Origin of the sequence: Aliiglaciecola sp. 3_MG-2023 (assembly GCF_030548205.1) — a bacterium.
Classification (GTDB): Bacteria; Pseudomonadota; Gammaproteobacteria; order Enterobacterales; family Alteromonadaceae; genus Aliiglaciecola.
In genome coordinates this window covers 57,672-115,342 of record NZ_JAUORV010000017.1, presented here as the reverse complement: position 1 = coordinate 115,342, position 57,671 = coordinate 57,672, and the positions used below count along the sequence as shown (strand labels likewise).

Genomic DNA, 57,671 nt, shown 5'->3' with positions numbered 1-57,671 from the left:
CAGGGATCCACGCTAAAAAGTGGACTAGGGAAGAAGCAATAGAATACATGTTAAACAATACTGGGATCGCAGAGAGTGATGTGGTTTCTGAAATTGAGCGTTATATAGTGATGCCGGGGCAGGCTACTTCTTATAAGGTTGGAATGATGAAAATTCTAGAACTAAGAGAAAAAGCTAAAGTTGCCTTGGGAGATAAATTTAATTTGGCTGATTATCACGACGTAGTATTAAAGAATGGCGCAGTTCCATTGGAAATATTAGAACGTCTTGTAGATCAATATATTGAAAATACATCTATTTGAATTCATGCTGATTGAATAGTCCAAGACACAGGTTGTGCATCAATCTTTAGATGCACGACCTATTTTGTAAAAAACAACATGAGTGAGATTGAATCTAACTCTTCATCTATCATTAGATAAAAACCATTTTGAGATTATTCGCTTTTTGCGTGTCATAAAGTTATTAAACAACTAACGGCTAGGTCCGTTGAGTTAGATTAATCAAAAGGTTGTTTTGTTGTGCTTTTATTTTATCGATATTTGTATTTGCAATTTTAGGTAGTGCGATCTTCTCTTAATAGACCGTACATATCCATATCATGGAAGTCCTCATTCCAATAGCATTTACCGCGTAGGGTTCCTTCAAATTTGAAGCCAAGCTTTTTCAACAATGCGCCAGAGGGGATGTTAGAAGGTAAGGCTAGGGCTTCGATTCTATGAATATAAAAATGAAAGTCAGGGGAAAATAGATAGTCGGTAATTTTTCGGACCGCTTCTGAGGCAAAGCCATTTCCCCAATATTTTTGGCTTAATTCGTAGCCAAGCACTGCACTATGATCATATTTATTCCAATGGGTAAAACCGCAAGAACCAATATAGTCTCCATTTTCTTTATTGCGGATGGCCCAGCGAATACCATTATCACTAGTGAATCGAGAGTCAAAATACTCTACTAACCTATCTGCTTCATGAATGTTTTTAAATAGTTCAACATCATAATGTTCCACCACTTTAGGATCTGAGAAAACCTCAAATATAGATTGCCTATCTAGTTTAGTTAACTGATCTAATCGAAGTCGGTGGGTTTCAAAAACTGGGAAGGGTCTTGTTTGCATTCATTCAATCTATGGGGTTAGAAATGGATATCTTATTATTAACTATATGCAGGAATATGCAACGTAGTCGGATTTTTCGTTTTATACAGATATAAAAAAACCGGCATTTTCAGCCGGTTTTTTATAAAGTCTCTAATACTGACTATGATTCTTTACTGCGGCTAGCGCGTTTTCTTTCATTTTCAGTCAGTAACTTCTTACGAATACGAATGCTTTCAGGGGTTACTTCTACTAATTCATCATTATCGATAAATTCTAGAGCTTGCTCCAGAGACATTCTTACCGGCGGAACTAGTGTCTGAGCTTCATCAGTACCAGATGCACGAACGTTCGTTAATTGCTTACCTTTAAGGGCGTTTACAGTCAGGTCGTTGTCACGGCTGTGAATACCAATAACCATACCTTCATATACTTCTACACCGTGACCAATGAACAAGCGACCACGTTCTTGTAGATTAAACAATGCGTTGGTTAGTGCTTTACCTGTTGCGTTGGCGATTAGTACACCGTTCTTGCGTTGACCGATTGAACCGCCTTTATGTGGGCCGTAATGATCAAACGTATGGTAAATCAAGCCTGAACCTGAAGTCATTGTCATAAAGTCTGTTTGGAAACCAATTAAACCACGGCTTGGGATCATGAAGTCCATACGAATACGGCCCTTTCCATCAGGAGACATATTGGTCAATTCACCTTTACGAAGCCCAATTTGTTCCATTATAGAACCTTGATGCTCTTCTTCGGCATCAATGGTTAATGTTTCAAAAGGTTCGTGAATTTCACCATCAATTTCTTTCAATATTACTTCTGGGCGAGAAACGGCTAATTCATATCCTTCACGACGCATGTTTTCAATTAATATACCCAAATGTAGTTCACCACGTCCTGATACGCGGAATTTATCCGGATCTTCTGTTTCTTCTACTTTTAAGGCTACGTTATGAATTAATTCGTTTTGTAAGCGCTCAAGAATATTACGAGATGTAACGTATTTACCTTCTTTTCCTGCAAATGGAGAAGTATTCACCTGGAATGTCATGGTTACAGTAGGTTCATCTACAGATAATTGAGGTAAGGCTTCTACTGCATTAGGATCGCAGATGGTGTCAGAGATTTTTAATTCACCTAAACCGGTGATTGCAATGATATCACCAGCTTGTGCTGAATCGACTTCGTGTCTTTGCAAACCAAGGTAACCTTGTACCTGACCTACTTTACCGTTGCGCTTAGTGCCATCAGCCATTACAACAGTGACTTGTTGATTTGGTTTAACAACACCGCGAGTAACACGACCAACACCGATAACACCCACGTAAGAGTTATAGTCAAGTTGTGAAATTTGCATTTGGAAAGGACCTTCAGGATCCGCATCAGGCGCATCTACAACATCAACGATTGTTTGGAACAAATCCGTCATGTCTTCAGCTTGATTATCGGCTTCTCTGGTTGCCCACCCGTTAAGTGCAGAAGCATAAACAACTTGGAAATCCAATTGATCATCTGTTGCACCTAGGTTATCGAATAAATCAAAAACTTGATCCATTACCCAATCAGGACGTGCTCCTGGCTTGTCAATTTTGTTGATAACCACGATTGGCTTCAAGCCTTGGGCAAACGCTTTTTGTGTCACAAAACGCGTTTGTGGCATTGGACCTTCTTGGGCATCAACCAAAAGAAGTACAGAGTCAGCCATAGACATAACGCGTTCTACTTCGCCACCAAAATCGGCGTGTCCAGGAGTATCAACGATATTAATACGGTAATCATTCCAGTTAATGGCTGTGTTTTTAGCAAGTATGGTAATTCCACGTTCTTTTTCAATATCGTTAGAATCCATAACCCGTTCTTCAGCTTCGCCTCGGCTTTCCAAGGTGCCTGATTGTTGCAACAACTTGTCAACCAAGGTTGTTTTTCCGTGGTCAACGTGCGCAATAATTGCAATGTTTCTTAATTTACTAATATCTTTCATTTTGTTCGGTAAGCCTGTACTTATAAATATGCTCTCGGATTGCCATTAATGCACAGTTATAAAGACTGGCATTGCCGAGGGTTACGTTTGGGCGCGGATTATACAGGTAAATAATGAGCAGCGCCCTATTTATTTGTGATCCAGGGGAAACAATATTGAATTATCAATGTGTTGTTTCCATTATTTTTATCTTCATCGAGTGTTGAAATGGCAGTTTGGATTTTTCCACACTGATTAAAAGTGCACATTCGAGTGCAGGCTTGCACCAAAGTGGATAGCAGCTCTTAGTTTTGAGAAAGTCGATATTGTTCAAGTTGTTGATATTTAATGGAATATATTAATTTTTTGTTGTGGCCTCATTTTTGCTTTTGAAAGACAAAAAATAAGTATAAAGATCTACAAACAATTAAACATATATGGCGAGATTTGCGACAGTGCATTTTCTTCGTCAGGCAATGAAGCCCGCACAATTTTCCTCTTATGGGGATTTTGAGTGGGTTTTTTTTTGCTCAATGAAAAGCGGAAGCGAACTAGGCGATATAAAATGAGTGCTGAAAAATTTAATCTAGTGTCTTTTACAGGCAAAATGAAAACACTGCATCTTTCGTGGATGGCCTTTTTTATCACCTTTGTTGTGTGGTTCAACATGGCTCCATTAAAAGAAGCGATTGTCGACGGCGTGGGGCTGACGATTAGTGAATGGAAAACCCTATTAATCATTAATGTGGCTTTAACGATTCCTGCTAGGGTGTTAATAGGCTCATTAACCGACAAATTTGGTCCTAGGCTGGTGTATTCCTCACTATTAGCCATCTGTTCCATTCCCTGCTTTGCTTTTGCTCTGGCTAATAGTTTCGAACAGTTGTTAATAGCGCGTTTTGCTATGGGTTGCATCGGCGCTGGTTTTGTTGTCGGGATCCGTATGGTAAGTGAATGGTTTCCTCCAAAGGAGTTAGGCACAGCTGAAGGTGTTTATGGAGGATGGGGAAACTTTGGTTCAGCCGCAGCCGCTTTTTCTTTGCCTACCATTGCATTATTGTTCAGCGGTGACAATGGATGGCGTTATGCTATTGGGATTACCGGGGTGATGAGCCTAATTTTTAGTGTAATTTATTATAAAAACACCACAGATACCCCTAAAGGTTCGACTTACTTCCGTCCAAAAAATCTCGGAGGTTTGGAAGTAACTAGTGTGAAAGACTTTTATTTTTTATTGGTTATGAAAACGCCAATGTATTTGGCTTTGGCTCTACTTAACTGGAAGCTTTCACCAAACGGTGTTTCTTTATTAAGTAATGATGTGGGAACAATATTGTATTTGAGTCTTGCAGCACTATACATTTTCGATGTGTATAAAACCTACCAAGTGAATAAAGACATATTCACCACGCCAGTTCCAGAAATTCACAAGTACGAATTTAAGCAGGTTGCGGTGTTAAATATATTATATTTTGCGACTTTTGGTTCAGAGTTGGCGGTAGTCTCCATGCTGCCAGCTTTTTTTGCTGATACCTTTACGTTAAATATGGCCACGGCCGGATTATTGGCGGGAATGTATGCGTTCATGAACTTAATGTCTCGTCCAGGCGGCGGCCTGATATCTGATAAATTTGGACGTAAACCAACATTATTGATACTCACTGCCGGTTTAGCATTGGGCTACTTTGCAATGAGCTTTATAGATGCAACCTGGCCAATTTGGTTAGCGGTAGTTGTCGTAATGGCTTGTTCCTTTTTTGTGCAATCTGGAGAAGGAGCCGTTTTTGCTGTGGTACCGTTAATCAAACGTCGTTTAACAGGGCAAATAGCTGGGATGACAGGAGCGTATGGCAACGTTGGAGCCGTCGTATACTTAACTGTTTATTCCCTTGTAGATACCTCTACCTTTTTCATTGTGATTGCGAGTACCGCGGTGTTGGGCTTTGTAGCATTATTATTTATGAAAGAACCAAGTGGCACCATAACGGAAGTTAGAGAAGATGGTAGTGTCGAACTGATAAACGTCACATAATATAAATTGTCTTTATCTATTTAGGGTCTTTAGCTTGGAAAAACTACACCTCGAATTTGGTGGTTATTCAACAGCTGGTGTTAAAGAAGAAAACCAAGATGCCTTCGCAGCTTGGTTGCCAACGGGCTCTGAATTAACCAGTAAGGGGGCGGTTGCAACTATTGCCGACGGAGTAAGCTCATGTAGTAAGGCAAAGGAAGCTGCAATCACCTGCGCCACAAATTTTATTCAAGACTATAGTCAAACACCCGAAACCTGGACGGTAAAGCGAGCCGCTACCCAAGTATTGCAGGGGTTAAACCGTTGGTGTGCAGGCCAGCATGAATATTCACTGGGTGATCATAGCCAAATGGTCACAACTTTTAGCGCGCTGATCTTTAAGTCAACCACGGCATTTCTATTTCATGCTGGAGACAGCCGTATTTGCCGATTGCAGCAAGGTGATTTTGAGCAACTTTCCACAGATCATCATGCTCGTTTTGGTAATAAAAAAGTCTTAAGTCGGGCTATTGGTATCGAAAATAACTTAGAAGTGGACTTTCGGACATTTGAGCTTAGAAAAAACGACTTGTTCCTATTAACGACAGACGGTGTACACGAATTTGTTAGCACCAAAAAAATACAATCTATACTCAATCATTGGCTAGCAAAACCTAACATCAGCCTAGAAGAACTCGCCAAATTCATAGTGGACTCGGCCATTAAAGCCGGTAGCGATGACAATTTAAGTTGTTTGCTGATTAAAGTTGCTCAGCTACCTCAAGGGGATCTCAATGAATACCATCGTCAATTAACTCGTTTAGCTATGCCGCCCGCTCTGAAAGAAGGGATGAAGCTGGAGGGATACCGAGTGTTGGAGCAGATTTTCAATGGCACACGAAGTAGTTTGTACAAAGTGATAAAAGAAGACACTCAAACTTTGTATTGTTTAAAAACACCTTCACAATATTTTGTTGATGATCCTATTTATTTAAGCGGATTTTTACGAGAAGAATGGATAGGACAAAAACTGAATCACGTCAATATCATGAAAATTATTCCGCGCCCTGAAAACGCTAAATTTATGTATCATGTTTGTGAGTTCATTGATGGGCAAACTTTGCGTCAATGGATGTTAGATAATCCCGCTCCAACCATTGTTGAAGTCAGAAGTCTTATTAAGCAACTTATCGCGGCGCTGCGCATTTTTCAGCGTCAAGATATGGTTCATCGTGATATCAAACCCGAAAACGTAATGATTACTACTGCTGGAGAAGTCAAACTTATTGATTTCGGTACAGTTTATGTAGGTGCTATAGCGGAAACCCAGGTTTCCCAAGATGAGAGTGTTCCTGTGGGATCTGTAAATTATATCGCTCCAGAGTATTTACTCGATAATCAATTTGATTTTCGCTCGGACTTATTTTCAGTCGCAGTAGTCTGTTTTGAAATGTTAACAGGGCATTTACCTTTTAAAGAGGGGTCTCCTCAGTCGTCCTCTGGGTTGACCGCAGACAATTGGCGTTACCTTTCCCTAAGACAGTTTAGACCCGATTTACCCCAATGGTTGGATATTACTCTGGCCAAAGGATTAGTGACCAATCCACAACAGCGTTACCAAGCATTTTCTGAGTTTTTAATGGACTTGAATAAGCCAAACACTACTATGTTGGCTCAAACTCAGCACCGACCCTTGATTCAAAGGCATCCCCTTAAATTGTTCAAAATTATTGCGCTAATTGAGTTTATTATCATCTTGTTGTTACTTAATTATCTTCGCTAAATCAATTAGTCAGTAGAACCAACAGCAATGCCCTATTTTAGTTAAACCTTGCACCAATACACGGCACCTCAGGGTGTGTTTATTTTTTGCCGTTTATCTATCTAATTGATAAATATATGAATTTAATTTTGGCCTAATTAATGCTTTAGAGTAACCAGAGCTAGATTACAGCAGTCAACAACTGCTGTGTCTATTATACAAAATTCAATAGCTAGCCATGGCGGTTAGTTATACCCGGCAACGAAGCCCGCAAAATCTGTAAAGCAGATTTTGCGGGCTTTTTTCGTTTCTGGGGTGATTAAATCAGAGGCATATTATGACCACAAATGAACAGTTAACTCGCATTGTCGTAGTCGGTAACGGAATGGTAGGACACCATTTTGTTGAACAACTTATCCAACAAAGTGAAGAGGTATATGGGAAAAGTCACTTCCATATTACAGTGTTGTCTGCTGAACCAAGATTGGCATACGACCGTGTTCATTTGTCCGAGTATTTTTCTGGTAAAACAGCAGATGAACTTTCATTAACCAGTGCGGAACACTATCAACAACTTGGTGTAAATTTCCAGGTCAATGCACGCGTAAATGATATTGATAAGCAAGCTAAAACAGTGGCTATCGAAAGTGGTGAAACCTTAAGTTATGACAAACTTATTTTAGCCACAGGCTCATTTCCATTTGTGCCGCCAATCCCTGGCAACGACCAACCTCACTGTCTGGTGTATCGCACCATAGAAGATCTCGAAGCTATTAGCGCATCCGCAAAAGTGAGCAAAGTCGGTGTGGTGGTAGGAGGCGGCTTATTGGGGCTAGAAGCAGCTAATGCCCTTAAACAAGCCGGATTGAAAACTCACGTAGTAGAGTTTGCCCCGCAACTGATGGCTGTCCAAGTAGACGTCAGCGGTGGTCGGGTCTTAAAAGACAAAATTGAAGAGCTTGGTGTAGAAGTACACACCCAAAAAGCAACCCAGAGTATCGAAACGGGTGAACACAGTCGTTATAAAATGGTTTTCGCTGACGGTGAAATTCTTGAAACCGACATGATCTTATTTTCCGCAGGGATTCGTCCGCAAGACAAACTTGCCAGAGAGTTCGGGATTGCCATTGGCGAACGCGGTGGCATTGTGGTGGATGATCACTGTCTAACCAGCGACCCAGATATTTATGCTATTGGTGAGTGCGCGTTATGGAATAACTTTATCTTCGGTTTAGTTGCGCCGGGTTATACCATGGCTAGAGCTGCAGCTAGCAATATCGTAGGTGGTGATGTTGCATTTGAAGGTGCAGACATGAGCACCAAGTTAAAATTGATGGGCGTTGAAGTTGGCTCTATCGGTGATGCACACGCCAGAGAGCATGGTGCATTAACCTATACTTATGAAGACCAGGTATCTGGAGTCTATAAGAAAATTGTAGTCAATCCCGAGACTAATAAATTAACCGGATCTGTGCTTGTTGGCGATACCAGCGATTACGATACTTTATTGCAATATGCTTTAAATGAAATTGATTTACCTGAATTTCCTGAAAGTCTAATTTTACCCTCATTCGGTGAAGGAGCGCCTACCTTAGGAGCGGATGCCTTGCCCGATACCGCAACGATTTGTTCATGCCATAACGTGACTAAAGGGGACATTGTTGCCAGTCTTGATGGAGGGGCTTGCGATTTAGCTGCCGTTAAAAGTTGCACTAAAGCAAGTACTGGTTGCGGGGGGTGTGCTGCGTTGTTGAAGTCGGTTACCGACAGTGAGCTTGAAAAGCGTGGTGTAGAAGTTAAAAAAGATATTTGTGAACACTTTGCTTATTCGCGCCAAGAGTTGTTCCATATGGTCAAGGTGGGTCAAATAAAAACCTTCGATGAATTGTTGGAAAAACATGGTACCGGGCTAGGTTGCGAAATTTGTAAACCTGCTGCCGCTTCTATTTTGGCTTCTATATGGAACGACTTTATCCTTGAAAAGCCTCATGTCACCTTGCAAGACACCAATGATACCTATTTAGCTAACATGCAAAAGAACGGCACTTATTCAGTGGTGCCGCGCATTGCTGGCGGAGAAATCACCCCTGATAAACTCATTGTGCTGGGTCAAGTGGCGAAGAAATACAACTTGTACACCAAAGTTACCGGTGGGCAACGAATTGATTTATTTGGCGCTAGAGTGGAACAACTTCCACTTATTTGGGAAGAATTAATTGATGCAGGTTTCGAGACCGGTCATGCCTATGCGAAATCACTCCGAACCGTTAAATCATGTGTGGGGAGTACTTGGTGCCGCTATGGCGTGCAAGACTCTGTTGGTCAGGCTATTGATATTGAAAACCGTTACAAAGGTCTTCGTTCACCCCACAAATTAAAGATCGGTGTTTCAGGTTGTACTCGTGAATGTGCCGAGGCCCAGAGTAAAGATATCGGCATTATAGCCACTGAAAATGGTTGGAACTTGTATGTTTGCGGTAACGGTGGAATGAAACCTAGACACGCAGACTTATTTGCAACGGATCTCGATACCGAAACCTTGATTAAATACATCGATAGAGTGTTGATGTTTTACGTGCGCACGGCCGATCGACTGCAAAGAACTTCGGTCTGGATGGAAAATATGGAAGGTGGACTTGATTACTTAAAAGACGTGGTAATTAACGACTCGTTGGGATTAGCCGCTGAGCTAGAACAACAAATGCAGCATGTCGTTGATAGCTATCAATGTGAATGGAAAAGCGCCATATCTGCACAAGAGTCCCGTAAGCGCTTCCGTCAATTCGTGAATAGTGAAAAAACCGATAGCAACATTATTTTTGTGGAAGAACGTAACCAAATCCGTCCTGCTACAGAAAATGAAGTCAATAACATGTTAGGCACTGCGAAGCCAGTTGCTGAAACTGCCTCAACTATCAATATCGTAGAAGTGGAGTAAGGATTATGAGCATGAGTGAAAATTGGATTAATGTATGTGAACCTTCCGACTTGGTCGATAATTCTGGCGTTTGCGCCCTTATCGACGATGTTCAAGTGGCTATCTTTAAAATTTGTCATGGAGATGAGCAACATCTTTATGCCATGAGCAATTGGGATCCTATCGGTAAAGCCAACGTTATGTATCGAGGTTTAGTCGGTTCTGTAATGGATGAACCTTTTGTTGCATCTCCTTTGTACAAACAACGCTATAAACTAACATCCGGTGAATGTGTAGATGACGAGAGTATTCAAATTGCCGTGTACCCAGCGCGTATTGTTGATCAGCAAGTCCAGCTTCAAATAGTGAACTAAATGAGTGCTCATATTCCACTTAGTTCGATAGTTGCTGCAGACGGAGATCGAGCTTTTCAGTGCAAACCGTCAGCAACATTGGCAAAAACTACCTGCCCTTATTGTGGTGTGGGATGTGGTGTTGATGTTGAGATAGCCAAAGTCGCCGTGGAAGGAGAATTGCGATTAAATAAAGTAAAAGGTTCTTCCGATCACCCGGCTAACTTTGGTCGACTATGTGTTAAAGGTAGCAAGTTGTTGGAAACCAATGGCTTAGAAGACCGTTTATTAAGCCCTAAAATTCAAGGGCAAGAGGTAGATTGGCATCAAGCCACTGAGCACGTTGCCAGCAAGTTTACTCAAATTATCGCCGAGCATGGCCCCGGTGCGGTCGCGTTTTATGTTTCAGGTCAATTATTGACGGAAGATTACTACGTCGCCAATAAATTAATGAAAGGCTACATTGGCACTGCCAATATAGATACAAATTCACGTTTGTGTATGTCATCCGCAGTGTCTGCTTACAAACGTGCGTTTGGCGCAGATGCAGTACCATGTAATTACGAGGATTTAGAGCTTGCTGATCTCATAGTTTTTGTTGGTTCAAATGCAGCTTGGACACACCCTGTGTTATTTCAACGAATTGAGCGAGCTAAAAAGCTAAACCCAGCCATGCAAATCGTAACTGTTGATCCCCGTCAAACAGGCACTGGTGAGATAGCTGACCTACATTTAGGGATTAAATCTGGAACGGACACCGCCTTGTTTAACGGGCTACTTCGTTATTTACAGCAACACAGCAAACTTGACCAAAATTATATTGATACCAATACCCAAGGTTTTGCTGACGCATTAGCTTGTTCGAAGCCGTGGAGCATAGAGAAGGTTGCTAAAACCTGCGACATCCCCGAGGCCGACGTCGAAACCTTTTATCGATTGTTTAGTGATTCAGACCGTGTTATTTCCGCTTATACTATGGGGGTAAATCAGTCTAGCTCTGGCACAGATAAAGCGAACAGTATCATCAATTGTCATTTAGCCAGCGGCAAGCTAGGTAAAGAAGGTTGTGGACCATTTTCATTAACCGGACAACCAAACGCTATGGGTGGTAGGGAAGTGGGTGGTCTAGCCAATATGCTAGCGGCACATATGGACATAGATAATCCACAGCATCAACAAATTGTACAATCTTACTGGCAATCTCCTGCGATACCCAAACAGATTGGTTTGAAAGCCGTAGATATGTTTGATGAAGTGGACAATGGCAACATCAAAGCCATTTGGATCATGGCTACCAACCCTATGGTGAGCATGCCAAATAGAGGGAAAATTGTCCGTGCATTGGAAAAGTGTGAGTTTGTTGTGGTCTCGGATTGTGTTGTTAAAAATGACACTTTAGCCATGGCAGATGTGGTGCTTCCAGCTACTGGTTGGTCGGAAAAAAATGGCACTGTTACTAATTCAGAACGCCGTATTTCTCGACAACGAGGTATCCTACCAGCACCGGGGCTTGCTAAGCACGATTGGCAGATTATTTGTGACGTTGCCAAAGCAATGGGGTTTAAACAAGGGTTTAATTATGCAAATCCGTCTGAAATATTTCGTGAACACGCGGGTTTAACTGCGTACCAAAACAACGGCACTAGAGTCTTGAATTTATCTGCCTTGGAAAATATCAGCGAAAATGAATACAACAGATTAAAGCCTATTCAATGGCCAATTAGCCAGGATAGCCCGGAAGGGATTGCCCGATTATTTGCCGATGGACGCTTCTATACTCAATCTAAAAAAGCTCAGTTTATTGCAATACAGCCCAAAGCACCTGAAGTGGCCACAACCGATGCTTTCCCTTTTGTTTTAAATAGCGGGAGAGTTAGGGATCAGTGGCACACTATGACGCGCACTGGCAAAACTGCTGAATTGACTGGCCATATCGATCGGGCTTTTGTACATATGCACCCGTCTGATGCTAAAGATAATGGTATTTATGAGGGCGACTTTGTCCTTCTATCCTCTGGGACATCGTCTAAATTCACAGACACTGACAAACCTAAAAAAGTCATAATGCCGGTTAAGTTGCAGCAGCAACAGCGACGAGGGGAATTGTTTGTACCTATTCACTGGAGTGCCACTAATTCATCCTCTTCTGCAATAGCTGCCCTATACTCTGATGCAACTGATGCTATCTCTGGTCAGCCTGAACTAAAGCATACGGCGGTTAACGTGGAGCTATGCCAATTTGGCAATCACGCTCAATTATTTACTCGAACTAAACTCAATCATAATTTATTAAATCAAATCGCCGAGTATTGGAGTGAAGTAACCATTGAACAAGGGTATTTAGTTTATTTCTCCACAAATCACGCCGATGTGGTCTCTGAATTGCAGGTTAACTTACCATTGTGCTCAGAGTGGTTTTCATCTCAGCAAAAAAATGACTTGGGTGAAGTGAGAAATACGTTTGCGTTGCGTGACGGTAGGTTGGATTTAGTGTTATTTAGTGACTCCAATGCACCGCAAATGGACGTTAACTGGCTAAATAGCTTGTTACAGCTAGCCGCATTAGATGAGCAACAAAAGTCGGCTTTATTAAGAGCCATGCCGGATCCGGAGTTCGCTCAAGGTAGGTTGGTATGTAGCTGTTTTAAAGTCGGAGAAAACACCATAGTCGATGCAATTAATCGAGGTTGTAACTCCGTCGATAAATTAGGCCATGAGCTTAAATGTGGTACCAATTGTGGTTCTTGTAAAACGGAATTACAGCAATTAGTGAAGCGTCATATTTTTGAAGAGAATGTGACTATTCTCGACCCAGAACTTAACCCTTTGCAAACGGGAACATAACCTGTATTTTATGCGCCTGAATTTACACTCACTGTCATATTTAGGCTTAAAATAACAGCCGACTAAGGTATTTTATTCGAATGAACGAAAATCAGGAATTTAAACATTTCATCCGGATCATTGGCAGAGGCCAAAGAGCAGGTCGTACCTTGACTCAGCAAGAAGCATACGACGCAATGAGCATGGTCATTGAAGAGCGTGTTACTCCGGAGCAAAAAGGTGCATTCTTGATGTTGTTGCGCGTTAGAGAGGAGACTTCGGAAGAATTAGCTGGTTTTACTCAAGCATTTCGTCAACATTCCCTTGCCGGTTTGGATTCTCTGCATATTGATTTAGACATGGGCTGTTATGCGGGTAAAAGAAGACAATTACCTTGGTTTTTGTTAGCTGTATTAGTCTTAGCTCAACACGGAAAGCGCATATTTCTGCATGGCACTACTGAGCCTGATTCAAAAAGACTATACCTCAATGAAGTGTTACCACATTTAGGTTTTGATGTGGCAACATCTACCCAGATGGTTGCAGAACAACTCGCTACCCACGGGTTCAGTTATATGGGGTTAGAGCAGGTTAATCCGCAACTAGATAAAATTATTCAATTACGGGATCAATTCGGGCTGCGCTCATGTGCCAATACGCTTGCTCGCATTCTAAATCCGTCAAACGCAGACTATAGCCTGCAAGGTGTTTTTCATCGTCAAGTGGACGAGAAGCATAGACTCACTTCCGCATTATTAGATGATCCTAATATGTTATGTTTTCGCGGTGAGGGCGGCGAAATTGAGTTTAACCCTGAGCGTGATGTGGCACTACATATTTGTCGAAATGGCGAATCGAAAGTCATCAATGTTGCGGCTTTTAATGAAACTAGAGTAACTAAACCCCGTCAACTTATCGCCAATGAATTAATAGAATTTTGGGAAGGTAAAGAGAATAGCTATGCACAAGATGCTGTTATGGGAACATTGAGCGTTATGCTTGTGTTGTTAGACGATCTTGAATGGTCCGAAGCCCTCAATCAAGCCAAGGCACTATGGTCAATGCGCAATAAGAGCTGGCCTGGGCATGTTCAGCATAAAACAGTGACTAAGCCGTTATTCGATACCACAGGTAAACATTACGCACATTAATTTGCACAAAATTGGTGCGCTTGCACAAGCAAATTAGAACATGATTGCAATATTGCAAACGACTTTTGCTAAGTGTTTGATTTTATTAGGGGCATATTTATGGTGTGGAGATTGCTGTGACTACATTTACCCATGGTAATCCCTTCAATTCAAAGCTGGATATGTGTTTTGGCGAGTATTAAGAACAAACAAAATTTAGCTCAAAGCGCGAAAAACCTACGGATTCTGCTAATTGATGAAAATACTCATCGTGCTGATCTTGTTACTGCTGCTTTGGGTGATTCTCGCTATGAAATAAGCCATTTAGCCAGTCCATCGGGTACTTTGTTAAAGCAAGTAGATCAACTCCAACCAGATATTATCGTTATCGATATTGAGTCACCTAGTCGGGATATTCTGGAAAGTTTGCATACGATCAAAAATATTGACCCCAAACCTGTGGTTATGTTTTCTAGCGAAGAAGATACAGACACTATCAATCAAAGTATTGAATCTGGGGTTAGTGCTTATGTAGTGGGTGATCTTGAACCTCATCGGGTAAAACCCATATTAGATGCCGCTGTTGCTAGGTTTCGCGAATTTCAAAAATTGAAAACTGAGTTAAGCGATACCAAACAGCAACTAAATTCTCGAAAGAATATTGACCAGGCTAAACGAATACTAATGAAAAATAAGAATATCAGTGAAGACCAGGCATTCCATACTATGCGAAAAACGGCTATGGATACTGGTCAAAAGTTAGATGATGTGGCCAAAACCATAATATCGATGTTTAATTCGTTGTAAGTTGTAATACAAAACATGATGAAACCTGAAAAAACACAATTAACGTTAGGATTTAGCCCTCTTACTGATTGCGCCCCTTTTGTGGTTGCAAAAAATTTAGGATATTTTGAACACTGGGGTTTAGACGTAACTCTACAGAAACAAAATTCCTGGGCGACCTTACGAGACAAGTTACATGCTGGTGTTTTAGATGCGGCACAGATGCTTGCCCCTATGCCCATTGCCAGTACGTTAGGATTGGGCGTTGCACCTATCCATGTTTTGACACCTATGGTGTTAAGTCAAAATGGTAATGGCATTACCTTATCTGAACCCCTGATTAAAGAGCTATTGTCGGTCAATAAAATTTTTCAGTTAGACTTTCCCCTTGATGCTAAACTTCTCAAAAACGTTATCGACTATCGAACCCAGCACAATCAAACCAAACTTTCATTTGCTACGGTATTTCCTTACAGTTGTCATCACTATCAACTCAAAGATTGGTTGTTGAGTGGCGGAATCACATTTGACGATGTAAATATCAGTGTTGTACCACCAATTAATATGGTCGATTCTATGTTAAGTGGTGATATCGATGGATTTTGTGTTGGTGGGCCGTGGAATGCCAAGGCCGTTCGCGGCAGTTGCGGCGTTACTGTGGTGACCTCATCTGACATATGGCAAGACTCGCCAGAAAAAGTGTTAGGCTTTTTGGCGTCATTTGCAGAAACCAATCCAAATACTGTTTTAGCAATTTGCGCGGCTCTCAAGCAAGCTTGTAATTGGTTGGACTCAGTACCTAATCGTTTTGAAACCGCGGTAATGATGAGTCAGGAAGGCTTCTTAGGTGAACCTTTAGAGATCATTACCCCCTCTTTATTAGGAAGTTGCTTAACGCAAGCAACCCTTTCCCCGCGCTCAGTACCTTCTTACAACCAATTTGCTACTACTGTTGATGGCAAAGACGTCAATAATCCAGACGTTGAGTATGGTCAATGGTTGTTACAAAAAATGCAAGATAGTGGTCAAATTCCCGACAATACCGAAACCACAGGATGTATAGAAGGGATCTATCGCAGTGATATTTATCGTCAAATTTCCCCATTGTTAGCAAAGTTAGGTTAATGATTACCCTTAGATAAGAGCCCTGAAAATGCTGGAAGAGCACTTTTATGAGGCAATTTCAAAGTGCAAATTGCACTACAATGGTTTTCAAATAGTGAGATGCCACTAGTGGTTTATCTTAAGTTGTTGATATTTAACGATAATAAAAGTTGGCATTAGTCGTGCTTTATAACGCTCGAGACAAAGGCTTAAAGCAAAAATAATAATCTAAGCGTTGTCCATCTAACATAATATCATTTGTCTGCAAAGTTGCAGTTATTTGATACGGCAAAGTAGCCCACGTGAACTTCAAGTTTTTGGAGTTGACGTGGGTTTTTTTTTGGAAAAAATTCGGAGTGGATTATGTCTCGAACAAAATGGTCGAATGCAGTTATTAAATTGGTATCGTCGATGCGTAAAGCTATGATTTTGGCCCCAATAGCCGTAGTGATTGGCAGCACAAGTTTGCATGCTCAAGAAGTGGGTTATCCGGAAAAAGAAGAGCTTAAGTTTGGTTTTATTAAATTGACCGATATGGCGCCGTTAGCCATAGCGTATGAAAAACGATTTTTTGAAGATGAGGGGCTATATGTCACTTTAGAGGCTCAGGCAAATTGGAAAGTCTTACTCGATAGAGTCATCGATGGGCAGCTAGATGGTGCTCATATGTTAGCAGGGCAACCATTAGGTGCAACTATAGGCTATGGAACGCAAGCCGATATTATTACTGCTTTCAGTATGGATTTAAACGGAAACGCTATCACTGTCTCCAATGATATTTGGAGTCAAATGAAAACCCATATTCCCCATGAAAATGGAAAACCAGTACACCCGATAAAAGCCGATGCGTTAAAACCGGTAATTGACAGTTTTAAAGACCAAGGTAAACCTTTCAAGATGGGAATGGTGTTTCCAGTATCTACTCACAATTATGAGCTTCGCTATTGGTTAGCTGCGGGTAACATCCATCCTGGTTACTATGCGCCACACAAAGATGATACTAGCGGACAAATAAATGCAGATGCGTTGTTGTCAGTGACTCCACCCCCTCAAATGCCAGCCACTATGGAAGCTGGCACAATCGAAGGTTACTGCGTAGGTGAACCTTGGAATCAACAGGCTGTGTTTAAAGGTATTGGCGTACCCGTAGTCACTGACTATGAGATTTGGAAAGATAACCCAGAGAAAGTTTTTGGAGTCAGCAAAAAATGGGCTGAGGAGAATCCGAATACTCATATTCGCGTGGTTAAAGCTATGATTCGAGCTGCCATCTGGTTAGATGAAAATAACAATGCTAACCGTCCTGAGGCCGTGAAAATATTAGCTAAAAGCGCTTATGTTGGTGCTGACGCTGAGGTAATTGCAAACAGCATGGTAGGTACGTTTGAATATGAAAAAGGAGACAAACGAGAGGTTCCAGACTTCAACGTTTTCTTCCGTTATAACGCGACTTATCCATTTTACAGTGATGCCATTTGGTATTTAACCCAAATGCGTCGTTGGGGCCAAATTAGTGAGCAAAAACCGGACTCTTGGTACAAAGACATTGCCAAGCAAGTTTATCGTCCAGACATTTATGCTCAAGCTGCAAAGGCATTGATTGCTGAAGGCAAAGCGGATGCAAAAGATTTTCCTGAATTTGCTACTGAAACAGGCTTCAAACCTGCTCAGAAACACTTCATCGATAATATTGTTTATGACGGTACTCAGCCAAATGCTTATTTGGAAAAATTTACTATTGGAATCAAAGGTGACACTAAGCTTTAAAGCTTAGGTGAATTCACCGAACGGAGAACTAAAATGTCTAAACAAGCAGCTATTCCTATGATCACAGAGAAAGAAGCAAGCTTCGATTTAGTGAAGCTAACTGGATGGCTAAAAACCATAATGCTGCCGGTAATTGGATTGGTCGTGTTTATTGGCCTGTGGAATGTATTAGCCAAAAATATTGATACTTCTTTGGGGCAATTCCCTGGTACTACTGCTGTTTGGCAACAGGCCAAGGTATTGGTAGATGAACATTATACCCAGCAAAGCAAAGCTGAAGCGTTTTATGAGCGACAACATAAGCGCAATGCTGAAAGGGTAGCAAAAGACCCTAATTATCAACCAAAAATTCGAGCCTTCACCGGCGCTCCAACATTCTTTCAACAGATTTGGACGAGCCTTTATACGGTCATGGTAGGCTTTGTTATGGCATCACTTTTCGCGGTTCCTTTGGGGATTCTATGTGGATTAAGTAAGTCTTCATACGCGGCTATCAACCCATTGATTCAGTTATTTAAACCCATTTCTCCCCTCGCATGGTTGCCGTTAGTAACAATGGTGGTCAGTGCCGTTTATGTGTCTGATGATCCTATGTTCGCCAAGTCTTTTATAACTTCTGCAGCAACAGTGGCACTTTGTTGTTTATGGCCGACTCTGATTAACACCGCCGTTGGTGTATCGAGCATTGATAAGGATCTTATTAATGTCAGTAAGGTATTAAGACTAAATCCTATCCAACATGTAATAAAAATTGTAATGCCTTCCTCAATTCCAGCGATTTTTACGGGTTTACGTCTGTCGTTAGGTATTGGTTGGATGGTGTTGATCGCAGCCGAAATGTTGGCGCAAAACCCTGGGCTAGGCAAGTTTGTCTGGGATGAGTTTCAAAACGGAAGCTCGGAATCTTTGGCTCGTATAATGGTTGCAGTACTCACCATTGGCATCATCGGCTTCATACTGGATCGGTTAATGTTGCAGCTTCAGAAGTGGGTAAGTTGGGATAAATCAGCGACTTTACGCTAAGAGGAAATGATCATGACATTTAAACATCAACTTGAACTAACCCAAGTAGCAATAGATTTCCCTACACCAAAAGGGCCTTTCACTGCATTGACGGATGTGAATTTAAAAATTCAAAAAGGTGAGTTTATATCCTTAATCGGTCACTCTGGCTGCGGAAAGTCGACGGTTCTAAATCTCATTGCCGGATTGTATCAGGCCACTACTGGTGGGGTGATACTCGAAGGGCAAGAAGTCAACGAGCCTGGACCTGAAAGGGCCGTAGTCTTTCAGAATCATTCATTACTGCCATGGTTGTCTGCTTACAAAAATGTCGAGCTTGCGGTAAAACAAACCCAGACAGGACGCTCTAAAAAAGAAATTAAGGACTGGGTTGAGCACAATCTTGAGCTTGTGCATATGAGCCATGCTGCAGATAAATTGCCGTCGGAAATATCAGGCGGAATGAAACAGCGGGTAGGCATCGCCCGGGCCCTCGCCATGGAGCCAAAAGTACTGTTAATGGACGAACCTTTCGGAGCTTTGGATGCGCTAACCCGCGCACATTTGCAAGACTCAGTAATGGAAATACATAGTCAATTGGGAAATACCGTTATTATGATCACCCACGATGTGGATGAAGCTGTTTTACTGTCTGATCGTATCGTCATGATGACCAATGGACCGTCGGCAACCATAGGCGAAATTTTATCCATCGATTTAGAGCGACCACGAAATCGCATTGAGTTAGCCGATAATCCTCAGTACAACCATTATCGACATGAAGTACTTAAATTCTTGTATGAAAAACAAAGAAAAGTAGAGTCTGTGGATTCTCACCGAAAAAGCAAATCCGCCAAAGGACAGCCAGGAAGCTTAAAAACCGGCTAAGACAAAATTTAAACACATTAACCTTTAAATACCATGTAAACCAAGACTTAGGTTTGTGCTAATGAGCTTATTAGCCAGCCAAAGTCTCGGCAAAGTCATGCCTAAAATAAGAGAAAAGACGATGAAAACGTTAGCAAAAAAAACACTTAATGTTGCAGTACCCCTTGCTCTGTTGAATGTATCTACTATGTCTGCTAATGCTGCAGAATCTGTGACTGAAGCTATGGCAAATGGCACGGCTAAGGCTAATTTTCTGTTGCGCTATGAATCTGTGGAGCAAGACAATGCGGTGGAAGATGCAAGTGCACTTACCTTGCGCACTTTGTTGAGCTATCAATCAGCGAGTTATAAGAATTTTTCAGCCATGATTGAAGTGGAAGATACGCGTATAGTGTTAGGGCAGGGCGATTATACGGTCGGGCCAACAGGTTATAACTCCGGAATCTATTCAGTGATAGCAGATCCTGAGCATACTGAGCTCGATCAGGGGTATCTTCAATACTCTACTGACGAATTTACCGCTAAAGTGGGTAGGCAAGTGATTACCATGGACAATCATCGTTTTATTGGCCATGTAGGCTGGCGTCAAGACCGTCAAACCTTTGATGGTTTCAGTTTTGATTACAGTCCTGTGAAAGCCGTTTCATTAAAATATGCCTATTTAACGCAACGCAACCGTATTTTCGCTGAAGCTGCAGATTTGGATGCTAAAGATCATCTAATCAATGCCTCGTATAATTCATCTGTGGGAAAAATAACGGCTTACGGCTATTTACTTGAGGTTGACAATAATGTTGAAAACTCGTTGGACACCTTTGGTATCCGATTTTCAGGAAACAACGTTGTAGGTGATACTAAACTTATCTATACGGCAGAATATGCGACCCAAAGCAGTGATTCTGCAACCACTAGCTTTGATGCGGATTACTTAATGCTAGAAGCTGGCGCAGTATTTTCAGGTGTTACCGCAAAAATTGGTTACGAAGTACTTGGTTCCGATGAGGGAAATTATGGATTCTCTACACCCCTAGCGACTTTGCATAAATTTAATGGCTGGGCTGATATATTTTTAGCTACACCTGCACAGGGGCTAGTAGACTTATCCGTAACACTTTCTGGGAAATTGGCTGGTGGAAGTTTGACTGCGACCTATCATGACTTTGAAGCAGACGAATCCACAGAGCTGGTAGATGATCTTGGCAGTGAAATTGATTTGCTATATACCTACAAAGTCTCTGCTAATTATTCCATGGGGATCAAGTATGCCAACTACTCTGGTGAAAGTGGGAAAACTGATACCGACAAGCTTTGGCTGTGGCTTGGTGCGAAATTTTAATTAGCATGCACTGTTTTGTGAAAAAGATAGTAATAGCCAATATCAAAATAATACATCTATCTGTTTGTTATTAGGTTAATCTGAGTAAACTAGTTCCTAATATAAATAACTAGCGCACCATATTAGGGCTTTGTGATCACGTATGGTGCAAAAATTACTTGGGGTAGCGTTGTTTATTCACCATTTCAACGAAAGAACAGGTACTTTAGGGGCGTCATGCATATGGCATGAAAATCGCTTAGTTGAGCAACTAGTATTGCAAGATTGAAAAATACCATAATCTTTGATTATATTCAGGAGGACACAATGTCAGTAGAAAAGGCTTTAGACCTTATCAAAGAAACCGAAGCGAAATTTGTTGATCTACGTTTTACCGATACAAAAGGTAAAGAGCAGCACGTTTCAATCCCATCTCATCAAGTAACTGAAGACTTCTTTGAAGAAGGTAAAATGTTTGATGGTTCTTCTATCGCTGGTTGGAAAGGCATTAATGAATCTGACATGGTACTTATGCCTGATCCAGAAACAGTCGTTCTTGACCCATTCGCAGAAGAAACACAAATTAACGTTCGTTGTGACATACTTGAGCCTTCAACTATGCAAGGTTACGACCGCGACCCTCGTTCTGTGGCTCGTCGTGCAGAAGAATATTTAAAATCGACTGGAATCGGTGATGAAGTCTATATCGGTCCAGAGCCAGAGTTTTTCTTGTTTGACGACGTGAAATATAGCACTACTATGTCTGGTTCTTTCTTCAAAATTGATGCTGAAGAAGCTTCTTGGAATTCAGGTGCTGAGTTTGAAGGCGGCAACATGGGCCACCGTCCAGGTATCAAAGGCGGATACTTCCCAGTTCCTCCAGTTGATTCATCAAATGATACTCGTGCTGCTATGTGTCTTGTTATGGAAGAAATGGGACTAACTGTTGAAGCCCATCACCACGAAGTAGCAACAGCAGGTCAAAACGAAATCGCTTGCTTGTTTAACACGCTAGTTAAAAAAGCTGATGAAGTTCAAATCTATAAGTATGTAGTGCATAACGTAGCTCATGCTTACGGTCAAACAGCGACCTTTATGCCTAAGCCTCTAGTAGGTGATAATGGTTCAGGTATGCATGTTCACCAATCTATTAGTAAAGGCGGTAAAAACGTTTTTGCTGGTGACAAATATGCTGGTATGTCTGAAGAAGCCTTGTTCTACATTGGTGGTATTATCAAACACGCTCGCGCGATTAACGCATTCACTAACGCTTCTACTAACTCTTATAAGCGTTTGGTCCCAGGGTTTGAAGCACCGGTAATGTTAGCATATTCTGCTTGTAACCGTTCTGCATCTATCCGTATTCCTCACGTGAATAGTGAACGTGCTCGTCGTATCGAAGTACGTTTCCCTGATCCAACAGGTAACCCATACTTGTCATTCACTGCAATGTTAATGGCTGGTCTTGACGGAATTAAAAATAAGATCCACCCTGGCGATGCTATGGATAAAGATCTTTATGATCTTCCTCCAGAAGAAGCGGCAGAAATCCCAACAGTTTCAAGTTCATTAGAACAAGCTCTAGAAGCTTTGGATAGTGATCGTGAATTCTTGACGGCTGGTGGCGTTATGACTGATGACATGATTGATGCTTATCTTGAGCTTAAATCTGCAGAAGTTGAGTTACTTAACTCTTCTACTCACCCAGTAGAATTTGGCATGTACTACAGCTGCTAATTGCTATAGTTATTGTTTTTTATACTAGCCCGCATTATTGCGGGCTTTTTTTTATTCCGGAAAAGGCTACACTCTAAGGTATGAAAAAGACCATTATCATTGCTTTATTGTTATTTTCCGTTGCCGCAATTGGCGAGACCCTTTACAAAATAGTAAATTCTGACGGCTCAATAACCTACACAGATACACCGCAAAGCGGGGCAGAACCATTGGATTTAGAAAATACCAATAGTACTGTGATGCCTTCGTTAACCAATGGGGTATCGAAAAAGCCGATTAAAAGGAATAGGTTAGAGTTTCCCGATTACCAGCTTAAGATTATTTCCCCTGCGGATAAACAAACTCTGCGTAACAATTCAGGTAAGGTTTCAGTTACCGCTCAACTTGAGCCCGTTGGAAATGGCAAATTCGAAATTTATTTAGATGGTGAGCTAGTGCAAACCAGTCCTGCCCCTTCTTTTCGACTTCAAAACGTAGTGCGAGGAGAACATTCAATCCAAGTAAAATTTATTCACCATACAGGCAAGATCCTTGCATTGTCTAAGCCTAGAGTGTTTTACATGCACCAGGCATCGACGTTGATCAATCCAAATTAAACGTTTTAGAAGCCTGTAGCGTGCTTCTTAATTGACATTGACTTTAACAGGTGAATGTTGTGCACTTATATGGTGCAATAATGTAATTGGATGAAATTTCTTTGAGTGAACAATTTAAACACCTTTTGGAAAGCTTAGCTACGGCTGTACTGGTTTTGGATAAAAACCTTTCTATCCGTTACGTCAATCTAGCTGCGCAGTCGATATTAGAATGCGGAGAAAATCAATTACTTGGTTTTCCTTTGACCCAATTTGTATCTCATTCCAGCGTAACATTTGCGCGCTTAGAAGATGCAATCGAACGAGACCAGGGATTTTCTGATGGCGAAGTGCTATTTGCGTTTTCCGATGGTCGACATGTATTAACCGATGTGACAGTCACATCATTTGAATTCGAAGAAAAGTCTGCTCTTTTGCTTGAGATTAAAGTCATTGATCAGCAGAAGCGGATTAGTCAAGAAAGTCAGCAGTGGGCGCAACTTCAAGCTGCTAGAGAGTTAATTCGAGGATTGGCCCACGAAATTAAAAATCCACTTGGGGGCGTTAGGGGGGCAGCACAATTACTCGAAAAAGAATTACATAGTCCTGACTTGAAAGAGTTTACTCAAGTAATTATTGGCCAATCAGATAGATTGCGAAATTTAGTCGATCGACTTTTGGGCCCTAATTCGTTACCCAATTTTGCGTGGGTAAACATACACAAAGTGTTAGAAAAAATTCGTACCTTAGTGAAGTTGGATGCGACCCATAATATTCATATTGAACGCGATTACGATCCGAGTATTCCAGATCTGTTTTTAGATCAAGATATGTTACAACAAGCGGTTTTAAATATTGTCACTAATAGTATTCAGGCATTGGAAAATAACGATAAAGAGCCTGAAATTATTATTCGAAGCAGAATCAAACGCAGATTTACGATACACGGCGTGAAATATCCGCTAGTTGCACAAATTAAAATTATCGACAACGGTCCAGGGATCCCCGTTGAGCTAAAAGACACCCTGTTTTATCCAATGGTAACAGGGAAATCAAATGGCACAGGCTTAGGACTGTCCATTGCACAATCTTTGGTAGACCACCATAAAGGCAAAATTGATGTTGAAAGTTGGCCTGGTCATACCGCATTTAAAATTTATTTACCGATAGAGAAAAAGGACGTAATTTAATGAACGCTGAACCAGTATGGGTCGTAGATGACGATAGCTCGATTCGTTGGGTATTACAAAAAGCGTTGCAGTCGGCGCAAATTCCTTGTTTTAGTTTTGAGAATCCAGAAGATCTACTTCTGCAGTTACATTCTGGTCAACAACCAGAAGTCATCGTTTCTGATATTAAAATGCCACAAATGGACGGCATGACATTACTGCAAGAAGTGCATCGCCATTTTCCTGATATTCCGGTGATTATTATGACGGCCCACTCTGATCTAGATAGCGCAGTAAACGCCTATCAAAGTGGAGCCTTTGAGTATTTACCTAAACCATTTGATATCGATGAGGCAGTGAACCTTGTCCAGCGTGCTTTAGCCCATGCAAGGGAACAAAACTCGCAACGACAGGTTGAACCCGAGGCGAAAGACACTGAGATCATTGGTGAAGCACCGGCAATGCAAGAGGTTTTTAGAGCCATTGGGCGTTTATCAAGATCGAGTATTAGCGTTTTGATAAATGGTCAGTCAGGCACGGGTAAAGAGCTTGTTGCTCAAGCATTGCACCGCCATAGTCCTCGTAAAGCGAATACTTTTATCGCTTTAAATATGGCCGCTATACCGGCTGACCTAATTGAGTCGGAATTGTTTGGTCATGAAAAAGGGGCGTTTACCGGAGCGCAGAATGCTCGGCAAGGTAGATTTGAGCAAGCAGATGGAGGCACACTATTTTTAGATGAGATAGGTGATATGCCTTTGGATGTGCAAACACGTCTATTGCGAGTATTGGCAGATGGCCAGTTTTACCGTGTTGGGGGGCATAATCCAGTTAGCGTAAACGTGAGAATTATCGCTGCAACCCACCAAAATCTGGAACAGCGAGTCGTAGATGGAAAATTTCGAGAAGATCTCTATCACCGTCTCAACGTGATTAAGATTCATATCCCTACCTTGGCACAACGTCGCGAAGACATCCCATTGTTGGCTCGGCATTTCCTCAGCCGTGCCGCAAAAGAATTGGAAGTCGATGCTAAGTCTCTTAGCAAGGAAGCTGCCAATGTACTTTCGCAGTTAGCTTGGCCTGGAAACGTTCGTCAATTGGAAAACATGTGCCGTTGGTTAACCGTCATGGCCAGTGGTCAAGAAATTTTGATAAATGATTTGCCACCTGAAATTAGTACTCAGCCTGCTACTACGCAAGCGGCCAATCAAGAAGGCGATTGGAAAACCTTGTTGGCTAGTTGGGCCGATAAACAACTGCACTCTGGTCGTCAGAATATCTTAGATGAAGCGACCCACGAATTTGAAAAAATCATGCTTGAAAGAGCATTGCAATACACGAATGGTCACAAACAAGACGCAGCTAAAAAACTAGGGTGGGGAAGAAACACCTTAACGCGTAAGTTAAAAGAACTTGACCTATAACGGGCGAGAGATTTAAACAATTCAGTATAAGGCGCTTTTTAAAAGCGCCTTTTTTGTGTTTCTACCTAAGTAAAACAATACTGAATGATAAAAACTCACTTGCCAATTAAGCGTAAAAACTCCGTGCGAGTTGCTTGAGAGGTTCTAAACGAACCTAACATCACTGAGGTGATCATCGATGAGTTTTGCTTTTGCACACCACGCATCATCATGCACATATGTTTACCTTCCATAACAACCCCCACACCTTTAGCACCTGTGACTTCTAATACAGCATCAGCAATTTGTTTGGTCAAACCTTCTTGAATTTGTAATCGACGAGCGTACATATCCACAATTCGTGCGAATTTTGATAAACCAAGTACTTTACCGTCTGGTAAATATGCAATGTGACAACGGCCTATGAAAGGTAGTACATGGTGCTCGCATAATGAGTAATATTCAATGTCTTGGATGATTACCATTTCATCAGTATCAGCTTCAAAAATGGCTCCATTTACAACGCCATGAACATCTTTTTCATATCCATCCGTTAAAAACTGCATCGCTTTTGCGGCTCTTTTAGGCGTATCAATCAAACCTTCTCTGGTGGTGTCTTCCCCTAAATGTTGGAGAATGCTTGCATAATGATCTTGTAGTTCTTGTGACATTTATTCGTGGTCTCGTTTGCATTATTCTGACTTTCAGAATGCCGGATTTCGTTAAGTAGCCCAACATCATAACATTATGTGGATGTTAGAAAAACTAAATACATCAAGTAAACTTAACTCAGGTGGGTTGGAGTAAGGTACTTACGATGGGATGATTATAAAGAAACTGATACTGGATCACTCACTATTTAATTCAGCCTCGGGCAAATCGTGATGAGGAAGTTGATGGCTTGGTTTGGATTTGTTTTGTTGAACAACAAAGTGCTCCATCCAGCGCATCAAACGCATGCTGTAATCTAATTTTGCTGGTGCCAAAGCGAATCCATGGGCCTCATTAGGATACAAAATAAGTCTCACTGGAGCGTCAGCATTGGATTTAAAGTAGCGATAAAGCTCTTTGGATTGACTTGGGGAAACCCTTGTATCCTGAGTCCCATGTAACAACAATAGTGGGGTTGTTGCATTTTTGGTATGGTAAATAGGGCTTCGTTCCAGATACCACGACCAGTCTTCCCAAGGTGCGACTAAAGCATGTAGATTTAGCATTTCTGTGGGAATGTCGGTTGTACCAAATTTTGAAATTTGATTAGCCACCCCCATCCCTGACACGCTGGCTGCAAAATAATCGTGTTGTTTTGTTGCGGCCCAGGCGGCAGCGTATCCACCGTATGACGTCCCAGTGATACCGATTCGTTGCGGATCAATATCATATTCTTCAATTAAAAATGTGCGTGCATCTAAGAGATCGTCAAACTCAGCGCCGGCATAATCTCTTTGTCCTAATTTAGAGAAGGCGACACCTTTTCCCGTTGAGCCCCTGTAGTTAGGTAAAAAGCTATAGAACCCTCTGCTGGCTGCATAAGCAACAGGGTAGGAATAACTATTATTCCAACCTAAAGAGAAATGGGCTTCAGGGCCACCATGCACAAAAATAATTGCGGATGATGTAGACGTTAAATTATCAATTGGTTCCACCAATATCCCATCTATAATGGTGCCATCTGCGGCTGTATAATAGACCTCAGTTTGTTTAGGTAGGTCTTTATCTTTCAACCAAACGTTAGAGTTGGTCATTCTTTTGTTGCTATGTTTAGTTTTAATAAAGAGTTCGTCTGGATGCTCTGGGGAGTCAGCCAAGTAAGCTATATTATAACCTTTTGCATCAACACTAAGGGCACTGATTTTACCTTCATGTTTTACCCGCACTCTGTATGACTTATTCAGATCCTCTATGTCCTTATTGGCAATAAATGTACTGAGATTCTGAGCGCCAATAAAACCTACGGTTGTTGGGTTAAACCAATTGACTGCAGTTACGTGGCCAGCAAAATCAGGCAGTATATTTACGGCTGTTGATGATGATGTTTGGCTAAGCCATAGCCGACCTTCAGCGGGGTCAGACGGATCTTGTGCGCCAATAAATACATAATGGCTTCCAGTGGGAGAGACACTTATCTCTCCCACTTTCCCTCGATGAGAATTGGTGAGCAGAATTTGTCCACTGGGTTTTAAAACTGAAATTTCGCTTTCCATTACAACATCATCTGCAAACGAACTAGGGGAATGATGCAATAATATTTGCTCAGATTGTGGGATCCATTTGGCACTTAAAACGTGGCTTTCGTTATAGAGTAAATGTGCATTTTTATTTTGATTTAGCAAACTCACGCGCCACAATGAGGCGTTTTCGGTTGACTCCCCAAATACCGTAGCGTTGAACCCGGCATTGTTTAACAGTCTTTGTTGCTTCTCTGCAGCAGGGTACCCCCAAATAATCGCTGCATCATTTTCCTCGTTTAGATCAAAACCTTTTATATTTGTTTTAGCACTAAACACTTTTTCAGGTTCATCATCACCTATTTCAATGCGATATAAGGAAACGGTTTTATCATCTTGGAATTTCCCTAAGAAATATAACTGATCACTATCTTTATTCCACTTTACGTGACCGAGTTGACTTCCCCCTGATATTACGGGGGAAATTCTTCCTCTTTTAGATACGACATAAAGCTCTCTTAAACTAACTAAATCAATTCCATCATAGCTGTCATCGGGTAAATTGAGCGTGATTGCCGCTAAACGTCCATCTGGAGAAAAAGACACAGTTTTAACTTTTCGTATTTGGTTTAAGTCTTCTAAAGACAAGGGGGTTTTTGCGCAAAGGGGAAGGGCGCAGAACAAAATACTGAGGAAAAAAACTAACTGTCTCAAAACTACTCCAATGTATACTTCAGTTTAAGCATGCAATAATACGCGTAAATAATGTCAGAAATATTAACATTATTAACAAATCGTTAACATTGTAGTGGGTGAATCAAGGTTTTGTAAATGAAAAGCGCATACTTTTTTTAAAAGAAGGGAGGAGTAAATTTTAATACGGGAAAGATTGAGAAGTAATTAACGGAAATCTGATGAACTTTATGTGGGCAAGGTCAAAAGTCTTTGTATTTTTTCTTTAATGAATCGCGGATATTACCGAGATAATAGTCTAGCTCTTGTTTAGCTTCTTCGTAAGCGTTGTTATATTCAATCGAATCAGGATTATCACGAAGTAATTTAAATGCAGAATCCGTTTTATTTAAAAGCAGAGTAAGTTGCCGATTGCTGACGTCCATTTTGTCCTATTTCCAATCCATTATTTCTCATTGCTTATATATTGGCTAATGAAACAGCGTAAAGCAAATATAATCTTAAATTTTAACCTATTGGCTATTAAAAAGCTTTAAGCACGGCTAAAGCGACTATGGCAAGTAGCACTAGTACTGGGGCTTCATTTAAAAAACGATAAAAACGTGATGAATGAGGAATAATATCCTTGGCAAATTTTTTCAACTGAAAATAAAGGTAGCCGTGATACGCGTACACGAAAATAACCAAGGTCAATTTAACGTGTATCCACATTGAAGCGGCGAACCAAGCTCTGCCATGCATATAAATTAAGATAACCCCGAAAATAAGGGTTAATAGGGCAAATGGCGTTACAAAAAACCATAGCCTGCGTTCCATAATTTTGAATTGATCCCGCACTTCTTGGCTCGATGTTTGCGAATGATATACAAATAAGCGAGGTAAATAGAAAATTCCTGCCATCCAAGCAATCATAAAAAATATGTGCAGTGCTTTTATCCAACCTATCCAATTTATGGAGTTTATCCAACCATCTAACATTATTTACCTTCTTAAATTTGTTAAAACTTTTCCTGATGCAAGTATGTACGTAAGCTATTCCAGGTGATGACTCCTACAATGCTAGAGGGGGTTGTCTCGTATACATAGACCGCACCATCTCGATTTACTTGCAATATTTCATACACTTCAGCCAAAGTAGATTGACTGGGTACACCTTCCATATCGAAATAGGCCAACGGGCCGCTATTGTGATTTAAACTTAGTTCATAGTGTACTAAAGAATACTGAACATCGATTTCAAACGAAGAACGCAGTACCACTGGATGATTTGGGGAAGTGTCTAAAAACTCCATTATGTGCTTGTCTGGAGCATCTATAAACAATTTATATTCTGTGTCCATAACGGCCAATACACCGGTCTTTTGTAACGCTTCCCTTATGGGAGAAATGCTATATGGCAGTTTTTGATATTCCAATTGGCGGATAAATATTGAGCGATTACCGAAAAGTTGTGTGGATGTCACATAAGCAGGCACTATAACCAGCATGGCAGGCAAAATGATATCAGCATTATATGCCAACTCCATAATTGAAGATAAAGCGGCGAGTGGCGCGTGCAAAACTGCGGTTAACATGCCCGCAATGCCGAGCAATGCAAAACTGTTATTATAATCAATGTTTTCTGATAAAACGAAGCCTAAGGGGATGGCGAATACGGCACCAGCCAACATTCCAATTACATAAACTGGGCCAATTAGTCCGCCCGGCACACCTAAGCCAATGGCAACGAGTGCAAGGATAAATTTGGCGACTAAAATAGCCACTAACATACTTGTAGTCTCACCGCTAACAAATGAATGAGTGGTGTCTAAACTCGCACTAAGGGATTCTGGCAAAAAGAATCCAAAAATTGCGGTGATCACTGCGGCTATTAATATTCGCCATATCATTTTAACGGGTCTAAATAAGCGAATGACATTCATCAATTGATTATTAAAAAGGGTGGCAAGGCAGCCAAGTGTCACACCTAAAATAATTAGGTAAGGGTAATGCCAATGATTAATATATTGAAAGGATAAAAAAGACAATTCATGGACTTGGCCAAATACCACCCTGGTCATTAATGAGCCGCAAGCGGCGGCTAACATAACCGGAATAAATAAATGTATGCGGTATTCTCGCAGTACCACTTCCATTACAAAAATAACCGCTGCCAAAGGTGTATTAAATGAGGCTGAAATCCCTGCTGCGATTCCACAACCCGATAAAATACGAATGCTGTTGTAGGGTAATTTTAAGCCGTGACCTATAAAACTGCTTCCGGCTGCGCCTAAGTGTACAGAAGGGCCTTCTCGACCTACCACAAATCCACTGGCCAAAGCGATCATGCCACCAAAAAATTGATTAATTGTTGTGCGAAAAGGAATGTGACCGTAGCGCTGTTTGAGTCTGTGAATTACAAATGGGATCCCCATCCGGTAGTGTTTAAAACCCGTTAGAAAGGCAAACAAAATAATCAGTAGAGCGCCAGCAATAGGCAATGTAAAACGTACTATGGGGTTTAAGTCAGAAAAGCGGTTTAATTCATCTAAAAAACTGAGCTGTAACCATTCAACACAAAGCCGAAATAAAATAATAAAAGACGCAGCGCTCATCCCACCCACTATGCCCAATATACATAGTTGAATTGATGTGCGAGGAGTCGCTAATTCCTGTCTGAAAGATTTTAATGTCATTATCTGTTGGGCTTATACTTTCAATGGGTAATAATGGTGCCCTGTATGCATTTTGTGATGCACATGTGAGGCAGATTTAGCTTATCACAAGTGCTTGTAAACAATGATAAAATTATTTTAGGAAAATTACCCTTTGATACCAGATGAAATTCGTAAAACGTGGAGCGCATTTAAATTTTATTCGGTTTTGCTGATTTTATTTATTTGCACTGCTTATTTTGCATTTATGTACGGCAACTCACACTTTGAGAGTCAAAATGCAAAAATTAGTACCCTGGAACACACCCTTGAAAACTTGTCACTTGATAATCAACGTTTAACCAAGCAGTTAAACATTCTTGGCGTAGAATTGGAAGTTCAAAGACTTGCCGTGAAAAAGTCTCAGCTTAGTCTTGAACAGGGACTAGCCAATGAAGCAAAGTTAAAAGAAGAAATTAAATTTTATCAACGAGTTATGGCCCCCGAATTGGAACAAGATGGGTTTGTTATCGAAGCCTTCGAGGTTAAGGCGTCACTGAGCGACCGTGCTTTTTGGTTTGAATTAGTGCTAATGCAACAAAACAAAATCAAAAATGTCGTAAAAGGCTCAATTGATGTAACAGTGATTGGCAGTGAAAACGGTAAGCCTAAGCAATATGATCTGTCAGATTTAATCACTCAAGCGTCTTCAGAATTGAGCTTTAGCTTTAAGTATTTTCAAACCATTCAAGGCGAAATGATTTTACCTAGTCAATTTTCACCTGAAAAAGTGTTGGTCAAAGCAGAAGTGTTTCAATTTAAGCGAAAACGAGGGAATTTGGAAAAAACCTTCGATTGGAACATTGAAAAAGCACAAAGCAGCACAGAATAGTTGATTAGATTACTCAGGTATTAGATAATTAACCCATAGATAGGGTATTTCCCCTGTTAGTTAAGGTAGAGGTAATATATGTCGGTAGAAATGGCGGTGCCAATTGAATTTTCTGAAGCCGCTTCCGCAAAGGTTCGTACATTAATAGAAGAGGAAGAAAATCCAAATCTTAAACTACGAGTCTATGTCACTGGTGGAGGTTGCTCTGGCTTTCAATACGGTTTTACGTTTGATGAAAAAGTAAATGAGGGCGATATGACTATCGATAAAAACGAAGTCACTCTAGTTGTCGACCCCATGAGCCTGCAATATTTAGTAGGTGGAACCGTAGATTACGTTGAAGGCTTAGAAGGTTCTCGTTTTTTAGTGAATAATCCAAATGCTACGACCACCTGTGGGTGTGGTTCTTCTTTTAGCGTGTAATCAAATCGCGATTGAAACAAATAAGCCAGCATGAAGCTGGCTTTTTTGTGTCTTTTTTTGAAACTTTTATAGTATTGCCAGCGTAACCATAGCTCTTTCATTACATCAAATAATGAGTTTTTAGGATGTTTGTTGATTTTGTACATATTTCGAAACGATTTAGAGTTGGTGGTATTTTTTTCAAAGTAGTAATGTTAGCGCCATCTGACACGGAGGTAACATGTCACATTTATTAACTAAAATTCGCCGCCAACCAGCTTGGATAGCATTCTTTATTTTCATACTTTTATGTTTATGGATAGCCTCAGGGCATTTATCAGCTGAGCAGAATGAAGACAAGAAAGAGATTCGCGAAGAAATCTTAACCAAGGTTAAAGTCGAGACCTTATATGCCGAACAAGTTAGCCGCGAAGTTAGTATTTATGGCCGAACTGAACCGGATCGTATAGCAACACTACGCTCTGAAATTAAAGGGCAAGTTGTCGATATTTACGTTCAGGAAGGGCAGGCTGTCACGCAAGGTCAGAAGATTTTACGTATAGACAGCAATGATCTGAATGCACAATTGCGCTCCGCAAAGTCAATTTTGAAACAGCGGCAAATAGAATTAGAAGCCGCTCAATCTTTGGGGAAAAAGGGCTTTCAATCCCAATCGGCTTTGGCGCAAGCGGATGCTAATGTTGAGTTAGCAAAAGCGGAAATTGAACGATTGGAATTGGCAATCACTAAAACCACCATTGTTGCGCCTTTCGATGGTGTCTTAAACCGTCGTGAAGTCGAAGTGGGAGATTTACTCAGAGATGGCGACACTATAGCTACTGTTATTGATTTAGATCCTCTAATTATTTCAGCTGATGTGACAGAAAACTGGATTCAGAAAATTTATCTTGGTCAACCTGCCCACGGCAGGCTTACCACTGAACAGACTGTGGCAGGAAAAATTCGTTATATCTCCAGTGTTTCAAACCAAGGTACTAATACCTTCAATTTGGAAGTTGCAGTACCTAATCCCGAAAGGACTCTGTTAGCTGGAATGAGTACTGAATTGAAAATTCCACTGCGCCAAGAGCGTGCTATCAAAATTACACCAGCGGTAATGGCCTTGGATGAAGAAGGTAACTTAGGCGTGAAAATTGTGGAAGGTGAAACCGTTAAATTTGTTCCCATCGATATTGTTAAAAGTGACAGTCAAGGGGTATGGCTAACGGGGTTAGGTGAGCAAGCGCGGATTATTACCCGTGGACAGGGGTTTGTCCGTGATGGTGATAAAGTGGAAATTGTCGAAGATTCGACATCAGAAAAGTAGCATTACTATCTTCCTATGAAAAATATTATAACCGCTTCAATCGACCATACGCGCACTGTATTAATGATCTTTGTGTTATTGATAGTTTCAGGTGCAGTAACCTATTTAAATATTCCCAAAGAATCGAATCCAGATGTTCCGATTCCATTTATTTACGTTTCCATTGTCCATGATGGTATTGCTCCTGAGGATGCAGAGAGGATGCTTGTTAAGCCAATGGAAAGGGAGCTGCGATCCATCGATGGCCTAAAAGAAATGAAAGCGACTGCGGGCGAAGGGTTTGCTAGTCTCACCATGGAGTTTGTGGCGGGCTTTGACTCAAAAGAAGCGCTGGCTGATGTGCGTGATAAAGTCACGGTCGCGCGGGCTAAATTGCCTGATGAAACCGAAGAACCCACGATTCATGAAATTACCATGGCAGGTCAACAGGCTGTATTAACTGTGGTTTTGTCAGGGCCCGTGTCAGAAAGAGCGCTAATTACAACTGCCCGAGAGTTACAAAATGGACTCGAAGGCATATCTGAAGTACTCGAAGTCGACATTGGCGGTGACCGTGAAGATTTAGTCGAAATTATTGTCGACCCATTGTTATTAGAGTCCTACGGACTTGATCAAAGTGAAATTTTAACCCTTCTATCACGAAATAATCGCCTTGTCCCTGCAGGCACTATGGATACTGGTGTTGGCAGTTTCGCGGTAAAAGTGCCGTCGGTTTTCGAAACAGTAGCGGATGTATTAGAGCAACCCATTAAAGTGGATGGTGACAGAGTGATCACTTTTGAAGATGTTGCTCAGGTACGACGATCTTATAAAGACCCGTCTGGTTTTGCACGTCTAAACTCTCATCCTTCAGTGTCAGTTGAAGTAAAAAAACGCCCTGGTGAAAACTTACTTATCACCGTTGAAAAAGTAAAAGCATTTGTTGAGCAAGCTCAAGGTTCTTCGGTTTGGCCAAACAGCGTGTCTGTGACATACACAGGTGATCAGTCAATAAATATAAATATGATGCTGGGCGACTTACAGAACAATGTCACCAGTGCCATAATCTTGGTGGCTATCGTCATTGTCGCTATATTAGGAGTGCGCACTGCAACCCTCGTTGGGGTATCTATTCCTGGGTCATTTTTAACCGGTATTCTAGTGATTTCCTTGTTTGGTTATACCATGAATATGGTTGTGTTGTTTTCACTGATCATGGCCGTGGGGATGTTAGTTGACGGCGCCATTGTGGTAACTGAGTTTGCCGATCGATGTATGAGTGAAGGTCAAGATAAGAGAACCGCATACAAAAATGCTGCGCAACGAATGGCTTGGCCGATTATTGCCTCTACAGCCACTACTTTGGCTGCATTTGCGCCGCTTATGTTTTGGCCAGGCATGATGGGGGAATTTATGAAATATTTACCCTTTACGTTGATTGCCGTTTTAACTGCTTCCCTGTTAATGGCATTGGTGTTTGTTCCAACGCTGGGGGCGGCTTTCGGTAAACCTAGATACATCAGTAGCAAAACCAAACAACAACTTGAGCAAGCTGAAAACGGCGATATTTATTCCCTTGAAGGATACACAGGTCGTTATATACGCTTCCTATCCTTGGCGATTGCGCACCCTTTAAAAAGTTTAGCAATTGCAGTTGTTTTTGCTGTGATCACTTTTACGCTTTATGCATCGTCTGGTTTAGGTGTAGAGTTTTTTCCAAAAGCAGATTCCCAGGGCGTGAATATTACTGTGAGGTCCATTGGAGATTATTCAGTCTACGAAAAAGACAATATTATTAAAGAAGTGGAAGCAGAGTTAATTGATATGCCAGAAATAGAAACCTTGTATTCGCGTTCTGGTGGGCAAGATCAAATAGGTACCTTAAGGTTGAATCTCGTTGATTGGCATTTAAGACCGCATTCAGATGAGGTTTTAAAAGACGTTGAAAACCGCATCGGTAATATGCCTGGATTGGATATTGAAGTTACTCCTGATCAAGAAGGACCACAATCTGGTAAGGATTTACAAATAGAGATTTCCTCTCGTTTTCCGGAACTTCTAAATGAAGCGGCATTAAAAATTCGTAAAGCGTTAGATGCAAACGATAAATTTACCTCCATTGGTGATACTGCCTCAAAACCGGGTATTGAGTGGCAATTAAAGGTGAACCGGAGTGATGCTGCTCGATTTGGCGCTGACGCAACCTTAGTGGGGAATACGGTGCAATTCGTGACTACGGGGTTACGGATCGGAGAGTATCGACCCGATGATGTGGATGATGAGTTAGATATTCGAGTGAGATTTCCAAGTACCGATAGATACATTGGAAAACTTGATGAATTGAGACTTAAAACCGCTAATGGTTTAGTGCCCATTAGTAATTTTGTTGAGCGTACTGCCAAATTGAAAACCGACTTGATACGACATGTTGACAGTAAACGAGTGCTGCGAGTCGAAGCTAATATGGTTCCAGGTGAGTTGTTAAGCATTGCCCTTCCTGAGCTAAAGCAACAATTACCGACGCTGAATTTAGATCCCAGAGTTGAAATTACTATCAAAGGTCAAAATGAGCAACAAGACGAATCTCAAGCTTTTTTACTTAATGCCTTTTTGATCGCGTTATTTGTTATGGCTATTATTTTAGTGACTCAGTTTAATAGTTTTTATCAAGCCTTCTTAATTTTAAGTGCAGTCCTGTTTTCCATTGTTGGCGTAGTGCTGGGATTACTTATATTCCAAAAACCGTTTAGCATCGTCATGTCAGGTGTGGGGGTTATCGCCTTAGCCGGCATAGTGGTCAATAATAATATTGTACTAATTGATACATACAATATTTTAAAAAGTGAAGGGCTAAAAAGCACCGAGGCAATCTTGCGCACAGGTGCGCAACGATTGCGTCCTGTTATGCTAACCACTGTAACCACTATTTTAGGTTTATTACCTATGGTGCTTGGCATCAATATTGATTTTATTGGGCGCAATGTTGATATAGGTGGACCTTCAACCGAATATTGGTCTCAGTTAGCCACAGCGGTTGCTGGTGGCTTAGCTTTTGCCACAGTACTAACTCTGGTGCTTACCCCGTGCATGTTAGCGTTTAAGGATAATCTGCACTTATCTTCTGACAAGTAGTCGAATTTAAAAGGCAAAAAAGGTTAAGTGGGAGAGGGAAAAATAGGCTTTAGATAAAACAAGTGAGGTGTGTCACCTCACTTGTATATTGGTTTTTACCGTGTCACTGTTAGTTTAATTTAGACCGATTTCTTTCTTTAAGCTCACTGTCAAATACGTCAGGAAAAACTACAATCCCTTCTTCATCTGGGTTTGGGAATACTGCGATATTGACCCCGTCCCCTTCTAGACCTCTTGTCCAGCGTTCAAACCAGTCTGATAGGGTTATTGCCTTAGGCGTGCAGTCAGCCCAATCACCCGTTGCCCAATATTTAGCAAATTCTTCAGATGGCCAAACTGGTACACAGTCTTCATCTTCACTATTTAGCATCACGCAACCATGCTCGTCGGTGAGGATCCAAATCTTTTGGTGGATAGTTGCCTGAGTTAATAAGTAGGCATGGCGTTTTTCTGGAGACAGTTGAATAACATCGTGAAATTGCGAAGACATAAATGTTTCCTTATTTGAAGCAGAAGTTAGGTACAAGAAAAATCCATATTGATGTTAAAAAAGTTAAAACACGTATTTGAAAAATTATGAATTAAGTAACACTATGAACATGCAAAGACTTATATCACTAAAACCTATATTGATACTAGTATTTAGGCAGGGATTTATGTGTCTAGATGCCAACTATTTTAGATACTCAAGGTAAGGTGAGATGTGCTTTCATCATTTATTGAAGGTAGATTTTTTATGGGCTAGCCATTATCCAATATTTTAAGTCAACTGATAGAGGGTGGGTACTTACTTACATTACTGATTCACTGCCTACTTTCGTTTGTGTTTTCGTCCTGCTCCCCAACCAATTATGCCAGCACCAATAATTGCGCCTAACCAGGCAAACGGCATAATTTGCGGATTCAGTTCTTTAGCAAACACAATAGTGAGCATTGACGATGCACATAATATCCAGCCGAATAGCTCTATTTTATTGAAATATTTTGTGACGAAGTTAGATTTACTTTCTGGTGAAGGTGGCATTCAAGTTTCTTTATTTGCTATTAACTGTTGATTGTAGCTGGGAATATGCCATATTTTGGTCTTACAATAACGCTTTTTACTTGATTAATTTTAGGCTACGCAACAATTATTACGACCTAAACCTTTCGCTTGATACATTGCACGATCTGCTCGGCCTAGCCATTCAAAGGCGGTTTCATGAGGGCTATATTTAGCTGTTCCTACTGAAATAGTGATTTTATGCTCTGCTAACCAACCTTCTTTTTCAATGGCTAAACGGAGTTCCTCGGCTAATGTAATAGCTTCTTTCAGGGGAGTGTTGTCTGCAATAACCACAAACTCTTCCCCTCCAAACCGATATAAATCATGGGATGAACGGATACTATTTTCTAACGTTTCTACAAATACTCTTAAAATATCATCACCTTTAGCATGACCATAGGCATCGTTAACCTTTTTAAAGTTATCTAGGTCCATCAAAATTAGCGAGACGGGTGAGTTATGCTCTTTTCTCTGCAAAGCAATGACTTCCAGCATTTTTTGCTCCATAGCGCGTCTATTACCAGCACCTGTTAACGGATCACAGGTTGCCAATTCTGTTAATTGTTGTTGCTGTTTTCGCATTCTATCTGAAAATGCATAACTGAATAGCAAAGTCGCTATGGCCGTCACATAAAACTCTAATGCCAAAAACACAGTCAACTGCTCTCGCAGCACATATCCTATAGAGAAAAGAATTAACATACTGTAAATAGCAGCCATGTTAGCTGGAAGCAGGAAAAACACAGCAGTGAGTGCTGGAAAGATCCACATTAATTGGCTAATACCTTTGAGCAATATAGTAACAAAGACAACGAACATGGATACAAACGCAAGAACACGGCCAGGTAATTGGGTATTATGGGTGCGGTAAACATAAATAAATAGAGAGCCTAAAGCTAAAACTGCAAATAAGTCTAAACATGCAACCGCCCAGTCTGATTCTAAAAAACGATAGATAGCAAAGGGCAATACGCCGATGGAGCTTGCGCCGCTAAGTGTTAGAATTATGCTCTCTTCTGCACTTCGCTTTTTGATGGGGGCTGAATGCGTAATCATAATATTTGCATCTTCCGTGATACGTTTACCATTTAATTATTCTTTGTGAATATTTAGCACAGCATATCAAAGTCTACAGATTCTACTTATGATTATTTACACTAATACAAATATCTTTAATAACCTTAAATAGTAGTTATCTTACGCCTAAAAAAGAGTTAACTGGCTTATTAGTATCCCTTTTTCCAATCGACCAAATGCATTAGAGTTTGTTTGTTTTGAAATAATCGAAAATTCTCTAGAAAAATGTTGCTGATTTCCTTTGGCTTTGAAATTGCAGCTGTATGCTGGGAGATATATAGGTTATTTAAACTCCAAAAAGGGTGGCCTTTAGGTAAGGGTTCTTCAGTAAAAACGTCTAAAACTGCGGCTTGCAATTGATTTTGCGAAAGCGCATGAAGCAAGGCCTTTTCATCAATGACTTGACCTCTGCCTGCATTAATTAAGATGCATTGCTCATTTAACTGAGATAAAAATCGTTGATCGATTATCTTGTCAGTTTCATTTGTGTGGGGCAATAAAACCACTAGGTAGTCTAAACGATGGGCGAAGCTTGCGAGTTGTGAAAGCCCATAAAACTGATCGACGCAATCTAATTTTCGCGCGCTTTTTGCGACACCAATAACTTCCATCTGAAAGTGCTTTGCTGTTTTAGCAACTTCCACTCCAATTGATCCCATACCTAATATACCTAGGGTTTTTCCTTGTAACTGGGAGCAACTCGGCTGCGACCAATTTTGCTGCGATTGCAGTTCGTTGAAGGTTTGAATTTTCCTAGAAAAATACAACAAATAACTGAAGACATATTCGCGCATTTGTGACCCAAAACAATTTTTAATGCCAGTTAATTTAAAATTATGAGGTGCCGAATCCACAAAAGGTTTAATCCCTGCCCAAGTCGACTGAACCCACTTAACGTTTGGGCAGTAAGGAAGTGCGCTAATACATAACTCAGGTTCGCCAAGCAACACATCAACCTCTTTCCCATTGATTATTGACCCAGGAGATTTAGGGCTAATTTGAATCTTGAGGTTCGCTATTTTTGCCTGTTCAATTTGCTCTATATAATCAAGTGCGTCTCGGCTACATATCAATAAATTAGTCACATTGAAGTCCTACAGTAAACTTAACTTTCCTATTTAAATACAATTTCTTTGAAATTATATTTGGTTGTTTTGTTATTTTTCCGAATAAAATTACCTAATATGTTTTTAATCGAAATGAAATACAGCCAGGTGGCCTGTTAAATATAAGGTAACTTTATGAATAATGAGCAACAAGCTAACCAAGTTAAATTACTTTCTCCAAAACGTAATACCACTGAAGCAGCCAGTATTGATGAACTGGCTTATGAGCAGTTGGCACACTTTGGTATTGAAGCAAGCTCCGACTATGGTAAAGCATTGTTTGCTGTGGCTAAACACCTTTACTTAGCGCAACTTGATGTAAACAATCTTTGGAAAATTACTAATGAAACCCTAGATGGTTTGAGCAAAGAAAATAAATTGGCATATTTTAATGCGAAAAAGTTTCTTTCTTTTCAAATTGCTAAAATCTTAGACACTTTACAGAATCCGTTCAGGGCAACTTATCAGAGTATGGCCCACCAATCTGGTTCTCAGGTTTGCAAAAGTCATTATCCCCTGTTTGATAATATTCCCGCGCTGTTTTCAGCTACACCTGTTATTGTTCGCACAGCCACTTATGTTTATGCTTGCACAGAGTGGGTAGATGATGCCTTTCACGGCAAAGAGTTTACCCACCAAATATATTCAAGGTTACTGAATCCTACCAACATTTCCCTGGCAAATGCGATTGTAGATTTAGAAGCTGGACCTTATTCTGCAGACTACTTAGCATGGAACTTTAACTCAGGGATGGCTGCAATTGATGCGCTACTTTGCAACGTACTTTCCCATTCTGATGTACTGATTGTTTCACGCAACGTGTATGGCGGTGTTTACCAATTGTTATATGATTATTTCGCGCGAGAAAATCGATTGAATATTCAGCTTGAGTGGTTCGATGGATATAGCGCTACGGCGTTTTCTGATTTTATGCGGCAAGTTAAAAATAAGCATGCTGCTAGATTAACAAAGCATAATTTGCATGTGTATTTGGAATCACCTTGCAACCCTCACGGTTTCATTTTGGATGTTGCGGGAATTTGTGAAATTGCCCATAGCAATAACCATCTTGTAATGTTAGATGCAACCCTAGCAACGCCTATATTGCACCAACCTTTGCAACAAAAAGATAAATCTCTAAGGCCTGATTATGTAGTACACAGCTACACCAAGGATATTTGCGGAACCGGTGCCACTACTGCAGGCGTGGTGATTGGCGAAGGTTTTCGTATGTTTCAGCCAAAAGGAAGTTGTGTTGATGGTTTCGACTGGTCGCAAACAATGTTTTGGGATGTGTACTACATCAAAGGTGCTTTTCTTGATTCGGAAAAAGCCTTTGACGTTTTAAGTGGTATGAAAACTCTAGAGCAAAGAATTATGAATAAAGTGATTAATACTCGAGTGTTTAGTCAGTTTTTAGCTGCTCACCCATTGTTCAATGTAAATAGTCATGGGTTACCTAACCATCCCAATGCCGAATTACGAGAGCAGCAAATGCGACATGGTTGGCCGTGCGCACTGTTTACCATTGATCTTGAAAAAGCCGGCTTACCGAGAGACGTTTTTGTGCGCTTCTTTGATGCATTGGAGCCGGCTTTTAGTCATCAGGTGAGTATTGGGCAAAATAACACCATTATTTTGTGCCCCGCATTAACTTCCCATTCCGAGTTATCTGTAAAGGAGCAAGAAAAAGGTGGAATTCACCCCACCACCATGCGGATCGCAATGGGAACAGACAACGTAAAAGCACTCATTGCCCACTTAATAAATACGGCAAAACTGCATATCGATCCCTGTGTTGCCAATTTTAGTCAGCAATTTATGAGTGCAGACAAAATCGATGAGTTGTATTTACAAATAAGTTCACATGTTTGTCAGCAACACTTTGCTTCTGGACCCAAAATGCAACAGCTAATCGATTAATAACACCAAGTGGTGCAGATGACGAATGGTCGGATAGGATAACCAATGGTTAAGTTGGCGAATTGTGTTATCTCTGGTGATTGACGTTAGGCAGAGTATGACTGATTTGATGATCATAAACTAAGGCCGTTTCCACATGGTTGACTTCTTGTCTTGCGGTAATGGCATTAAATACGAAGTCTCTTAGGTGAATGGAATCGACAACAGTGACGTGTACAAAAAAGTCATTCTCCCCTCCCATATGAAATACACTTAATACTTCATTCATGGGTAACAGCGATTTTTGGAAGTTATCTACCGTTGCGCGATTATGGTCTTTTAAACGCACTGATATCATCGCTTGAATATGACCGCCAAGGGCTTGTAAGTTTACCTGCATATTCAGTGTTTCGATGATGCCATCTGACTGTAGTTTTTTAATCCTTTCCAAGCTTGAAGAGGGAGCTAACTTAACTTTCATGGCAATATCTTTATTACTTAAACTGGGGTCAGCAAACATGACGGCTAAGATCTCTAAGTCTATTTTATCTAAAACTCGTTTTAAATTTTTCACGTTATATTTTCAATCTTATTGAGTATTGTTGCGCCACAAAAACGTTTAACCGGCAGGAAAATAGCCCCCTAGCACCGCAGGACGGCTGGCACCAGTAACCGACGGTAAGTTTCCTGGCATATCTTGATTGAAGGCATATGCAAGCCAAGCAAATGCCACCGCCTCTACACTATCTGGGGAAATGCCCAACATATCTGTTGTGTGTAAGTCGCACTCTACAAGTTCGTTCTCCAAGCATTCCATCAAGAAATCATTCTTTGCCCCACCACCACATACAAAGACTTCTTCCACACCATCAAGTTGGTTAATTTGTTGTGCGATGGAACAGGCTGTTAACATTGAAAGGGTGGCTTGCACGCTTTCTTTGGAAACCTCATTTGGGAAATCAATCAGATGTTTCTCTAACCATTGTAGATGAAATAATTCTCTACCTGTGCTCTTCGGGGCTGGAAGACCGAAAAAAGGCTCTTTGAGTAGTTGCTGTAATAGCTGTGAATCATGACTTCCTTGGGCAGCCCAAGCACCGTTTGCATCATAAGCCTTATTAAGGTGCTTTTGGCACCAAGCGTCCATCAAGGTATTGCCAGGACCAGTATCAAAACCTAACACTGACTGTTTGGCATCACTTGGAATATACGTAATGTTAGCAATCCCGCCAATATTTAAAATAACTCTAGAATGGTGAGAGTGACGAAATACGGCTTGATGAAATGCGGGTGTTAATGGCGCACCTTGCCCTCCCAATGCGATGTCTTTGCGTCTAAAGTCGGCGATGACATCAATACCTGTCAAAATGGCTATGCTATTGGGATCGCCAATTTGTAAAGTAAAACCGTCGTCACCCGTTGGGTGATGACGAATTGTTTGCCCGTGGGATCCAATCGCGGCGATTTTGGATGCAGAGATTTCGTTTTTCAACAAAATATCGTTTACAGCGCTGGCGAAGACTCTGGCAACTTCTCGGTCCGCATGCCCCATGGTCACGACTTCGTTGTCAGAATTGGCGCATAATGAGTTCAATGTGCGCGCCAGCTCAGGGGGATAGTCATAGGTTTGACAATCTATGATAGTGGGTTTAATTTTGGAAAAATCTACTAGTGCTACATCAACACCATCCATACTGGTGCCAGACATCAAGCCTACATACAGGTTTGACATAGTGCTCCTAATGCTAACTAACGGTTCATTGCAAGCATAATTCGTTTTGTGTTGTTAAGTTGACTAACACGTTTTTCAGCAATTTTTGCAAATTGCGCCGCTTCAGATTTTGCAATGGGTTGTGCTTTTGGCAATGTCACGGTGCGCGGGTTGCGATGCACCCCGTCCACCAAAAATTCATAATGTAAATGCGGACCTGAGGCTAACCCAGTAGAACCGACGTAACCAATTACCTGTCCTTGCTTCACCGTTTGACCTTTCTTCACTGCGCGTTTAGTAAAGTGTAGGTATTTGGTCACATACTTTTCCCCGTGTTGAATAAACACATGGTTGCCATTGTATTTGTCATAAGTTGAACGAATAACTTTACCGTCACCCGCTGCAATCACTGGGGTCCCTTTATTGGCGGCATAATCTACGCCTCTGTGAGCCTTCCAGCGCTTTTGAACAGGGTGGAAGCGTCTTTTCTTAAAGCTTGAACTAATATATTTAAAATTAACGGGAGCACGCAAAAAGCTCTTGCGCATACTTCTTCCTTCAGGCGTGTAATAGTTACCATCGTCATATAAGATTGCGGTAAATGCTTCACCTTGATTAATAAACTCTGCAGCCACTATTTTGCCGCTTTCTACATACTCACCATCGATAAAATGTTCTTCGAAAACGACATTAAATGTGTCGCCTTCACGCAATCCTAATGCGAAGTCGATGTCCCAACCAAAAATACCTGCCAAGCTCATGATATGTTTTTCTGACAAATTTGCTTTAACTGCAGCGTTCCAAAAGTTGTTTTTTATTTCACCTTGAGCGTAGTTTAATCGGGTATCTACTTGCTTAGTATCAATGCTACTGGCAAAGCTATTGGCTTCTTGTCGTTTGATATATAAGGTTTGTGTAGAAGACAGCTCGTAACCTAAAGATTCAAGCTTTCCTTGGTCATCAATCAATAATTGCAAACTTTGACCCGGACGCATTTTGAGTAGTCTTTTGGCATCTTTTCCGGCATTACTGACATAATAGGTTTCTTGCGGAGTGAGATTAGCACGTTTAAATATATTAGCTAAGGTATCGCCTTTTTTGATTTTAAATGTTTGCCACTGTAGAGGTTCGTCATCTAACGCATCTGCCAATTTTTCTGGGGTATCAATAGTGAGCGGCACGTCATAACGTTTGCCAACTTCCAATATTTGACTGTTTTTGGATGCTTTTGCGGATTCAGTCGGAATGAACAACAAGAGTAAGAAAAATAACGCAAAGCCAGATAATAAGGCTTTGTGTTTGGTGGGTAGGCGTTTTAAAGTTCTTTGTACCACTGTAACGAATATCTCTGAAATTAGTCGGCTAAATTGAGAATATAACGATTTTAGTTACTTTTCTAGTTTGAGGTCAAAAAATAACCAGTTATATGAGCATGTTACAGGATACATGATTATACAAAAATATACAGAATTCCTTTCACTATCGACTCTGCATGGGTAAAATGCGCGGCTGATAAAAACTAATGTGTGAAAATTGAGGTAGCAAAATGACAAATTGGCAGGACGCAATTCGTGAGATTAAGCGCGGAGCGGACGAAATTTTGATCGAAGAAGAACTCATTGCCAAGTTAAAAGAGGGTAAACCTCTAAAAATTAAAGCTGGCTTTGATCCTACAGCACCAGATTTGCACTTAGGTCACACCGTTTTAATCAATAAACTGCGGACATTTCAAGAGCTAGGCCATGAAATAATATTCTTGATCGGTGATTTTACCGGAATGATAGGTGACCCAACAGGTAAAAATGTAACCAGAAAGCCGTTGAGTCGAGAAGATATTATTGCCAACGCAGAAACCTATAAAGAGCAGGTGTTTAAAATTCTCGATCCTGAAAAAACCACTGTACGATTTAATTCCGAGTGGATGGATAATTTGGGAGCCGCTGGTCTGATTAAGTTGGCCGCAAGACAAACTGTTGCGCGAATGTTGGAAAGAGATGATTTCAAAAAGCGTTATAACAATGGTCAAGCCATCGCGATTCATGAATTTCTATACCCGTTAGTACAAGGTTGGGATTCAGTGGCATTGCAGTCTGACGTGGAACTTGGTGGTACCGACCAACGCTTTAATTTGTTAATGGGGCGGGAGCTGCAAAAAGCCGAAGGTCAATCTCAACAGACAGTGCTGATGATGCCGTTACTTGAAGGTTTGGATGGCGTGCAAAAAATGTCTAAGTCACTGGGTAACTACATCGGAATTACGGATGCGCCTAACGATATGTTTGGCAAGATTATGTCTATTTCCGACGAACTTATGTGGCGTTATTTCGATTTGCTAAGTTTTAGACCGCTTACGGACATTGCACAACTCAAAGAATCGGTTAATAACGGAGCTAATCCAAGAGATATAAAAATTGAATTAGCGAAAGAGATTATAGCCCGATTCCATTCACAGGAAGCTGCAGAGGGGGCCCATCAAGATTTTATTCAGCGTTTCCAAAAAAATGCAATTCCAGATGATATTCCTGAAGTTGAAGTGGCCGCAGAGGGGGATGGAATGCCTATTGCCAATCTACTAAAAGAAGCTAATTTAGTTGGTTCAACGTCGGAGGCCATGCGCATGATAAAACAAGGCGCAGTTAAAATTGATGGTAATAAAGTTGACGACACTCGCCAATTAATTGCGCGCAACAGCGAAGGCGTGTATCAGGTGGGTAAACGCAAATTCGCTAAGGTTAAACTGGCTTAAAAATTAGCGGGTTCAAGCCTAGTTTCAACGAGCCATTGTCGACTCACCAGTAACTTGAATGCCTTCTGGTTACTGGTGAGTGCTTAGTTGTTTTAATCTCGAAGTGAAGCTAAAGCATAATAAGCGCCTAAACCAAGCCGACGAAATCGTGCCAATGGAAACCTTGGAAGTTGACTCTGCCAAAAAGGCAAATCTGGTAGACTCTCCGGTTCACAAATACTTTGGGCTAACCGTTTGCCTGCCAATGTAGAAAAAGCCAGTCCAGAGCCGCAGTAGCCCATTGAATAGTAAACACCTTTATCGTCACTGTGATTTATTCTAGGGTAATTATCGTAGGTGGCACTTATCCAGCCACTCCAAAAGTGTTCAACCTCAATAGCATTTAGCTCCGGGAAGGTGTCTTTGAGCCCTGCCAACAGGCGCATCTTAAAGCTAGCGTTATTCGCATTCTTACCTTGAATTGCCCCTCGGCCACCAAACAGAATTCTATTGTCGGGTAACAGTCGATAGTAGTATTTCATTCTTCGAGTATCCATTGCCATCAAGCCAGATTTTAGGCCAATACTGCGAAGTTCACTGTCGGTTAGCGGGCGAGTGACAATAATGCTTGAAAGGACAGGGAAATGGCGTTGATTGACCAGTTTATGCATATTGGTGCCTGTATAGCCATTAGTGGCGATAACCACCTTGTCAGCAGTTACTCGGCCATTTTGAGTATATAGACAGTGATGGTTAGATTTCTGCTGCCATCTTTTTACTGGGGAATTTGAAAACACTTTGACGCCAGCCTGGCTCGCCATTTCGTAATAGCCTAAGACCAACTTCATTGGGTTAACCGCAAAACTTTGGTCGAAGTAGATGCCACCATACATGTTGGCACTTCTCAAGAATGAGTTGCTAACATCTTGGCTACAAATAAACTTAACCGACTCACCATAGCGTTGTTGTAATTTATCTGCTTGTTTCCTTAATAATTCGACTTTAGCTCTTTTATGGGCGAGCTTGAGATAACCGCCTGGGGTTTTGTCACAGTCAATATTTCCCTGTTCAATAAGGTCATTAACCGTATCAATAGATTTCATATATTCTTGGAAGACACCTTGAGCTGTTGATTCACCCCATTTTTCTTCCATATCGAATAGAGATAACCTTCCTGTGCCGGGTAACACAAACCCCGCATTGCGGCCACTGCATCCCCAGCCAGGATCATTTGCGTCAATGACTACCACTGATTTCCCATAATTTTTGGCTAAGTGATAAGCACAGGAAAGGCCGGTGTATCCAGCACCAATAACTGCAATGTCAGCCTGTATATCATTGACTAAAGATGTAGTTTCTGGAAATTTTTCGATACTGTTTGCCCAATATGAATCTGGGTACTGTTGATAAGATTTTGGATAGGGTTCAACGATGGGATCATACATATTCAATTAAATACTTATTGTTATCTGTCGTTTACAGAAATTGAGTTACATACTACTAAGGGGAACACGAACATTTAGATCAATGCTTAGGTCAGATAAAGACCTGTTAGTAAACTCAAAAATAAAAGTGCTAGAACGTTAAAAGCATTTCAGCTGCGACACATTCACAATTTTGTTTGCAAACCGGACAAATATAACCATCTTCAATATAACTAGAATGCCATTTTCCCGGATGCCGCTTGATTAGCTTTCCACCACATTTAGAAAAATACCTAAATGCGCTATTCCCTGGGCTTGCTAGCCAAATATGTGCCAGACCGGCCAGAGCACCTTGTTCACGAGCTTTTTCAATGGATAAAGAAAGTAATTTTGAACCAATACCTGCTCCACGGTAGCTGCTATCTACGGTATTGCACTTAAAATAACAAACTTGCTTAGTAGCAATATTCCAGTGTTGCGGAGTACACCATTTATCGGGATGCCAATTATTTGCAGCAATTGTTAGTCTAAAGCCAATGAGTTTGTCTCCTTTTAGAGACACAAAGCTGGCATTGATATTATTTTGAAAGGATTGAGTGAAGAGGCGTTCCAATTCCCTCTCATTAAGGTAATTATCTCCATGAACATCATTTCCCAATGCAAGCACTCGCTGGAAGTGGGAGGGGTTCAATGAGCAATATTGAATGTCCCGATTACTTACTGGCTTCACTGCTAGACTCAAATTGTGCCAAAACTGATTGAACGAAACTAACACACTGCTGATAATCGTCGAAAATTCTTTCGTCTAGAGACGCTGGGTTTTTTGCGTCGCTTCGTATGCGTCTCATTTGTTCCCTCGACAAAGCTGTGCCCATGCAATAAGCATCTACTACGCAACCTGCTTTTTCTGTCTTCTGATGAGTCAGGTGGACGACACCAGTCGCATCATCGGTATAGGCTTGACACGCTGAAAAGTCACCTACGTATGCGAAATACTTATCTGCTATGGAGTGTAGAATTTGGGTTAGATCGCGGTCGTATTGGGTGGCTAATTGAATTCCGATTGAGCCCGTTACCACGCCAGTTAATATCCTATTGCTATAGGATAAACTATAACTCGCATATCTATCTCTTCCTGAGTATACCGACATCATTTCTCTTTGGTGTTTAAGTGTTAAGTTTCAGATTTCAGTATATTAATAATAGCACTTAACCAGAATTTTCAAATAGCATATAGGAGAGATTAGACCAAAGTTGACCGCTGACTGACTGTTATTCAGTGTTGCAAATAACAGTCAGTAAGTACTGGGCTTTGAAGATAGAAGTTCGAAACTGGAGTTAATAGCGATAAGCGTCGGTTTTAAAAGGCCCTTCGATGGGCACGTTAATATAATCTGCTTGCTGCTCGGTTAATTTAGTGATTACTCCACCAAAACCTTCCACCATATATCTAGCGACTTCTTCATCTAAATGTTTGGGCAGTACTTCTACCCGCAATAATTGAGCTTTTTGTGTATCATCCAGGTCTGCGTATCCTTGCTCAAACAATAGAATTTGGGCTAGCACTTGGTTCGCAAATGAGCCGTCCATTATACGAGAAGGGTGCCCGGTAGCATTACCTAAATTAACTAATCGGCCTTCAGATAATAAAATGAGATGATCTTGTTCATCCTCGCTTCTATAGACTTTATGAACTTGGGGTTTGATCTCATCCCAACGCCAATTTTTACGCATGAAAGCAGTATCTATTTCATTATCAAAATGACCAATATTACACACCACTGCGCCGCACTTAAGAGACCGGAGAATATTTGCATCACATACGTTTACATTACCTGTGGTGGTTACCACTAAATCGATGTTACTGAGTAAGGAAGAATTAACATCTTCAATCTTGCCGCTATTGTTGCCGTCAACATAAGGGGATACAAGCTCAAAACCATCCATACACGCTTGCATGGCGCAAATCGGATCAATTTCCGAGATCCGCACTATCATTCCTTCTTGTCGAAGTGATTGTGCTGAACCCTTACCGACATCACCATAGCCAATTACAAGGGCCTTCTTACCTGCCATTAAATGGTCTATTGCGCGTTTTATGGCATCATTGAGACTATGCCGACAACCGTATTTATTGTCATTCTTAGATTTAGTGACAGAATCATTAACATTGATTGCTGGGACTTTTAAGCTACCTGCTTCTAACATTTCTAATAAGCGGTGAACGCCAGTGGTGGTTTCTTCAGTGATGCCATGGACCTTGTTTAACACTTCAGGGTACTTGTCATGGAGCATTTGAGTTAAATCCCCACCATCATCCAAAACCATATTCGCATCCCATGGTTCTCCATCTTTTAAGATAGTTTGCTCTAGACACCATTCGTACTCTTCTTCGGTTTCACCTTTCCAAGCATAGACTGGCACACCTGCAGCAACAATTGCGGCAGCGGCTTGATCTTGAGTGGAAAAAATATTGCAAGATGACCAGCGGACATTCGCGCCTAAATCGACCAAGGTTTCAATCAGCACACCGGTTTGAATCGTCATGTGGATACAGCCAAGAATATTGGCTCCTTTTAACGGTTGAGAGCTTCGATACTTTTCGCGGATCTTCATCAATGCGGGCATTTCGCTTTCAGCAATGGTGAGTTCTTTGCGCCCCCAATCTGCTAAGTTAATATCTGCAACCTTATAATCGCCGGTGACCATAACATGATTTTCTTGATTCATATAAACTTCCGATTTTACTTAAGTGAAAGATAAGTCGTTTCTTGAATACAACACTAACTAAACGAATTACTGTTAGCTGTTTAATTAAACTACAAGTTGTTTAATTGTGCTAGCTCACATTAATAGAAAAGAAAATACCAAAAAGATCAGTTAAGACGATTTATAAATGATGGCCAATATTAAGGTGATTATGGTGAGGAATATAAACAACGTATAATTGATACTTTGCCAACTCCTTTGCAGATCAGCGAAGCGCACCTCTCGGCTAGCACCAACACGAGGATATCTAACTTTGGTATTGTGATAAATGGCGGGGCCACCTAATTGAATACCTAAACCGCCACCAATCATCCCTTTAACGAAACTATTGATATGTGATTTTGAGGGAACGGATTTAACCCCTTTAAAAGCACCAACAGGGTTAGTTATCATTGAAAAAATCAGAGCAAAGATGAGCTGAGGTAGGCACACCAGCAATTGAGTTAATAATGCAATGGGCAAACCAAAGTAGCGATTTTTAGGCCGTTTCATATTCCAAACTTGATTTAATTCTATCAACATACGAACGACTAAGGCGCCTAGCCCTCCAGCTAACAAATACCAAAAAATTATGGCTAATTGCTGATATATGAATCGCTGATTCAGGGATTCAATTGCCGCTTTTGCTATCCCCATGGGCGAAAGGGTACTGGTATCTCGAAGTACAATTCCATTTAAGTGATGCCTTGCCAGATTCTTTTTCTCTGACTTTAAAGCTTTTTCAAGTCCTTTAAAATGACGTCTGATAGGTTGAAACTGAATGGCAACAAGTAACATTATGGCATCAAAAAATAGTGGGTATTGGGCCAGAAATAAGGGGATTGAAATAATCACTAATATTGGAGCTAACAGAACGATAATTGCTAGACTGCCAGAGATACGTTGCTGCGCAGCGCTTCTAGGTGCATTAGGATTAACTCTTGCGGCTAGATTGGTTGCCATTAGCCGCAAAAGTGTCAGAGGGTGTGCTTTTTCCGGCCAAGGTATTAGCCACTCCAATAGCAAGGCGATTATGATTACCAATAAAGGTAAAAAACCAGATTGCTGAAGGGCTTCATACTCAGCCATCATCAGGGTTAACTCTGCTGCTCAGCCATTTCTGCAATCATACTCATTACTAGCTCAGCAGAATTTTTAGCGGCTTGATCAATATATGATTTAAATGAAACCGATGAAGTTTGTCCGGCAATATCTGATAACGAACGAATCACTACAAAAGGCGTATCCAGCATATAACAAGTTTGGCCGATAGCTGCGCCTTCCATTTCCACTGCTCTCATGTCAGGAAAGAGTCCTCTTAACCGTGAAGCTGCATCATCACATCCAATAAAGGAATCGCCAGTACATATTAAACCGCGCTTACTTTTAACATGTACAACGTCTTTAGCGGCGTGCTCTGCGGCCTCTATGAGGCGTTGGTCACAAGGAAAGATGGCTGGCATACCGTATACCTGACCGCGTTCATAACCAAAATGAGTGAGATCGACATCATGGTGCTGAACACTGGTTCCAATAACGAGATCACCAATATTCAAATCTGTGTCAAAGCCACCTGCCGAGCCGGTGTTCACCACAAAGTCAGGGGCGAAACGATCTATCAGGATTGTTGTGGCTACGGACGCAGCTACTTTACCTATTCCACATTTTGCGACTATTACATCGACGCCATTTAATTGACCAGAATAAAAATTAAGGTGGGCGTACTCAGATACTTCTACGTTTTCAAGAGTTTCTTTTAGCAATGCTACTTCTTGATCCATAGCGCCTAGAATTGCTATTTTCATGATATTTTTAGTTAATTGAATTTGCGCGGATTTTAATATTTACCGACTCAAAATGCGAGGATTGCGGCAAGATAAAATGAAAAGAACAGGATTAGATGTTCGAAAAACGCCCTTTGATGTTGTTTTCAGCAAAGGGCGAGCAATTTATCCTAATAAGTTTCTTGTCAATTAGGCTGCGACAGGACGATTTGAGCGTATAGGTCTTTTCGGTTTATCCGCGCGAGGGTTATCTGGATTGTTGGTACCTGGTACAACAGGCTTAGGTGTTTTGCGTTGCACTGTCGCAAGCTTCGCATCTATACATTCTTTTAATTCCGCTTTCGTGTATCCCGATTTTACCTTTATACGCAAATGGGGGATTCGAGCGGCATCCAAAGCACTGGTGACATACCAATCGCGTTGGGTTTTATAACCATCTTTGCCGCCGTTGTGGACTAAATCTATTGCCATAACTGGGCTCATATCGGATTTATGGCACAATACAAAATCTAACTGACGACTTGACGCTTTGATAAGTGCATGTTTCGCGGCACGTTTGTCAGTATTTTGACGCAAAGAAACGATTTCAGACAATCTTGTTCTACACAATACCCGGTAGCGCTGGCCCATGGCACTTTCGATTAAATCTAAAAAGCTAAGCTCAGTGTGGGTGAGTAGGGAGGCTTTTCGTTTAAATGGGAATGATAAACCATTGTCACTTAACTTAAGTGCGGCTATTGCGACTATGATTAACATCATCATTAAAATAATGGCTAGTTCCATAAGGGCTTTCCTCAATAAAAAAGACAAAAAATTGACGTTTTTGTCAATTCATCATCAAATTTGTAATCTTTATGGATAAATAGCAAAGACAGTGCCACAAGGTAACAACTCTGTCAGAAGTGGAGCTTAAAATTTTTTAACTAAAAGTGCAGAAGTATAGAGCAGCAATCTGGACGTGAAAACGCTAGGACTTCACCAATACATCGATTTGTGTCCCAGCCCCATCTTTGGATAGGATAATGATCTTTTTAGCGTCATCATATTGCATCATAATCCGACCTTTTAGGGTTTTAACCTGGTCAGCTTGTCCCAGTTTCTCGATATAAAAGCCCAAGGCACTTTGTTGATCAGTGGCTGCGTGGTAGGTCAAACTAGCCGGCAGTTCAGGAGCAAACACTTGGCATAATTTGGGTGCGGGGAACAAGGGCAACGAATAAAATTCCTCGGGACAAGTTTGTGACGTCATTTGCAACGTCCCATTGTCTTGGGCGTTAGTTTCCATTGAAAATATCAGCGTAGCAGTTAAAACTGTCACTATTGAGGGGGTTTTTGAGTTTAAACTAAACTTCACTGCCTTTTACCTGTCATAAATGTGCATCTTGCCTCACTATAGAAGTTGCCGAGGTTAGGAGCAAGACGATTCACTTTTTTTAACGTATACAATTGAGTAAGTCAGTATGATCAGATGGTTACTCCGACAATTTGCAGATTATCTACGACTTTTTTTATTCGCAAGTGGCGTGTTAATTGGCGTACAAGCTCCTGGCTTCATGCAACAATATCAACAACGAGTTGATGCCCATTTAATTGAAGCCAAACAAAATCTTTCGGGCTTTCAAGTCACTGCTAACAGGCACTTTGGTGGCAATATTGAAAAACTTATTGCTCATTATAGTGAAAGTAACGACCCTGTATTCAAACAAGATGCTAATAGTATCAGGGCAATTTATCAGCGTGTTGAATTGTTACAAGCTGAAAATTTTGCTATGACGCAACATCCCATTAAACAAGCTTGGCATTTAGTTCACGAAGCTGACGAACAACTCAGGTTGGAAGCCTTCCAGGCCTTTAATTTTACGGTACCTTTGAATCCTTTGGCTATCTTTTGGGGGATCGGTTTCGCAGTGATATTACTGCTAAGCATAGATACCACAACGTTCACTTGTCGTAAGTGTGTGGGTAAACTTCGTAATCATCAACATAGCCACTCTTAAATTAAACTCAGTTATTTGATAAGGATTAAAATTGAAAAACATGCAGATCGACATAGTTTCCGATGTATCTTGTCCATGGTGCATCATCGGTTATAAATCACTCTCCAAAGCAATTAGTCATTTGGCTGGAGAAATAACGGTTAATATTGACTGGCAACCCTTTGAACTTAATCCGCAGATGCCCCCCGAAGGTCAAGAAATTGGTGAGCACATTACCCAAAAGTATGGCATCAGCCTGGAACAAGCTGAACAAAATCGTGAAGCAATTAAACAGCGCGGTTTAGAGGTAGGGTATGAATTCGGCAACCGTGGAGGGGGGCGAATTTTTAATACCTTTGATGCTCATCGCCTGCTTCATTGGGCCCATGAGTGCGGTAAACAAACAGAACTCAAACTCGCATTATTCGATCTCTATTTTAAACAGTCAGGTAATCCAAGTGATCATAAGCAATTGCTAGAGGTAGTTGAACAGGTCGGTTTAGATTCAGAAAAGGCAGCGGAAATTCTCAACTCTGATATGTTTGAACAAGATGTACGAAAAGCCCAAGCCCATTACCAACAAGCCGGGATCAGTTCTGTTCCTGCAGTCATTGTTAATAATAAACACCTTATAAGCGGTGGCCAACCAACAGAGATTTTCGAGCAAGCGCTAAAACAAATAGCCAAAGAGGATTGATCTTACACAGGTCGAGTAGTAGGTGCTGAAGGGGATGTGGCGCAAAAAACATGGGAATTAATAAAAAAGGGCCGTCAGGCCCTTTTCTTATTCTTAATGATTTAAGTGTTCGTTAAAGTAACTTAAACACCTAGGTAATCCATAATGCCGTCGGCAGCCTTGCGGCCTTCGTCAATGGCGGTTACCACTAAGTCTGATCCACGCACCATGTCGCCTCCAGAGAATATCTTCGGGTTTGAAGTTTGGAATGGGAAACGCCCTTGTGCAGGTGCACGAACACGACCTTTTTCATCCAAAATAATCCCATAATCAGAGAACCAATTAGCCGGACTAGGCTGGAAACCAAAGGCGATAATCACAGCATCGGCTTCTAGCACATGTTCAGACCCTTCAACTACAACCGGACGTCTGCGCCCTTGTGCATCAGGTTCACCCATTTCAGTTTTTACCAACTTAACACCACAGGCTTTACCTGATTCATCTACGGCAATATCTAGAGGCTGTAAGTTAAACTGGAATTGCACACCTTCTTCTTTAGCATTCACCACTTCACGGCGAGAGCCTGGCATGCTTTCTTCGTCACGACGATAGGCACAAGTGACTGAGCTAGCACCTTGGCGAATAGATGTGCGCACGCAGTCCATGGTGGTATCACCACCACCCAATACAACGACTTTTTTATCTTTCATGTCGATGAAATCAGAGGCTTGTTTTTCAATCCCCATAACACGATTAATATTGGCGATGAGGAAAGGAAGCGCTTCATAAACGCCCTCAACCCCTTCGTTTTCAAATCCACCTTTCATGGAATTATAGGTTCCCATGCCAAGGAATACCGCATCATATTGGTCCATTAACTGTTGAAATTCGATATCTTTGCCAATTTCAGTGTTCAAAACAAATTCAACACCCATATTGGTAAATATTTCACGACGCAACTTGATAACGTCTTTTTCCAGTTTAAATGAAGGAATACCAAAGGTGAGCAATCCGCCAATTTCTTCGTATTTATCGTATACAACGGGTGTTACACCGTTACGCACAAGGACATCAGCACAAGCAAGACCAGCAGGTCCTGCGCCAACTATGGCGACTTTCTTGTCAGTTTTAGTTACCCCTGACATATCTGGACGCCAACCCATTTTAAACGCAGTGTCAGTGATATATTTTTCAATACTGCCAATGGTGACTGCGCCAAAATCGTCGTTAAGTGTACAAGCACCCTCGCAAAGTCTATCTTGTGGACATACTCGTCCACAGACTTCCGGCAAACTGTTGGTTTGATGAGATAGCTCTGCTGCTTCTAATATTTTCCCTTCATTCGCTAGCTTTAACCATTGGGGAATATAGTTATGAACTGGACATTTCCACTCACAATAAGGGTTACCGCAGTCCAAACAACGATCTGCTTGTCCTTCGGTTTGAGATTGAGAAAGTGGTTGATAGATTTCACCAAAGTCCTCTTTGCGCATAATTATGGGCTTTTTCGGAGGATCAATTCTTTCTACATCTACAAATTGGTATACATTTTTAGCCATTTTTTAAACCCTACCTTTACTGAGCCTGAACACGTAATTCTGCTGTTGACCTACTGATGTGGCCTAGCAGATTTTTCACGTCGCTAGTCTTAGGTTTTATTAATCTGAATTTTTGCAACTGTTTGGCAAAATTAGTTAATAACATAAGTGCATGCTCGCTACCCGTTTCTTCGTAGTGTTGGTTTATCAAACCACGTAAATGCTCAGACAAGATGCCTTTTTCTTCAATCGACATGATATCCACAAGTTCACCATTAACACGGTGCTCAATATCGTCAAATTCATCATACAAATAAGCGAAACCACCGGTCATGCCTGCGCCAAAGTTCACGCCTACACTGCCTAAAATGGCAACAATACCGCCGGTCATGTATTCACAACCATTGTCACCTGCACCTTCAATGACTGCTATGGCACCTGAATTACGCACGCCAAAGCGTTCACCCGCTTTACCGGCAGCAAATAATTTTCCGCCAGTTGCTCCGTATAAACAGGTGTTCCCCATAATAGTACTGACATGAGGATCAAAGGTAATGTTGCGCGGTGGGAAAATAACCAATTTCCCCCCCGTCATGCCTTTACCAACATAATCGTTGGCATCACCACAAAGGGTTAACTCCAATCCACCGGCATTCCATACCCCAAAACTCTGTCCCGCAGTACCTGTTAAGTGCACTTTAATGGGATCATCATGCATGCCTTGGTTGCCATGCTGTTTAGCTATTTCGCCAGAGACAAGAGCACCTACAGAGCGATCGGTATTGCGAATTGGGAAGGTCAAATTCGCCCCGGACAAGGAGCTGATTGCCTTCTGTGAAGCCGCTAAAATTTGTTTATTAAGTAAGCCTTCATCCAGAGGTGCATTGGCATCCTGAGAACAAAATAGCTTAGTATGTGAGCCT

The 57,671-nt window shown here is 41.1% G+C and carries 49 protein-coding genes (2 of these 49 cut by a window edge); 25 read left to right on the top strand and 24 right to left on the bottom strand.

Annotation, left to right across the window (positions count from 1 at the left end; genetic code table 11):
* Window positions 1-302, top strand: the 3' portion of a protein-coding gene (locus Q4574_RS17845; protein WP_303476079.1) for a DUF885 family protein. It extends 1,519 nt beyond the left edge of the window; the window shows 302 of its 1,821 coding nt (coding positions 1,520-1,821); the start codon falls outside the window, past its left edge; it ends in the stop codon at window positions 300-302.
* 254 nt (window positions 303-556) lie between these two features.
* Here Q4574_RS17845 and Q4574_RS17840 read toward each other — a convergent pair whose 3' ends face one another.
* Entirely contained in the window at window positions 557-1,117 is a 561-nt protein-coding gene (locus tag Q4574_RS17840; RefSeq protein WP_303476077.1) for a GNAT family N-acetyltransferase, read from the bottom strand.
* Window positions 1,118-1,259: 142 nt separating this feature from the next.
* Window positions 1,260-3,086, bottom strand: coding sequence for a translational GTPase TypA (typA, locus tag Q4574_RS17835; protein WP_303476075.1), 1,827 nt, complete (start codon window positions 3,084-3,086; stop codon window positions 1,260-1,262).
* 544 nt (window positions 3,087-3,630) lie between these two features.
* Here typA and Q4574_RS17830 point away from each other — a divergent pair.
* From Q4574_RS17830 to glnG, 16 genes are all read left to right on the top strand, one after another.
* Window positions 3,631-5,097: a NarK family nitrate/nitrite MFS transporter gene (locus Q4574_RS17830; protein WP_303476073.1), complete on the top strand. Its 1,467-nt coding sequence runs from the start codon at window positions 3,631-3,633 to the stop codon at window positions 5,095-5,097.
* A 34-nt stretch (window positions 5,098-5,131) separates the two neighbouring features.
* Window positions 5,132-6,859, top strand: a complete 1,728-nt coding sequence (locus tag Q4574_RS17825; RefSeq protein ID WP_303476070.1) for a bifunctional protein-serine/threonine kinase/phosphatase — start codon at window positions 5,132-5,134, stop codon at window positions 6,857-6,859.
* 316 nt (window positions 6,860-7,175) lie between these two features.
* On the top strand, window positions 7,176-9,776 hold the full coding sequence (gene nirB, locus Q4574_RS17820) for a nitrite reductase large subunit NirB (protein ID WP_303476068.1): 2,601 nt from the start codon (window positions 7,176-7,178) through the stop codon (window positions 9,774-9,776).
* A gap of 5 nt (window positions 9,777-9,781) precedes the next feature.
* On the top strand, window positions 9,782-10,129 hold the full coding sequence (nirD, locus tag Q4574_RS17815) for a nitrite reductase small subunit NirD (protein WP_303476066.1): 348 nt from the start codon (window positions 9,782-9,784) through the stop codon (window positions 10,127-10,129).
* Window positions 10,130-12,952: a nitrate reductase gene (locus tag Q4574_RS17810; protein ID WP_303476064.1), complete on the top strand. Its 2,823-nt coding sequence runs from the start codon at window positions 10,130-10,132 to the stop codon at window positions 12,950-12,952. It abuts the gene before it with no gap.
* A gap of 80 nt (window positions 12,953-13,032) precedes the next feature.
* Window positions 13,033-14,082, top strand: a complete 1,050-nt coding sequence (locus tag Q4574_RS17805) for a glycosyl transferase family protein (protein WP_303476062.1) — start codon at window positions 13,033-13,035, stop codon at window positions 14,080-14,082.
* A gap of 168 nt (window positions 14,083-14,250) precedes the next feature.
* Complete coding sequence (locus tag Q4574_RS17800; protein ID WP_303476060.1) at window positions 14,251-14,868, top strand: ANTAR domain-containing response regulator; 618 nt, start codon at window positions 14,251-14,253, stop codon at window positions 14,866-14,868.
* Window positions 14,869-14,883: 15 nt separating this feature from the next.
* Window positions 14,884-15,972: a CmpA/NrtA family ABC transporter substrate-binding protein gene (locus tag Q4574_RS17795; RefSeq protein WP_303476058.1), complete on the top strand. Its 1,089-nt coding sequence runs from the start codon at window positions 14,884-14,886 to the stop codon at window positions 15,970-15,972.
* Window positions 15,973-16,314: 342 nt separating this feature from the next.
* Complete coding sequence (locus Q4574_RS17790; protein ID WP_303476054.1) at window positions 16,315-17,718, top strand: CmpA/NrtA family ABC transporter substrate-binding protein; 1,404 nt, start codon at window positions 16,315-16,317, stop codon at window positions 17,716-17,718.
* Window positions 17,719-17,775: 57 nt separating this feature from the next.
* On the top strand, window positions 17,776-18,741 hold the full coding sequence (locus Q4574_RS17785; RefSeq protein WP_303476089.1) for an ABC transporter permease: 966 nt from the start codon (window positions 17,776-17,778) through the stop codon (window positions 18,739-18,741).
* Window positions 18,742-18,753: 12 nt separating this feature from the next.
* A complete protein-coding gene (locus Q4574_RS17780; protein WP_303476051.1) occupies window positions 18,754-19,608 on the top strand; it encodes an ABC transporter ATP-binding protein in 855 nt (284 codons plus the stop codon).
* A gap of 187 nt (window positions 19,609-19,795) precedes the next feature.
* The gene (locus tag Q4574_RS17775) at window positions 19,796-20,944 is read left to right on the top strand and encodes an alginate export family protein (protein ID WP_303476086.1); all 1,149 of its coding nucleotides are present in this window, start codon (window positions 19,796-19,798) and stop codon (window positions 20,942-20,944) included.
* A 306-nt stretch (window positions 20,945-21,250) separates the two neighbouring features.
* Window positions 21,251-22,660, top strand: coding sequence for a glutamate--ammonia ligase (glnA, locus tag Q4574_RS17770; protein ID WP_303476048.1), 1,410 nt, complete (start codon window positions 21,251-21,253; stop codon window positions 22,658-22,660).
* A gap of 80 nt (window positions 22,661-22,740) precedes the next feature.
* A complete protein-coding gene (locus tag Q4574_RS17765; RefSeq protein ID WP_303476045.1) occupies window positions 22,741-23,256 on the top strand; it encodes a DUF4124 domain-containing protein in 516 nt (171 codons plus the stop codon).
* Window positions 23,257-23,357: 101 nt separating this feature from the next.
* A complete protein-coding gene (gene glnL, locus Q4574_RS17760) occupies window positions 23,358-24,425 on the top strand; it encodes a nitrogen regulation protein NR(II) (RefSeq protein ID WP_303476043.1) in 1,068 nt (355 codons plus the stop codon).
* The gene (gene glnG / locus Q4574_RS17755) at window positions 24,425-25,831 is read left to right on the top strand and encodes a nitrogen regulation protein NR(I) (RefSeq protein ID WP_303476039.1); all 1,407 of its coding nucleotides are present in this window, start codon (window positions 24,425-24,427) and stop codon (window positions 25,829-25,831) included. The genes glnL and glnG overlap by 1 nt, the downstream gene beginning before the upstream one ends.
* 95 nt (window positions 25,832-25,926) lie before the next feature.
* On the opposite strand, the gene folE is transcribed toward glnG, so the two are convergent.
* The 5 genes from folE to Q4574_RS17730 all read right to left on the bottom strand — a co-directional run bounded on the left by folE (window position 25,927) and on the right by Q4574_RS17730 (window position 31,346).
* Window positions 25,927-26,481 (bottom strand): GTP cyclohydrolase I FolE, encoded by a 555-nt coding sequence (gene folE, locus Q4574_RS17750; RefSeq protein WP_303476037.1) that lies wholly within the window; start codon window positions 26,479-26,481, stop codon window positions 25,927-25,929.
* A gap of 177 nt (window positions 26,482-26,658) precedes the next feature.
* Entirely contained in the window at window positions 26,659-28,692 is a 2,034-nt protein-coding gene (locus tag Q4574_RS17745; RefSeq protein ID WP_303476035.1) for a S9 family peptidase, read from the bottom strand.
* Window positions 28,693-28,913: 221 nt separating this feature from the next.
* The gene (locus Q4574_RS17740) at window positions 28,914-29,096 is read right to left on the bottom strand and encodes a hypothetical protein (protein ID WP_303476032.1); all 183 of its coding nucleotides are present in this window, start codon (window positions 29,094-29,096) and stop codon (window positions 28,914-28,916) included.
* A 97-nt stretch (window positions 29,097-29,193) separates the two neighbouring features.
* Window positions 29,194-29,649, bottom strand: a complete 456-nt coding sequence (locus Q4574_RS17735; RefSeq protein WP_303476030.1) for a CopD family protein — start codon at window positions 29,647-29,649, stop codon at window positions 29,194-29,196.
* A 20-nt stretch (window positions 29,650-29,669) separates the two neighbouring features.
* Window positions 29,670-31,346: a chloride channel protein gene (locus Q4574_RS17730; protein ID WP_303476028.1), complete on the bottom strand. Its 1,677-nt coding sequence runs from the start codon at window positions 31,344-31,346 to the stop codon at window positions 29,670-29,672.
* A 133-nt stretch (window positions 31,347-31,479) separates the two neighbouring features.
* Here Q4574_RS17730 and Q4574_RS17725 point away from each other — a divergent pair, with 133 nt between their 5' ends.
* The 4 genes from Q4574_RS17725 to Q4574_RS17710 all read left to right on the top strand — a co-directional run bounded on the left by Q4574_RS17725 (window position 31,480) and on the right by Q4574_RS17710 (window position 37,036).
* Window positions 31,480-32,196, top strand: coding sequence for a DUF6776 family protein (locus tag Q4574_RS17725; protein WP_303476025.1), 717 nt, complete (start codon window positions 31,480-31,482; stop codon window positions 32,194-32,196).
* Window positions 32,197-32,274: 78 nt separating this feature from the next.
* On the top strand, window positions 32,275-32,619 hold the full coding sequence (gene erpA / locus Q4574_RS17720; protein WP_216049693.1) for an iron-sulfur cluster insertion protein ErpA: 345 nt from the start codon (window positions 32,275-32,277) through the stop codon (window positions 32,617-32,619).
* Window positions 32,620-32,839: 220 nt separating this feature from the next.
* Window positions 32,840-33,925, top strand: a complete 1,086-nt coding sequence (locus Q4574_RS17715) for an efflux RND transporter periplasmic adaptor subunit (RefSeq protein ID WP_303476021.1) — start codon at window positions 32,840-32,842, stop codon at window positions 33,923-33,925.
* A gap of 15 nt (window positions 33,926-33,940) precedes the next feature.
* Window positions 33,941-37,036 (top strand): efflux RND transporter permease subunit, encoded by a 3,096-nt coding sequence (locus Q4574_RS17710; protein ID WP_303476018.1) that lies wholly within the window; start codon window positions 33,941-33,943, stop codon window positions 37,034-37,036.
* Between the two features lie 109 nt (window positions 37,037-37,145).
* Here the strand turns inward: Q4574_RS17710 and Q4574_RS17705 are convergent, their stop codons facing one another.
* The 4 genes from Q4574_RS17705 to Q4574_RS17690 form a co-directional block, all read right to left on the bottom strand.
* The gene (locus Q4574_RS17705; RefSeq protein ID WP_303476015.1) at window positions 37,146-37,526 is read right to left on the bottom strand and encodes a DUF2750 domain-containing protein; all 381 of its coding nucleotides are present in this window, start codon (window positions 37,524-37,526) and stop codon (window positions 37,146-37,148) included.
* Window positions 37,527-37,847: 321 nt separating this feature from the next.
* On the bottom strand, window positions 37,848-38,060 hold the full coding sequence (locus Q4574_RS17700; RefSeq protein WP_303476012.1) for a hypothetical protein: 213 nt from the start codon (window positions 38,058-38,060) through the stop codon (window positions 37,848-37,850).
* A 90-nt stretch (window positions 38,061-38,150) separates the two neighbouring features.
* Complete coding sequence (locus Q4574_RS17695) at window positions 38,151-39,137, bottom strand: GGDEF domain-containing protein (protein WP_303476010.1); 987 nt, start codon at window positions 39,135-39,137, stop codon at window positions 38,151-38,153.
* 170 nt (window positions 39,138-39,307) lie between these two features.
* Window positions 39,308-40,243, bottom strand: coding sequence for a D-2-hydroxyacid dehydrogenase (locus tag Q4574_RS17690; protein WP_303476008.1), 936 nt, complete (start codon window positions 40,241-40,243; stop codon window positions 39,308-39,310).
* A 156-nt stretch (window positions 40,244-40,399) separates the two neighbouring features.
* Here Q4574_RS17690 and Q4574_RS17685 point away from each other — a divergent pair, with 156 nt between their 5' ends.
* Complete coding sequence (locus tag Q4574_RS17685) at window positions 40,400-42,187, top strand: PLP-dependent aspartate aminotransferase family protein (protein ID WP_303476006.1); 1,788 nt, start codon at window positions 40,400-40,402, stop codon at window positions 42,185-42,187.
* Window positions 42,188-42,254: 67 nt separating this feature from the next.
* Here the strand turns inward: Q4574_RS17685 and Q4574_RS17680 are convergent, their stop codons facing one another.
* From Q4574_RS17680 to Q4574_RS17670, 3 genes are read right to left on the bottom strand one after another with little or no spacing between them, the layout of a single operon-like run.
* On the bottom strand, window positions 42,255-42,740 hold the full coding sequence (locus tag Q4574_RS17680; RefSeq protein ID WP_303476003.1) for an Lrp/AsnC family transcriptional regulator: 486 nt from the start codon (window positions 42,738-42,740) through the stop codon (window positions 42,255-42,257).
* Window positions 42,741-42,785: 45 nt separating this feature from the next.
* Window positions 42,786-43,898: an anhydro-N-acetylmuramic acid kinase gene (locus Q4574_RS17675; RefSeq protein ID WP_303476001.1), complete on the bottom strand. Its 1,113-nt coding sequence runs from the start codon at window positions 43,896-43,898 to the stop codon at window positions 42,786-42,788.
* 17 nt (window positions 43,899-43,915) lie between these two features.
* Window positions 43,916-45,211: a peptidoglycan DD-metalloendopeptidase family protein gene (locus tag Q4574_RS17670; protein WP_303475999.1), complete on the bottom strand. Its 1,296-nt coding sequence runs from the start codon at window positions 45,209-45,211 to the stop codon at window positions 43,916-43,918.
* Window positions 45,212-45,423: 212 nt separating this feature from the next.
* Here Q4574_RS17670 and tyrS point away from each other — a divergent pair, with 212 nt between their 5' ends.
* Complete coding sequence (tyrS, locus tag Q4574_RS17665; RefSeq protein ID WP_303475997.1) at window positions 45,424-46,623, top strand: tyrosine--tRNA ligase; 1,200 nt, start codon at window positions 45,424-45,426, stop codon at window positions 46,621-46,623.
* Between the two features lie 92 nt (window positions 46,624-46,715).
* Here tyrS and Q4574_RS17660 read toward each other — a convergent pair whose 3' ends face one another.
* The 8 genes from Q4574_RS17660 to Q4574_RS17625 all read right to left on the bottom strand — a co-directional run bounded on the left by Q4574_RS17660 (window position 46,716) and on the right by Q4574_RS17625 (window position 53,912).
* Window positions 46,716-48,047 (bottom strand): FAD-binding oxidoreductase, encoded by a 1,332-nt coding sequence (locus tag Q4574_RS17660; RefSeq protein ID WP_303476084.1) that lies wholly within the window; start codon window positions 48,045-48,047, stop codon window positions 46,716-46,718.
* 130 nt (window positions 48,048-48,177) lie between these two features.
* Entirely contained in the window at window positions 48,178-48,756 is a 579-nt protein-coding gene (locus tag Q4574_RS17655; protein ID WP_303475995.1) for a GNAT family N-acetyltransferase, read from the bottom strand.
* Window positions 48,740-49,177, bottom strand: a complete 438-nt coding sequence (locus Q4574_RS17650; protein WP_303475993.1) for a hypothetical protein — start codon at window positions 49,175-49,177, stop codon at window positions 48,740-48,742. Before Q4574_RS17650 ends, Q4574_RS17655 begins: the two co-directional genes overlap by 17 nt.
* Before the next feature lie 187 nt (window positions 49,178-49,364).
* Window positions 49,365-50,756: an adenosylhomocysteinase gene (ahcY, locus tag Q4574_RS17645; protein ID WP_303475990.1), complete on the bottom strand. Its 1,392-nt coding sequence runs from the start codon at window positions 50,754-50,756 to the stop codon at window positions 49,365-49,367.
* Between the two features lie 150 nt (window positions 50,757-50,906).
* Window positions 50,907-51,866, bottom strand: coding sequence for a cobalamin biosynthesis protein (locus Q4574_RS17640; protein ID WP_303475988.1), 960 nt, complete (start codon window positions 51,864-51,866; stop codon window positions 50,907-50,909).
* 5 nt (window positions 51,867-51,871) lie between these two features.
* The gene (locus tag Q4574_RS17635) at window positions 51,872-52,579 is read right to left on the bottom strand and encodes a 5'-methylthioadenosine/adenosylhomocysteine nucleosidase (RefSeq protein WP_303475985.1); all 708 of its coding nucleotides are present in this window, start codon (window positions 52,577-52,579) and stop codon (window positions 51,872-51,874) included.
* Between the two features lie 168 nt (window positions 52,580-52,747).
* Window positions 52,748-53,341, bottom strand: a complete 594-nt coding sequence (locus tag Q4574_RS17630; RefSeq protein ID WP_303475983.1) for a DUF2726 domain-containing protein — start codon at window positions 53,339-53,341, stop codon at window positions 52,748-52,750.
* Window positions 53,342-53,525: 184 nt separating this feature from the next.
* Entirely contained in the window at window positions 53,526-53,912 is a 387-nt protein-coding gene (locus tag Q4574_RS17625; protein ID WP_303475981.1) for a hypothetical protein, read from the bottom strand.
* A gap of 106 nt (window positions 53,913-54,018) precedes the next feature.
* Here Q4574_RS17625 and Q4574_RS17620 point away from each other — a divergent pair, with 106 nt between their 5' ends.
* A complete protein-coding gene (locus Q4574_RS17620) occupies window positions 54,019-54,555 on the top strand; it encodes a DUF2937 family protein (RefSeq protein ID WP_303475978.1) in 537 nt (178 codons plus the stop codon).
* A gap of 40 nt (window positions 54,556-54,595) precedes the next feature.
* Window positions 54,596-55,231, top strand: coding sequence for a DsbA family oxidoreductase (locus tag Q4574_RS17615; protein ID WP_303476082.1), 636 nt, complete (start codon window positions 54,596-54,598; stop codon window positions 55,229-55,231).
* Between the two features lie 122 nt (window positions 55,232-55,353).
* Here the strand turns inward: Q4574_RS17615 and Q4574_RS17610 are convergent, their stop codons facing one another.
* On the bottom strand, window positions 55,354-56,769 hold the full coding sequence (locus Q4574_RS17610) for an FAD-dependent oxidoreductase (RefSeq protein ID WP_303475975.1): 1,416 nt from the start codon (window positions 56,767-56,769) through the stop codon (window positions 55,354-55,356).
* Window positions 56,770-56,785: 16 nt separating this feature from the next.
* On the bottom strand, window positions 56,786-57,671 hold the end of the coding sequence (gltB, locus tag Q4574_RS17605) for a glutamate synthase large subunit (protein ID WP_303475973.1). Its footprint extends 3,581 nt past the window's final position; only the last 886 of its 4,467 coding nucleotides appear in the window; the start codon falls outside the window, past its right edge; the stop codon is at window positions 56,786-56,788.

What these genes read in the sequence shown, in the direction of transcription:
- Q4574_RS17615 (WP_303476082.1), top strand. Translation starts at nt 54,596, where the DNA reads ATGCAGATCGACATAGTTTCCGATGTATCTTGTCCATGGTGCATCATC.
- Q4574_RS17695 (WP_303476010.1), bottom strand. Translation starts at nt 39,137, where the DNA reads ATGATTACGCATTCAGCCCCCATCAAAAAGCGAAGTGCAGAAGAGAGC.
- Q4574_RS17635 (WP_303475985.1), bottom strand. Translation starts at nt 52,579, where the DNA reads ATGAAAATAGCAATTCTAGGCGCTATGGATCAAGAAGTAGCATTGCTA.
- typA (WP_303476075.1), bottom strand. Translation starts at nt 3,086, where the DNA reads ATGAAAGATATTAGTAAATTAAGAAACATTGCAATTATTGCGCACGTT.
- Q4574_RS17735 (WP_303476030.1), bottom strand. Translation starts at nt 29,649, where the DNA reads ATGTTAGATGGTTGGATAAACTCCATAAATTGGATAGGTTGGATAAAA.
- Q4574_RS17765 (WP_303476045.1), top strand. Translation starts at nt 22,741, where the DNA reads ATGAAAAAGACCATTATCATTGCTTTATTGTTATTTTCCGTTGCCGCA.
- Q4574_RS17790 (WP_303476054.1), top strand. Translation starts at nt 16,315, where the DNA reads ATGTCTCGAACAAAATGGTCGAATGCAGTTATTAAATTGGTATCGTCG.
- Q4574_RS17730 (WP_303476028.1), bottom strand. Translation starts at nt 31,346, where the DNA reads ATGACATTAAAATCTTTCAGACAGGAATTAGCGACTCCTCGCACATCA.
- Q4574_RS17675 (WP_303476001.1), bottom strand. Translation starts at nt 43,898, where the DNA reads ATGTCAAACCTGTATGTAGGCTTGATGTCTGGCACCAGTATGGATGGT.
- glnA (WP_303476048.1), top strand. Translation starts at nt 21,251, where the DNA reads ATGTCAGTAGAAAAGGCTTTAGACCTTATCAAAGAAACCGAAGCGAAA.
- Q4574_RS17700 (WP_303476012.1), bottom strand. Translation starts at nt 38,060, where the DNA reads ATGCCACCTTCACCAGAAAGTAAATCTAACTTCGTCACAAAATATTTC.
- tyrS (WP_303475997.1), top strand. Translation starts at nt 45,424, where the DNA reads ATGACAAATTGGCAGGACGCAATTCGTGAGATTAAGCGCGGAGCGGAC.
- Q4574_RS17810 (WP_303476064.1), top strand. Translation starts at nt 10,130, where the DNA reads ATGAGTGCTCATATTCCACTTAGTTCGATAGTTGCTGCAGACGGAGAT.
- Q4574_RS17650 (WP_303475993.1), bottom strand. Translation starts at nt 49,177, where the DNA reads ATGTCGGTATACTCAGGAAGAGATAGATATGCGAGTTATAGTTTATCC.
- ahcY (WP_303475990.1), bottom strand. Translation starts at nt 50,756, where the DNA reads ATGAATCAAGAAAATCATGTTATGGTCACCGGCGATTATAAGGTTGCA.
- Q4574_RS17640 (WP_303475988.1), bottom strand. Translation starts at nt 51,866, where the DNA reads ATGATGGCTGAGTATGAAGCCCTTCAGCAATCTGGTTTTTTACCTTTA.
- Q4574_RS17620 (WP_303475978.1), top strand. Translation starts at nt 54,019, where the DNA reads ATGATCAGATGGTTACTCCGACAATTTGCAGATTATCTACGACTTTTT.
- Q4574_RS17710 (WP_303476018.1), top strand. Translation starts at nt 33,941, where the DNA reads ATGAAAAATATTATAACCGCTTCAATCGACCATACGCGCACTGTATTA.
- erpA (WP_216049693.1), top strand. Translation starts at nt 32,275, where the DNA reads ATGTCGGTAGAAATGGCGGTGCCAATTGAATTTTCTGAAGCCGCTTCC.
- Q4574_RS17840 (WP_303476077.1), bottom strand. Translation starts at nt 1,117, where the DNA reads ATGCAAACAAGACCCTTCCCAGTTTTTGAAACCCACCGACTTCGATTA.
- Q4574_RS17830 (WP_303476073.1), top strand. Translation starts at nt 3,631, where the DNA reads ATGAGTGCTGAAAAATTTAATCTAGTGTCTTTTACAGGCAAAATGAAA.
- glnG (WP_303476039.1), top strand. Translation starts at nt 24,425, where the DNA reads ATGAACGCTGAACCAGTATGGGTCGTAGATGACGATAGCTCGATTCGT.
- Q4574_RS17740 (WP_303476032.1), bottom strand. Translation starts at nt 29,096, where the DNA reads ATGGACGTCAGCAATCGGCAACTTACTCTGCTTTTAAATAAAACGGAT.
- Q4574_RS17715 (WP_303476021.1), top strand. Translation starts at nt 32,840, where the DNA reads ATGTCACATTTATTAACTAAAATTCGCCGCCAACCAGCTTGGATAGCA.
- nirD (WP_303476066.1), top strand. Translation starts at nt 9,782, where the DNA reads ATGAGCATGAGTGAAAATTGGATTAATGTATGTGAACCTTCCGACTTG.
- Q4574_RS17805 (WP_303476062.1), top strand. Translation starts at nt 13,033, where the DNA reads ATGAACGAAAATCAGGAATTTAAACATTTCATCCGGATCATTGGCAGA.
- Q4574_RS17785 (WP_303476089.1), top strand. Translation starts at nt 17,776, where the DNA reads ATGATCACAGAGAAAGAAGCAAGCTTCGATTTAGTGAAGCTAACTGGA.
- nirB (WP_303476068.1), top strand. Translation starts at nt 7,176, where the DNA reads ATGACCACAAATGAACAGTTAACTCGCATTGTCGTAGTCGGTAACGGA.
- folE (WP_303476037.1), bottom strand. Translation starts at nt 26,481, where the DNA reads ATGTCACAAGAACTACAAGATCATTATGCAAGCATTCTCCAACATTTA.
- Q4574_RS17780 (WP_303476051.1), top strand. Translation starts at nt 18,754, where the DNA reads ATGACATTTAAACATCAACTTGAACTAACCCAAGTAGCAATAGATTTC.
- Q4574_RS17610 (WP_303475975.1), bottom strand. Translation starts at nt 56,769, where the DNA reads ATGGCTAAAAATGTATACCAATTTGTAGATGTAGAAAGAATTGATCCT.
- Q4574_RS17660 (WP_303476084.1), bottom strand. Translation starts at nt 48,047, where the DNA reads ATGTATGATCCCATCGTTGAACCCTATCCAAAATCTTATCAACAGTAC.
- Q4574_RS17685 (WP_303476006.1), top strand. Translation starts at nt 40,400, where the DNA reads ATGAATAATGAGCAACAAGCTAACCAAGTTAAATTACTTTCTCCAAAA.
- Q4574_RS17705 (WP_303476015.1), bottom strand. Translation starts at nt 37,526, where the DNA reads ATGTCTTCGCAATTTCACGATGTTATTCAACTGTCTCCAGAAAAACGC.
- Q4574_RS17795 (WP_303476058.1), top strand. Translation starts at nt 14,884, where the DNA reads ATGATGAAACCTGAAAAAACACAATTAACGTTAGGATTTAGCCCTCTT.
- Q4574_RS17630 (WP_303475983.1), bottom strand. Translation starts at nt 53,341, where the DNA reads ATGGAACTAGCCATTATTTTAATGATGATGTTAATCATAGTCGCAATA.
- Q4574_RS17775 (WP_303476086.1), top strand. Translation starts at nt 19,796, where the DNA reads ATGTCTGCTAATGCTGCAGAATCTGTGACTGAAGCTATGGCAAATGGC.